The organism is Catalinimonas locisalis, from assembly GCF_038039535.1.
Taxonomy (GTDB): Bacteria; Bacteroidota; Bacteroidia; order Cytophagales; family Cyclobacteriaceae; genus Catalinimonas.
On the sequence record NZ_JBBPHP010000042.1, the window covers coordinates 1 to 57,671 of the forward strand.

Here is a 57,671-nt window from a genome sequence, read left to right on the forward strand (position 1 = left end):
ATCTGCATCCCCAGATACACAAAATAGTACATCAGGACCACACCTACGACAGAAGTGAGGGCGAATGCTCCTTTTTTGTTACTGGTCATTTTGTTGACTATTCCAAAAACAATAGCCAGTGCGATGAATAAAATAGATGCCGAAGCAACACCCGGACTATTCACAAAAGTTTTGGCAATGATATCTGCAAACACACCAATGATCAGGATCAAGGTAGCAAAGCTGAAGATCAGGAAAAGATGCTTTCCCTGCTGCCCAATATATTTCTGAATAATCACCCCAATGGATTTTCCATCATGACGCATAGAGGCTATCATGCTGGTGAGATCATGTACCGCTCCAAAAAATATTCCTCCCACCAATATCCAGATCACTGCAGGAACCCAGCCAAAGGTAATGGCGATGATAGGGCCTACGATAGGTCCAGCACCTGCAATAGAGGCAAAATGATGCCCCAATACTACTGGGGTCTTACTGGGTATATAATCCACCCCATCTTCCAGCCTATGAGCAGGTGTAGTATTTTTGTTGTTGATCATTATTTTACCTGATACATACCTGCCATAAGTAAAATAGGCTACCAAAAGAATAATTCCAGAAATAACAAATAAAATAATGAGGTTCATAGCGTTACTTTTAACACGAAAATAATGATTTCCTACCAATTGGAATAGAAATCTCCAGATTTGCTTGCATATAGGTTAACATGGTAGCAAAACATATTACTTACTTGCCAGCATAAAGGTCAACAGTTTTTTCAGCCACAGCCTGAGTTTTTAATGTCAGGCGTTGATGATAATCCAAACTCTTAACGTGAGAATACAACAGCTTTTACTGGCTTCTAATTTGTTTGTCTATCTCTGTTTATATGCCCAAGCAAATGGTTTTTTAAAGTGTTTTGTTTTTGTAAGTACGCTGACTTTCCGGCTATGTTGATCATTTCTCCGGGATCATTCGCAATGTCAATCAGCATTTCTTCTCCATTATCATAAAGTGCGTACTTAAATTGCTGATCTCTGGCCATATAACCCAGCTCGTTTTCCATAAATAGATATTCCCTGCCTTTGTAAGAAGAGGCATTTCCCTGCAAAAGTGCAGCAAAAGATATCCCCGGTAGCTCTGTGGGAACTTTGATTCCTGCCAACTCACAAAGGGTAGGATATAAATCCAGCCCATTGGAGATCAGATGCTCTTCATCTACTGCTCTTCCCTGCTTGATGCCTTCATACCATACTATCAGTGGAACATTGGAGGACTCTTCATAGAAAACTGTTTTGTGCTCCAGACGGTGTGCTCCATTCATTTCACCATGATCAGAAGTAAAAATGACAATGGTGTTTTCTTTTACATCAGACTTTTGCAATGCGTCCAGCACCTGCCCGATCTGCTGATCAACCCTTTCTGTCAGACGGTGATAGGCCCAGCGGTGCATTTGCCATTCTCTTTCATTCCAATGCTTACGCGCATCTATGGTAAAAGAATGTAGCTCTTTCAATTGCATGATAGCTTCCGGCTCATCATGGGTAGGCTCAAAATTAGCAGGCAAGGGAGTGCAGTAGCGAGAGAAGAAAACATCTTCTGATATTGAATCAGGTATTGTCATGGCTTCCAATAAGGGAGAAGGCACCTTAGCCGGGGGACGGTTCTGCGGAGGAAAATCCTGAATGGCGGCATAACAAATGTCGTGAGGATTGATAAAATTAACTGCCGCAAAAAAAGGAGTGGATGATTTCCTGTTTGATAAAAAGGCAGCAGTCTTTTCCGCCAGTTCATCACGCTCATCTAAGGAGATAAGATGTTCAAAGCCATAGCCGCTGGCATCTTTTCCTCCCGCAGGCAAATGGGATTTCCCTCCATAGTACGTATCATAGCCAGCTTCTTTAAAGGTAAATCCCATAGCTGTCGGAATAATTTCCTTCAACTTTTCCTGATCTAGCACACTGGCATTGTGCCGCATATCAATATCGCTTGGATACCTCCCGGTAAACATACTGAACCTTGAGGGTGAGCATACCGGATTGGTCACATAGGCTTTGGTAAATCTTATTCCCTTTTTAGCTAATTGGTCAATATGGGGTGTTTTTAGCCACCTATTACCCGCTGCGCTCATCATATTGGCATGCTGCTGATCGGTAATAATCAGCAAGATGTTGGGTTTTTCACCCTGTGCCAATAGCATAATAGGCAGACTTAAGATCATCCCAACCCATAAAGCTGTAATCAAAATTTTCTCCAAATATATTTTTCTCATATCACTATCGTACTAATTCTGAGAACTCAACGGCTTCTCCTTCCCAATACCAGGTTCCCTCCTTACTTTCCAGTATCCGATGCTTGCTTCCCGGAGCGTGAGGAGCGTCCTCCTCCGGCAGCCAATTAGCAAGTTCTGTTTTGATATCTGCATATTCAGGATTATCGGCCAGATTAGCCCACTCTTCTTTATCCTGCCTATGGTCATATAATTCCTCAGAGCCATCCGCATAGCGAATGTAACGCCATCGCTCAGTGCGCACTGTATGGTTGCCGGGGTTATGGGTAGTCATTGCCGGACGTTCTCGTACTGCATCGGCATCCTCAAGCTGAGGCTTCAAAGATAAGCCTTCAATCTCATCTTTTTCAGGTAGTCCAGCCAGTTCAACCAAGGTTGGATACATATCCAGCAATTCGGCTGGTTGTGACGACTTAGTACCGGCAGTAACGCCTGGTCCTGCAAAGATGAGAGGCACATGGGTAGAACGTTCCCACAAAGTATTCTTGCCGGTAATCCCTTTCTCACCTAAATGATAACCATGATCTGACCAAAACACAACAATAGTATTATCAGCCAGCCCCTGGGCTTCCAGAGCATCCAGTACTCTACCCACCTGGGCATCCATAAAACTTATAGTCGCTAAATAGGCTCGTACTTTGGCACGCCACTGATGGTTCTCTATCACCCAGGAGAGCCTGGGCTCGGGCAGGTACCAGTGCAGATACCAGGCAAAGTCTGGTACATCGTTACGATCACCTTCCGGAGCGTGAGGCAAGATCACCTCTTTTTCTGGATATAGGTCAAACCACTGCTGTGTAGCATACAGGGGGACATGAGGTTTGTTAAAACCTACGGCCATAAAGAAGGGCTTTTCACCCTCACTTTCCCCGAGCTCCCCGAGCTTTTCTACTGCCCAGCTAGCTACTTTATAATCGTCCATCAGTGAGTCTTCATGTTCAGGAAATACGCCCCAGTCAATTAAAGGGTGATCAACCATATCCAGAGGTGCTTTCACAATCTTTTCCTCGGGAAATGGTTTATGTCCACCATCCGGTCCCCATTCCTGGAATTCTACTTCACGCTCTTTCGGGGTAATCCCTCCATGAAAAACTTTACCTGCTGACATGGTATTGTATCCATGAGCTGCAAAATACTGAGGCAAAGTGACGACATCTTGCATACGCTCTACCTGACGATGCCTTGGGGCTAGCCCATAGATTCCAGTTGTAGAAGGCCGTAAGCCTGTCATGATGCTGACCCGGGAAGGGTTACAGAGCGGTGCCTGCGTATGCGCATTGGTAAAGAGTGTGCCCCTACTTGCGAGCCGATCAATATTTGGAGTAAGCGCCTGTGGATGACCATTGAGTACACCGACCCAGTCGTTAAGGTCATCACTGGCTATAAAGAGGACATTCGGCCTATTACTTCTCTCCTGAGCCCTCAAATTGAAAATGATAAGGCAAGTCAGTACGCACAGGCATAAAATATTCTTCAAATTTAGTTTATTTATCAAGTTCAATTCTACTGGTATTCAGGATTTTGTTGAAGACTTGGATCAGTCTGTATAGCACTGGCCGGAATTGGATACAAAACTTTGATATCTCTAAATGCAGCATCCCCAACATGCACTGCTGATCTGTTTTGTCTTTCATTTTCTCCGTGTGCTTCCATCACTTCAAAGACTTTATCAGTCCTTACCAGTACATCCCAACGGTCGGCTTCACCATAGAATTCTACCCTTCTCTCGTGTATGATATCCTCAAGCGTAACGTTAGAAGCTGCTGGCAAGCCCGCCCGGGCCCTTACCTGATTTACTAACATTAGGGGGTCTCCCCCTCCGGCTCTCAGATAACACTCGGCAAGCATCAAAAGTACGTGAGGATACCTAAAAAGAGGAAAATTAGCACCGGTCTGGAATTGAATCGTATGTTCCTGGTCCCAGAATTTTTTATTAATCGGAACAATATTCCCCTGGTAGAAACCATTTACATCATCGGTAAAGCTTAAGTCAATCATTGATTTTCTTTCGTCACCCTCCTCAAATGACTCCATCAGATCTGTGGTCGGTATATTCATCCCCGTTCGGGCAATCTGCTGGGCATGCCCCAAAAGGTCAGGCTCTGCATTCCATGGAGCAAACAAGTACATATACATACTACTTAGTCCGTAAGTGCCTTCAATAAATTGAACTGAAAAAATCAGTTCCTGATTGTTTTCATTCTCTGCATCAAATACAGCTGCATAATCCTCCAATAACATATACTGACTACTGTTGATGACCGCTTCAAGCTCAGATGCCGCTTCGCTGTATCTTTCCAGTTCCATCAGTTCTTTAGCTAAAAGTGTCCTTGCAGCCCCGGAAGTCGCTTTTCCCTGATTATCAGCAGAATAGCTCTCAGGTAATACAGTTTTGGCCTCATTCAAATCTGCAAGGATAAGATCATATACCTGTTGCTGATCAACCTGTTCATTATTAGCGAAAGCATCTTCATAGGAGGAAGTAGGCTCTGTTACTAAAGGAATATTGCCAAAATACCGTAACAGGTAAGAGTAGTACAATGCTCGTAAAAATTTGGCTTCACCCACTATCTGTTCCTTGTTATCATATTCCTTATCTTCACTTTGCTTGATGACAATATTGGCCTTACCTATACCTTCATAAGCAGTGTTCCAAAATACATCCACAACAGGATTGGTAGTTGCCATAATGAAATTATCAAGATACCAGGTAAAATGCCCTGAGAGGTCGACTGGGTTATACTGATAGGTAGAATTATCGGAACGCAACTCTGCCATTGCCCAGACTCCTCCGGTTCCTGTACCTACATTAATCCCTCCTGCCAGGTTTTGAAGGTTGGTATAGATAGCATTGGTAGCTTGCCTAAAATCCTGTTCACTTTCAAAAAAAGTTTGTGTACTAAGATTAGTTACCGGATCTTCTTGTAGAAAATCGTCTTCGTTGCAGCTTATTAATGTAAAGCTTAATAAGCCCATTAGTATATATGTGATATTGCTGTTTTTCATCGCTTAAAATGTTAGATCTAGACCGATAGAAAAGGTTCTGGAAATAGGATAATCGTACCCATGAAAATTCCGCTCCAGAGAGCTGGCACCCGGTCCTCCTGAAGACCGATTAACATCCGGGTTTCCATATTTATAATTTGTCAGCAGAAAAGCATTCTGAACAGAAGCAAAAACCCTGAAAGATTTTAAGAATTTTACTGCATCCAAAGTATAACCCAGCGTGATATTCTGCGCTTTCAAAAATGAAGCATTATTCACCATTTTTGTGTTGGGAATTCTGGAGTGAAAGGTTTGATGAATACTTGTTGGAATTTCTCCATTTCCCGGTTCCTCCGGTGAACGCCATCTTTCTTCTACTATCTTCAGTACATTGAACACGCCATCCAGGTTAAGTACATCACCCTCCAGCTGACTGTACACATCAAAGTCATGAGCAAAGCTCAAGGCAACACTCAAATCAAAATTCTGATAACTTAATGTATTGACTAATCCCCCTCTGAATGCCGGATAAGGATTTCCAATAAATGTTCTGTCATCGTTGGTAATGACGCCATCGCCATCCAGATCTCTATATTTCACAGTACCCGGTAGTTGCCCGGGAAAAGTAGCACTGTTAGCAACATCTTCAGCGTCCTGTAATATCCCAATCTGTTCCCAGCCGAAAAACATAGCCATAGGCTGACCTGGCACCGTTAATGAATAATCCTTCCAACCGGCAAAAATCCGGTCTACATCACCCAGGCTAAGGACTTCATTTCGGTTAAAAGAAATGTTGAAAAGGGTCTTCCAGCTAAAATCAGGCCTTGCGATATTGCTGGTATTTAAAGAAAATTCCAGTCCTTCATTTTCAATTTCTCCAATGTTATCCTGTATCTCGTTAAAGCCAGAAGAGATAGGAACGGTAACTTCCCATAACATATTTTCTGTCAAACGTCTGTAATAGTCAATATCCAGACTTACTCTGCCATCCCATAATAGGATATCCAGCCCGGCACTATATTCAGTAGCCAACTCCCAACCTAATTCTGTATTTTCAATGGCACTTACCTGCAACCCGTCTACTACGGTACCGCCAAATGTATAGTTAGACTGCGTGAGCGTAGGTATCCAGGTATAATTTCCAATGAGGTTGTTACCACTTGTACCATAACCACCACGTAGTTTAAGATTTGTCAACCAGTTTGTCTGAGGAAAGAATGCTTCTTTGGAAATATTCCACCCGGCAGCGATGGCTGGAAAAGTGGCCCATCGGTTATCTGAGCCAAAGCGTGAACTCCCATCTCTTCTTACCGAGGCCGTGAGCAGATATTTACCTTCATAGTCATAATTTGCCCTGAGAAAATACGACATCATAGACCAGTTACTCTCACCTGAAAGGCCCGTTTGCTCAATGGCTGCATTGATCGTCCTGATATCATCCCTGGGGTAATTTGATCCGTTCAATTCACTGAAAGATTGATTATACCGCTCCATACTTATACCAGCTAATGCGGAGACAGAATGACTCCCAAAAGTTTTCGCATAATTTGCGGTATTTTCCCACTGCCAGTTAAAGGCCTGATCAGTATTATAATAACCAGTAGCCTGAGCGGGTGGAGGATTGAATATATTAGTAATGGTAGAAGGACTAAAAAACTCCCTGTTATTCTGCTCTATGCGCGCATTGTAATGGGTACGAAGGGTTAAAGATTCAAAAGGCTTCACTTCCAAGGCCGGAGTGACCAGCAGGTTCAAATTTCTGGTCTTATCATACTGATGCTCCAGGGCATAGAGCGCATTGTTATTACTAAAGGTTCCGGGAGACCAGATATCCAGATCCCAATCACCATCATAGTACGCATCATTATCTCTTTCCCAAACGCCATCTTCTCTGTATGGCCCATCAATTGGTGTTGAGATTGCATTTTGGCCATAGAGGGTAGTCCGGTTACCTCCTATCTGATTGTTCCATGTTCTTATAGTCGGATTTATATTAAGTTCAATTTTGACAATGTCATTAGGTGAGTAACCCATATTGGCCCGGAATGACAAACGTTCAAAACTTGTGTTTTTTACCGTACCTGTTTGATCAAGATATCCTAAAGAAAAGAAGCCGGTAAAATCTTCAGCACCGTGGGAGACACTTAAATTATAGTCCTGTCTACGACCAATTTGGGTGATTACATCGTGCCAATCCGTTCCTTCACCTAATAGCTCAGGGTTTCGGTACACTTCCGGAATATCTTCATCGGTAATTTCTTCACCATAAAAAGCAGCGCTTTCGTAGGCATTTTCTTTCCTCCACCTGGCAAATTCTTCAGCATTCATCAGGTCAAGTTTTGCACTGGGAAGTACCTGATCCCAGCCTGTACTGGCAGAAAAAGTAAAGTCAGTTCTACCCTCTTTACCCCTTTTAGTGGTTACTAATATTACGCCATTGGACCCTCTTGATCCATAAATAGCTGTGGCAGCAGCTCCTTTTAGCACATCTATAGAGCTGATATCACTCTGATTCAAAAGTGAAAGAGGCGACCTTTCTTTGTTATATCCCATCTGCATGGGGACACCATCTATTACAATCAATGGCTGGCTATCTGCACCAATAGAACCTGCCCCACGTATACGTATTTCCGAACCTCCGCCAGGTGCTCCTGATCCTTGTTTTACAGACATGCCCGCTATTTTTCCTTCCAGAGCCCTGTCTAGAGAGTTGGTAACCTCTTTTTGCACCAACTCAGGATTAACTGAGCTTACGGGAGTAACCAGTTTTTCCTTTTCCATAGTCCCGTATCCTATTACTACTACTTCCTCCAGGCTCTGCACATCTTCTTCCAAAGCCACATCAATAGTAGACCTTCCGTTTACAGGTATTTCCTGTGTCAGAAAGCCTATAGAAGAAAATACAAGGATATCATCCTCATTGGGCACATTGATGCTGTATTTGCCTGCTACGTCTGTGATTGTACCCGTACTTGTCCCTTTGACCAATACATTCACACCGGGTATAGCCTCACCATCTGATGTTACAGTACCTGTAACGCTGATTAACTGAATTTCATCGGAAACTACTTTTGATTGCCTTACCGGCATCATATGTATAGTTCTACCTATTTTCTTGAACGCTAAGGGGTGTTGTTGCGCAATAATTTCCAGGACCTTATCCAGGCTGGCATTTTTAACTTTAATACTTAACAGCTTATTGATATCAATGAGTTGTTCGTCATAGGCAAAATGATAAGAAGTCTGTTCACTGATCTTATCCATGACGCTTTTAAGGCTAATGCCTTGTTCAATAAGCGTAATTTTTTCTTCGTTTTCATAGGCTTCCGGAAGAGCAGAAAAACCCAGGAAAGGCAAGGTCAGTAGCATCAGCAAAAGACACAGTGCCTTACTGACAAACTGATGATTTGATCTTTTAGGTATCATATTAGTAGTTGAGTAGTGAAAAAATGGTTGTTGTTGTTGTGATTAGGTTAAGGAAAGTGGGGCTATCCTGGCCGAAGAAGTTTGTAAATATTGGTTTTCATAGTATTAGGGTTTAATGAATACTGTATCTCCCTGCAGTGTATAGTGAAGATTCGCAGAATATGTGATCCCTTCCAGCACTGCATGTAAAGTGTTGTTATTATATATTCCACTAAAGCTTATCTTTCGTTTGAAGGGGCCTTGTAGCACCACTTCAATACCATACCATCGCTCCAGTTTGTGAGCAATCTCAAAAATGTCATCCTGTTCAAATATTAATTCCCAATTTCTCCAGCGCCCAATGGAGGATATAGGAACAATTTCTTTTTCCCATTCCTTAGCAGCAGGAGTGAAACTTAATTTTTCGCTTTGCCTCAGATAAAATTCAGTGCTTTCGGCTCCATTGTATTGCTCATCATCAGAGCAGACCCGGACCAACCCCTCCAGTACTGAGACATCCACCTTCCTGCTATCCGGGTAGGCCTGGATATTAAAAGAAGTACCCAGCACAGTGGTTTGTAAATATTGACTTCTGATCATAAAAGGTCGCAGTGAGTCTTTGGTTACTTCAAAAAATGCCTCTCCTTTCAACGCTACTTCTCTGGTGCTATCTCCAAAATTTTCAGCATAGCTTAAGTAAGTATCTCCGTTCAATTTCACTTTGGTACCATCTTTCAATACCACATTCATTTTTTTACCCGGAGGACAATACTTTTCAATATATCTGGTGCTGGTACTACTGACATTTTCACCAACTGATACCTCCTGTTTTCCAAGATAAAAAACCGCAGCAGCGACCATCATCATTATGGCAGCAGCTACTTTCCACGAATTATTCCAAAAGAATCCTTTATCACTTTTAGTTATTTTGGAATCACTTTCCTGTAATACACCTTGTAGTATTCTTTGGTATACCTCTTCCGAAGCGGTTTCACTCTGTCTGTATTCTATGGATTGAATGATTTCTCTCGCTTTTTGAAAAGCAGAAACTTTATCCGGATATCGCAAACACCAGGCTTGCCAATACTCAGTGAGTTCAGGAGAGCTATTGTAACACCATTGGATAAACAACTCGTCCTGAAAGAAATCCTCAACTGTGTAGTCCTCGTATTGATTCAATAGATAAATCCCTCTTTATTATTCTAATACAGGAAGTGTCAAAACAACCTCAAAAAAATCTGACTTTCTTGAAAAAAATTTGAAATAGAAATAGATGGAAGGTGTAACAAAGTGTTAATCAAGGGATAAAAACGCTTGATTATGACTCAGTTAAATTGGTTATCCTCTTAAAAATGTGCTTACACTTATCAAAACCGTAAATAGCTCTATATTACTGTTTTTCATTTCAACTTTGATTTTTGCTATGGCACGATAAAGCAGGTCGCGAGCAAATTTAGGCTTTGAAAGCTCCATAATGTCCGCAATTTCCGCATAAGATAACTTTTCATAAAAATAGTAGAGAATGCTCTCTCTCTGCCTGATGGATAAGCTATTGAGCGCAGCATTCAGAGCATCTTTTACCTCTTTATCCAATTGAGCATGGATCATTTTATATTCCTGAGAAAGGTTAATTTCAAAATTGTAGCCGTCCATCAGGCTTTCACTTAAGGGCAGCATTTTTTTCCTGCTCAGCTTGCGCAACAATCTATTACGTAGTGCTTTGTACAAATAAAACTTTATAGAATTAGTATGTTTAAGCCTCTCTCGCTTAACTCTCAGTTCTATAAATAGCTCCTGAATACAGTCTTCCACCATATTGGTATCCACAGTAAACTGATGACCATAGGCGTATAACTGCTGAAAATATTTACGGTAGATAAATACGAAAGCCTCTTCACTCCCTTGCTTAAATTGCTGCCAAAGATCAGTATCTTTACTATCTCTTTCGTGATGGGATTTTCCTAGAAATTCTTCAACGTCTTTCCCACTAATAGATACTTTCTGACTATCTTTTTTACCTGGATTCATATCCCAATCTTTTAGTACATTTCCCGAATATGGAACTCACTTTAGGGAATATATTGCCTTTGAATGAGAATAAAAACCCATAAAGGCTAAACTGAACACGCACTACTATTTCATCCCTACACCATTTATAAACCAGGGTAACAAAGTGTGCACAATAACCTCATGGCCTTTCTGGTTGGGATGGTTAACATGAGACATATAGGTTTCAAGTGATTCTCCATTTTCCAGTAACTTCTGAAACTGAGCGAAAGGATCAGCCAGCCCGATTTGATATTTCTCTGCCAACCCTCTGATCTGCTCCGCATGTTTTGCCAGCGGGTTCTCGGGTTCCAGTATATCCACCCTTTGGTCGGGTGAAGGAGTTAATAAAATGACTTTGATATCCTGTGCTAAAGCTGATTGTATCATCTTTTCCCAGGCTTCACGGGCTTTCTCCAGTCCTACACTACGATCGTTCAGGGCATAGTCTATCATCAACACATCCGGATTATGCCTGAGCACTTCCTCTTCAAAACGCTTTTCTCCCTGCACAGAATTCTCCCCTCCTATAGCGGTCACAATTACATTGATCACGGCGTAAGGATATTGCGCTTTGAGCTGATGCAATACCATATACGGATAAGATTCAAGAGTATGCACTTCATGATCATGCCAGTAGCCGGCGGGGACCGAATGTCCATGAAATACCAGGTTGATCGTACGATTATCCGGCCATGCTTTATTCAGTTCTTCCTGAACCTCTGTTAAATAAGTAGTTGTATCCGCTACCGACTGGGCATCTAGTTGCATTTGAAACATCAATAGCAGAGCAAAAGGAAGCATCATTTTTCCCATGTGTGAAAATCATCATCTGTTTGATCAATCCAGTTTTCTAATTCTTTTTTAAACTCAGCTTTCAGCTTCTGATAGTTGGGTTCATATGCCAGGTTTTGCGTTTCTCCCGGATCTTTCCACAGGTCAAACAACTGCTCGTTTCTCTCTCCCTGATTGTAAAAATTATACTTATACCTCCTGTTTCTGATCATCCTCCCGTGGCGGGTGGAATCTTCCTTGTCATCGGCAAGTTGTACGACCAGATAGTCACGGAGTCTTTCCTCAGGATTTTCCAATACCGGTCTGATGCTTTTGCCCGTAAAAGCTGGTGGATTTTCAATCGCTGCGTAATCGCATATCGTAGGTGCCAGGTCAACTCCCGAGACGAGTTGTTCTCGGTCTATCACAGCTTTCGGTATATGACCTTTCCAACTGATGAGAAAAGGTACAGTAGCCGCTTCTTCGTACAAGCTTAGCTTGGCCGCCCAGCGGTGTGCCGCCGCCCCATCTCCATGATCGCTGGTGAGCAAGATGATCGTATTTTCGTCAAATCCATTCGCTTCCAAAGCCTGTGTTACCTTGCCAATTTCTACATCTACCATTTCCATAAAGCGGTAATAGTGGTAGAGATAAGCCTGCCAGTCCTCTCTGCTGTAATTTTTGGTTAATAATAGCTCATCGCCATAATGATCTAGTAAGCGCTTCTCCTGTAGAAACTGTGGTTCATTGGCAGTAATTTCAAAATTGGGTGGCAAAGGAGGCAAGGTATCTATCTGATCTGCTTTGGCATAGTCATCCGGCCTTCGGGGGACATGACAGATGTCATGAGGATTATGAAACTGCACCGTAAGCAAAAAGGGATTCTCCTCCTCATAGGTGTTTAAATAATTTACCGCAGCATCGGCTATGGGCGCATCAGTATCTTCTCCCAACGCCCAGGATTCGTCCAATGAACGAAAGGGCAACACTTTAAAGCCGGGAACTGAGTCTGCATCATGCTGTTGGGGATAAGATTCCGGCAGATGCCATTTCCCTGCCCAGGCAGTATTATATCCGGCTTTTTGAAAAATCTGACCAATGGTAGGATATTCAGGATTGATATTCGTGGAATTCCAGACTACGCCCGTCTCATGCGGCATGCGACCCGTAATGATACTGCTTCGGGCTGGGCCACATACAGGTGAGGTACAGTAAGATTCCGTAAAATAAACACCACTAGCTGCCAAAGCATCCATTGCGGGTGTATTCAGGTTAGGGTTACCCAGATAGCTGATTCCATCGTTGATATGCTGATCTGTCAGGATGATCAGGATATTGGGTCGCTGCGCTTCCTCATCAGTTTCAGCCTTGGTCTGACAGCCTGCGATCAGCAGTATAATCAATGATACGAAAAGTAAATTTTGCAAAGCACTATTCTTCATCATAAACAATGGTTGTTGTAAAAATAAGATGTACCGGACCTAACAAACCGGATTCCAGTAATGGAGCATCCTCCCAGTTTGTCCCCCGGAATGCTGTGGAGATATTGGTTTTGGTAAAGTTCTCACCTGTCCTGGTATCGCCTACAATACGGTTAGACCAGGTATTGGCCACTTCTATTTTAAGCTGATTCTCACCTTCACGGAGCAGACCAGTGACCTCAAATCTATGAGGTTCAGACCAGCTAATACCTAAGAGTTGACCATTCAACCATAGCTCACCTACTTCAGAGATTTTGCCCAAATCAAGCGTAATGCTGTCAAAGCCTTCGGCATCTTCGGGATCAAACTGGAAGCTTTTTTGGTAAGTAGCAGTTCCTGAGAAATAGCGTATACCTTCCTCCTCAGCTTCCGTCCACGACATGAGGGATGGAAATTCTGCTGAAGCAGGAGCGCCCCAGTTTTGAGGAAAAGAAACTTGCCATGTACCTTCAATAGGTTGGGTTTTCAAGTGACTGTCTATGCTTAAAGAATTACCTCCTTGTTCTAAGGTAAACGCTCCTTCTTCTAGAAAGCTGACACCTTCTTCAAGGTAAATTAAACGAGGCGGATGTTCGCCATCGTCAGTAATCTGTTCGTAATGAAAAGATGAGCTTTGCGTTTTAAAAGCAACCAGATAAGCTCCGTAAGGCGGCAGAGAAAGTGGAATTTGTATGCCCTGCTCCTGCTGTTGATAAATACCTGCCGGGACTACTTCCCCGGTGACAGGATCCCATATCTCAGGTGTTTTATCCTGCTGGCGAAAAGTACATGTTCTTGATACCCACTGATCGGTCGTATTACTTACCAGATAAAAATCCATTTCCTGCTTCTGATAATGGGTATAGTCCAGTGCACCCATACTTTGATCAGAATAGCTGAAGTCGGCAGGAATATTAAGTTTTTCCAGCATTTGGCCGGGAGTGACTTCTGAAAAAAGGCCTCCACTTTGAAGCTGTTCTACCGAAAATTCTAAAGAATAGGACTGCCACAGGCTATTCGCCAATGAATCTACTTTTTGTGAAGCACGAGGCTGCTTGCTCAGACCAACAGAATTTTCAGGCTGAGGACCAACAATGATGGCTCCAGCTTCAGCCAGTTGGTTCAATTTTTCCATCACCTCCGGATTTACCCTGCTTTCCTCTCCTAAAGCCAAAATTTTGAACTTTGCCCCATTGGATAGAGTCAGCTCTCCGTTTTCTACAGATAGGTCGTTAAGCAAAATTTCGGTATTGACCACTTCATACTCATAACCTGCTCCTGCGGAAAATCGCTTGTTTTTAGGTGCGACAAAATTGGGCACCTGATCGCCATAATAATACAGCACATCCGCCACAAAATCTGTTTCCTGCAGGATATAGGAAATCCGTGCCAGGTAATCATTAAAGGGCTTGATTTTAGGCCACCACACCCGCCTGTCATTGTAGTGTGTACCCGCATGATAAACAATACCCGGATAACCCATGCCCTCTGGATTATGCGAAAAACCATGTACCACCACCCGGTTCATGCCTTCACTAAAAGCACGATTAGCGAGAGGCTTCAGATCAAAAGGTCCTTCCTGCCAGTGCTGAAAACTGGTAAAAGACTCTTCCTCTACAATACCTCTTTGATAAATATGAGAAGCAGCCGCTACTTCCTTCACCAACCAGAGTATATCCACACTGTCTTCAGTATAAAAGTGGTGATTTACCCAGAACTCTCCTCGCGGTACGTCCAGCGCACCCAGAGCTTTCAAAGCATCTACCGGAACATTGTGCAGAGGGGCACCCGGTCCTCCCGACTCGGAAGTAATCTGTAAACCGTACTGATTGCAAATCTCCCGGGCTTTGCCGTAGTGATTTTGCGTGATGAGGTGCGATAAGGTCTTATTAAAATCCTGCTGAAATTTTTGGGCAGTTTCCTTAGCTAAAAACTGCTCATCAAACAAGGCAGGAATAAACTTATCAATGGAGTAGCCGTGAATGGCTTCAAAAGCAGCTGGCAAAGAGGAGGTCCAGACAGAACCGGTCGCTTCGTAGCTGGCAAGGTAAAAATTCTTCAAAGCTGTATTTTTGAAATCTCCCAGTAGCGGCTGCAGCTTATTGATGAAGTGCATGAAATGCGCACGGGTCGCTGCCGAATCATAATGATCTATAATCGGTGCCATGGAATTAGGACTGGGCAGTTTGAGCTGTTCACCCGAGTTAGAACATACATAACGATAAATTTCCCACTCTCCTGCCGGAGCATCCCATGCCAGTTTTCCTGTCGCTGTATCTAAGTTCACACTAAGGCTGATGATTTCAGTAGTATCCGTAAAGCCGGTTTTATGGGCAGGAAAGGCCAGGACCGCAACTTCTTCATAATAGACCGGCTTGCCATCATCACCAAACTCAATCAGGCGCTGTTTACCGCTTTCATCCGTCTTTGGTATTTCCGGGAAGGGCAAAGTAATTTCCTGTGCTGAAGGTCCGGAGACAGTAGTTTTAGCATAATACAAGGACTTGGCAGCATGTTCAGGTTTGATCCAGGTCCCCCCGGCATTCCAGCTGCTGGCCAGGTTCAAGCCTACTGCTAAGTCTAGCTTAGTAGCTTCTTCAATGGCCAGGCGAATGGCGTTCAATGATTCCTCTCCCATAAAAGCAGGACCTGCCGGGATCATATTGTCCGGATTGCTGTAACGCGCAGTGCCGATCTCAAAAATATCTACCCCCCCAATGCCTGCTTCTTTAACTGCACGTAGCTCTTCTTTCAGGCGGGTAGTATCCACATAACCGTTGAGCCACCACCAGTACACTTTTGGTTTCGCCTTATTAGGAGGGTTCTGAAAACCTTCTTTGAGGCTATGATAATGGTCAATGTTTGTCTCTTCAGGCTGCTCCTGACAGGATATAAGCCATAAAATCAGGCAAAAGAGTAAGATGTATTGCGTAATTTTCATGTAAATGCCTTAGGTTAATCTTCAGTCCACAGGACAAGTTATTAAATGCACATCAGTGTATTACTCAATGATGACTGATTCTATATTCAGATAATCAGCAATTTTCTGTATGGTGCGGGCATGATGCCCTATGCCTAAGGCGAAGTGATGCGTAGGACCAGCTTTAATCCAGCGTTGCAAAAAGGTTCTTACATCTGGCTTAAAAAATCCCCGGGTGTTGGTATTGCCGGTAGGCGGAATAGGCCCTTTGACGGATTCTCCTTCTGCAATGACAAACTTGAATTTGCCCTCATAATCCGAGCTGATACTGAGCATGGTAATCGGCCCTTCTTTGATTTTAAATTCCACTCCTGCACCAAAGCCGGGTTTTCCGTGATACTTCTTCAGGCTACGCAATACCGGCCTGCCTTCAGCAATGGCGATATTATGCGGTCCGTCATGACCCACCAGCACAAAGCCTTCGTTGAAGTCTACCGGATGGAACTCCGCAAAACTTCCACCAATATCCAGACGATCCATGATCAGCATGGCAATGCAAGTCTTCATATCAGACTCTCCGCACATCGGGAAACCGGAGGCGGTAAGCAGTGAATTACCGACAATGAGGTTAGACATTACCAATTGGGTAAGGCTGTTTGCTTCTCCCTCATAGTAATAGGCCAGACCATCCAGTTTCTTTGTCTCCTTAAATTTTTCCAGCGCCACACTTACCCGGGCGGCTACTTCCAAATCTTCATCTTTTAGTTTTTCTGAAATAGGATCAGATACCGGGTCAGGCGTGTCAAAAAAATGTAGTATTCGCTTACTGGCGTTGCTGATCTCTTCTTCACTCACATTATTGTACTGGCTGACAATCTCGTTCTCCTCACACTGCACTATATGCAGGCCAAAATGAGCAGTAAACATGGTAGCGTCAAAGTGCATGTCCAGCATGGCTTCTATGGGGTGACCAATATGGCCGATGCGAGAGTTTTTGAGATCATGTAGTACAGTAGCAATTTTACAGTACTCCTCAATTTCTATTTCTACCTGTGGATCATCGTGTAGCGTTCCAATGATCATATCAGGTACTTTTTTACCCATCCTTACTGCCACACCAGCAAATTCCGGCAGGGAACAGATATCATCATTGTACAATTGCAGATAGGTAGAAGCTTTTTCATAATCAAGGGCTTTGTGGGGTTGCAGTGCTACCAGCACAATAGGCATATCCAGACTTTTGATGATCACGCCAAAGGTGCTGGAAGTAGCATAGGTAAGCATATCACAAAAAATCAGATCCAGATTAGCCGCCTTCAGCTTCTCTACCATCTCATAGGCATCAGCAGCTTTATCTACCATCCCAAAGTCAGTAACTTCTACCTCATATTTTGTAAGCATTTCAATAAAGACAGTCTGCTTCTTCAGCAGGTCTTCCAGCAATCCGTCAAACTGTTCCCAGTATTTATGATAACCTACGCCAAAGACACCGATTTTGGGGGCGGTGGATTTTCGTCTTACAATTCCGTACTGCTCCTGATTTTCAAATTCTTTTTTCATGAATATTAAAATTTGTACATGAATTTTATTGCTTTACGCACTAAGGTTTAGAAGCAAATTTTTATCTCTCTAAACCAATTATCTGTCTTTAACTTTTCGCTATTGTTCCTTCAAGATGAATGCACAATCAGGGGTGTATGTATCGGCCTGATCTGACGGACAAATAGAATAAAAATGATGAATGCCAGAGGATACATTAAGCCTGAGGCAATCCATAATGGCTGATATGAGTAATTTTGAATGATTAGTCCAATCAAAGGATTGAGCAGCAAGCCCGAAATTGCCCCGGCAGTACCTGACAGTCCTACCACAGTAGAAGTAGCCTGCTTACCGAAAATATCAGAGATTGCTGTAATGTAATTGGTGATCCAGAAGCCGTGGGCAAACATGATCAGTGCCATCAGGGCAATGGCTACTTCTACCGTGCTGACCCATTCTACGAAGGGAGCCACGATGGTCAGCAGGGCAGCAACGCCCATGACTACTTTTCTTGCCTTATTGACTGACATCTTTCTTTCTACCAATTTATCCGAAAACCAGCCACCTATCACATTGGAGATACCCAGTGCCAGAAAGGGAATCCAGAAAATATTACCTACACTATCAAAAGAAAGCCCTCTTTGTTCATTCAGATATTTAGGTATCCAGAACATAAAGAAGTAGAAGACCGGGTCCAGCATAAAGCGAATCAGAATAAATATCCAGGCTTCTTTGTTTTTAAGAATGGTTTTAAATGGAAGAACTTGCTCTTTTTGGGGTTCAATCGTCGGTTCAGGAACAGTCTTAGCAGCTATACGTTTCTTCCAGGGAACCATTAGCCATACTATTACCCATAATAAACCTACCAGTCCGGGAATGACAAAGCCGCCTCTCCAACCAAAATAATTAGCCACCCAGATGGTGAGCGGAGGGGCGATTACCGCACCTATGGCTGCTCCACCGATGGCAATCCCATTGGCTAGCGCTCTTTCCTTCTCACCAAACCATTCGTACACGGTACGGGCTGCTCCCGGGAAACAGCCTCCTTCTCCCATCCCCAGTAAAAAACGGAAAGCCACCAGTTGGTAAAAACCTGTCATGAAGCCATGCAAAGTATTGGCGACTGACCATAAAGCTACGGAGGCTCCCAGACCTATTCTTGCCCCAACCACATCAATCAGCCGTCCTCCCAGAGTAAACATGATGGCGTAGCTGATCAAAAAGCTGGTATTGACCACACCATACTGTACATCGGTGATATTGAACTCTTCCTGAATCTTGATGATAGCAATGGAGAGCACTTGTCGATCCAGGAAACTTAAACCTGTAGCTATAAACACCAGGCTTACTACCAGCCAACGTAAACGAGTTTTTTTCATATCATCTTAACGCACTAAGTTAGACTTTTCAATATATAATTAAAGCTATCAGGAAAGCAAGCAATATGATTCAAATATTGTTTTATTATTAATATTTAATGTGAATATCTGTTAATATTATTAATTTTTAATGAATTTATTTTTATTATTGCTTTTATTTAAATGAACTCTATGCGTACGATCTCCTTAACTTAGTGCGTTATAACTTATTTTGCTAGATATATTCTCATCTTTAAAAATTCTAGCTTATACTCGTGCCAATCAATTTTTAGGATGAAGCCAAAGTTTATTACCATCAGTGAAGAGATCATTGAAAGAATCAAGTCAGGTGAATTACAGCCAGGTGATAAAATTCCTTCTGAGAATGAACTGATCAAAACATATCAGGTCAGTAATACCACCGCAAGAAAAAGTCTGCTGGAAATTGAACTCAAAGGTTGGGGAAGAAGAATCAAAGGAAAAGGTACTTTTGTGTTGAACCGTACGCCTGACCATCATCTGTTACGTACGTTGGGTTCTATCACTGATACGCGCATTGGTTTTGATGAAAAGCTGAAAGCGGAAGGCTTCACTCCTAAACATATAATCCTGGAGAAAGTCATTTTACCTGATGGCATCTCCTCGGAAATCGGAGGAAAGCACTATATCATTGAAGGACCGGTGGTAAAAATTCACCAGCTCCGCTACGCTGATGAAACTATCATGAAGGATGAGGTCAAATACATTTCTTTGGAATTATGCCCTAAAATCAACCTCATGCCTACTGAGGTTTCCTACTTCAGCATTTATGAAAATAAGTATCAGCAAAAGATTACAGGTGTTAACCAGACATTGAGCGCAGATATCCTTAAGCCGAGCGATAAGGCAAATAACTTTGAGATTTCTGCGCCTATACCGGTATTCCTCCTTGACAGTGCTGTCCTCAATGAAGCAGGGCAAACTATTGAGATTGAACGCTCTTACTACCGGGGCGATAAATATAAATTTGCCATCCTGGCCCATCCTCAATTTAACGATATAAGTCACTAATTTTTGTGTTTAGCTATTGCTAATTCTTAATGAGTAGCACTAATAATCTTTTAGTCTCTGTCTTTAATCCATGCTATTCATTCATACACCAGCCAGACAGTAGTTGTCACATTTTTATTGGTTCTGAAACGTATCCAGTGGGATTGAAAAGTTGACAAATAATTTGTTAGTAGTATTCTGCCCGCTGAGTTTTAGGTTTTAGAAGGTTGAATGCCGGATTCTGTTGACCATGAATTAAGTTTTATGATTCGGTTTGAGGTAATACTTTGATGCAAATTTAATTTGTTGAAACAAATGGTAATTATTGACCTTGATAGTTCAAAATATGATAGCACTATCTAAAAAAGGAGACTTAGAAAAGTCATCACATGTATCACTAATTTTGAGATGACACTTTGCTTTATACTTTCACTATACTGCGGCGGCCAAGATTTATGGCCGTCGCAGATACCCTTTAGACGAACCGGCAAACGTTAAAACGAACGGTAATCTCCCTCCAAGTATTTGTTGGCCTTTTCTTCAGCGAACTTAGCTGACTTTGCATCCCAGTGCAATGTCTGATCGGGAAAACGACCGGCAATAACACCTAAAAGAATGGTTTCGGTTAATTTGGCGGCATAAGAAAACGGAGCACTCGTTTCTGCTTTGCCCAGACAGGCATCCACAAACTGATGGTAGTGCTTTTTACCTTCACTTTCATAATCACGTACCGGTTCTCCCATGTCATACTTGGATACATCCACTTCCTGATATTCTCCATCCACAATGAGCCGGGGAAGCATCTGAAAATGGGGCAGATACAATCTTCCTTTCTCTCCTATAAACATAGCTCCCTGGTTATGTAATGCCTCACCCCCGGGTAGCATAAGGTCTTCACGCTGCTGATCAGCACCGGCACCATCATACCAAACCCATTTTAGCGTATCGGCAGTATATGCTGTACCTGGAAACTCGTAGGTAACCATGTTTTTTTCGGGATAGCCAAAGCCATTTGGTTTCCTACAGTTAGTAGTGATCGTATTGGGCACATCAAGCGCCAATGCATTGTAAGGTGTATCAAAAATATGAACGCCCATATCTCCCAAAGTACCGCAACCATAATCTACCAGCTTGCGCCAGTTTCCGGGGTGATAAACGCCTTCTTTATAGGGTCTTTCTGCCGAGGTTCCCAACCATAAGTTCCAGTCTAAATGTTCAGGTACAGGGTCTTTCCCCTGAGGAAGTGGACCGTCATATCCCCAGTTTTTGGGGGACCAGGCGCGCACCGTATGCACCTTCCCTACAATGCCTGACTGTATCATCTTAGTGGCCAACTTATAATCGTAAAAGGAGTGTACCTGAATACCCATCTGGGTTACCAGCTTCTTATCTGCTGCTAGTTCCTTCATCGCTCTTGCTTCACTTACATGATGGGTCAGAGGCTTTTGACAGTATACTGGCTTATCCATTTGCATGGCCATCATAGAGGCGGGAGCATGCGTATGGTCAGGCGTTGATACAATCACTGCATCTATCTTTTTACCCATTTCTTCAAACAGGACTCGGTAGTCGGAGTAGGTCTTGGCCTGTGGGTGTTCTTGGTGAGCAGCTGTCAGATTGTTAACATCCACATCGCAGAGGGCCACCACATCTACCAGATCGTGGGAAGAAATAGCTTTCAGGTCGGCAGCACCCATATTGCCCACTCCGATATGGGCGGTACGTAGGCGTTTTTCCTTCACAAAAGCCCAGGCTCCTGAAGGTATAAAAGCAATGGAAGATAAGGTGGAAGCACTTTTTAGAAATTCTCTTTTATTCATCTTGAAAGCTAGCAGTTAAAGTTTTTTGATTTTAATATTTCTGAACCAGATGGGGCTGGAGTGGTCCTGCAGCCCGATATATCCGGTTTTAAATTTTCCATAATCGGGGCTGTTCTTCCATTTGTCTGAATTTTTTTTCTTCTCCCAGGCTTCGTCCCAGGGAACAAAAGACAGCAGTTTTTTGCCATTGAGCCAGTGTTCTACTTTCTCAGGGGTAAAAATAATCCTGGTAGTATTCCACTCGCCGGTGGGGTGTAATATCTTATTAACAGTATCGGCGGGATGCATGGCGTAATCTGAGCCAGTACGTTGCAGGGGTTTCAGTTCTTCAGGCTTTTCGGTATAGCCTAGACTCAAATTATAATCAGTCAGGTCGTGGAGTTTTGCATAATTTTCATCGTCAATAAGCTGGTATTCAGGGGCTACCTGGGGTGGACTGTCGTAGCCTTCTTTCAGGTGATAAAAAATACCGCTATTGCCTCCCGCAGGAATTTTCCACTCCAGATAAAGTTCAAAGTTTTCAAACTCCTCTGCACCATAGATGATATCTTTTCCTCCTTCATAGTCTTGCTCTAAGGCTAACTCAGGATCAAAAGTAAGCTCCTCATTTCTGATAATCCAGCCGGGGGGAAGTACATCAGCATTGTAACCACGCCAGCCTTCGGTAGTGCTGCCATCAAATAGGTAAATCCAGTCATCAGCTTCGGGGGTGGTATCAGCGGTGTTTTCCGATTGATCCACTTTTTTTTCTGTAGTACAGGCAAACATCATCAACAGTAACAATGGCAAGGTCAGAATTTTCTTTTTCATGTTTACAGAGTGGAGATAAATGGTTAGTGAAGTTGTGTTTTGTTCATCATGGTTGTATTTCAGCCTCTAAAGTAAACTTTTATTCGGCTCCGCCAAAAACATTGCTCCAGTATGAATAGCCATTTCTTTCCTTCTAAAAAAGGCTACTCCCATCTTTTCCTCCTACTGTTTTTTTAAATAATTCCTCTGCAATAATTAGCGACCTTAAGCCCAAATTACATACAGGATTCATAGTGCGTGAAGGCATCAATATAATTAGCTATTAAGAAAAGGAGTCTTTAATTTTTAAGTATTTATAAGGATTTGCCTAAAGATGTTAATATCTTTTGATAAAGGTCACTCCTACTAAACATAATTCAATAAGATGAATATGAGTATGCTACCACTCGCCCTGAATTTAACGGTATTCATATTAACTGCATTAGAAATGACTCACTCCGGATGGATTGAAAAGGAAGAAGAAAAATATCACTTGAATTTGCGTTCGCGAACCGAAGCTGAGGATGGTTCCTATAAGGTTGAGGAGAAAGAAGTCATTTGGGAGCCAAGCAAAACCGCCTTTATCATCTGTGATATGTGGGATGAGCATTGGTGTAAATCAGCCACTCAAAGAGTGGGAGAATTAGCGGGGCCAATGAATGAAATCATCAAGGAGGTACGTAACAAGGGATCTTTGATCATTCATGCTCCCAGCAGTGTAACGTCTTTTTATGAGGACACTCCGCAACGCAAAAAAGCAAAACAGGCGCCATTTGTAAGTACACCTAAGCCATTATCTACTTCTCAACGATGGGGTACTGCCTGGTGTTGGCCAGATGAATCCAGAGAGCAACCTTTGCCCATAGATGATACTGATATGGGGTGCGATTGTGCTGTAAAATGTGAAATTCGCGATGCCTGGACCCAACAAACACCCACCATTGAAATGGCTCCTGAGGATGCCATTACCGACAACGGTCAGGAAACGTTTAACCTTCTGGCACAGCATAAGATTGAAAATGTAGTACTGCTGGGAGTACATCTGAATATGTGTGTGCTAGGTCGTCCCTTCGGCATTCGTCAAATGGTGCAACAAGGGAAAAACGTGGTGCTGATGCGTGATATGACAGATACTATGTACAATCCTGAGATGGAGCCTCGGGTAAGTCATGTTAAAGGTACCGAATTGGTCATTGAGCATGTAGAAAAATACTGGTGTCCGAGTTTTACCAGTACAGACATAACTGGTAGACCAGCTTTTAGCTTTAGGTAAAGTATATTCTGTAACTAGATGCTTGTCTTCCATGTACTAAGGTTCTCTGAAAATTCCTTGTGTTTTATAGTGTCGCTATACAGAACCATACACAGAAAGTATAAACAACATTACCAGGGCAACCCAGGAGACGGTAGTCATAATTAAATTACTTATTATACAGCTCTATGTATCTTTCGTCCAGTTCTTCTGAATCCTTGTACTTGACTCTCAGCTCATTAAGCTCTTCATGCAGTCGGGCCAGTACTTCAGCGTATGCCGGGTTATTGTAGACATTTCTCATCTCCTGCGGATCATTTTTACGGTCGTAAAGCTCCCACTCATCAACATCGTGGTAAAAGTGCGCCAGCTTATAATCTTTGGTCACGATGCCGTAATGCCGTTTCACCATATGTGCCCCGGGATACTCATAGTAGTGATAGTAGACTGCATCTCGGTTCCAGCTTGCGGTATCACCTTTCAGCAAAGCCATCAGGCTTTCTCCCTGCATATCTTCTGGAGCAGCGATTTGAGCCGCTTCTAAAAATGTCTGTGCAAAATCCAGGTTCTGCACCATCTCATCGTTGGTAGTACCAGCGTCAATTTCGTTGGGCCAGCGTATTAAGAGAGGGGTTTTAAAAGATTCGTCGTAGATAAATCTTTTGTCAAACCAACCATGTTCGCCCAGGTAAAAGCCCTGATCGGAAGTATAAACGACGATGGTATTCTCAGCCAGCCCACTTTCATCCAGGTAATCCAGTACACGACCTACATTATCGTCTACCGAAGCAATACTGCCCAGGTAATCCTGCATGTAACGCTGGTACTTCCAGCTCGTTTTTTCTTTATCCGTCATATTAGGCCAGTTGGCTTCAAAATAATCAGCGATAGAATCCAGAATAGGCTGATACAAAAGGCTTTGCGCTTCGTTGATACGCGGATACTCATTGCCTTCAAAGTATTGTACATTGCGTGGATCATCGTTTTCCACCGCTGCTGATACAGCTCGGGGAAGCACCTTGTTATCGTAGCTCAGCAGCATTTCATCAGAAATGGTCATTTCAGCTTCTTTGGCCGCAGTCCCCCGGTTGCTGTAGTCGTCAAATAGGGTTTCAGGTTCAGGAAAAGTTTTGGCAGAAAACTCCTTAAATTTTTCGGGACTGGGCCACCAGGCGCGATGGGGCGCTTTATGCAGATACATCATCAGAAAAGGCTTTTCTTTATCCCTTTTGTTATCCAGCCAGTCAATGGTCAGGTCGGTGATGATGTCAGTGACGTATCCGGTGATGGTAGTATCGCCTTTGGGAGTGATAAATCTGGGATTGATATAATTGCCCTGCCCTGGCAAAATCATAAAATCATCTACACCTTTGGGGTTATTACCGAAGTGCAGCTTGCCATACATGGCGGTTTCGTAACCAGCCTGCTGAAACAGCTGAGGGAAGGTGGTTTGTGTGGTATCAAAGGGCATAACGTTATCAATTTTACCATTGATATGGGTATGCTTACCGGTCAGGATAGTAGCCCGGGAGGGAGCACAGATAGAGTTGGTTACCGAAGCATTGGTAAACAGCATACCCTCCTGAGCGATTCGGTCAATATTAGGTGTCTGTATCAGTTTATCAGAATAAGCACTGATCGCCTGGTAAGCATGATCGTCGGACATGATGAAGAGAATATTAGGCCGCTGAGGCTTGCCTTGTTCTTCCGTTTCTGAGCATGCGGCAAAGGCAAAAATTGAGAGCGTGATGTATAGTAGTTTTCTGATCATTGAGCTGCTGTTTTTTAGTTCAATTGGTTTGTCCACTCACTGGCAATATAGCAAAAGTATATTCACCTCACTCCCATCTGAAGCTAGGGGTTTCCAGCCCTTCAATCAAGTGTAAACTATTTTTGAGGATATGACCATACGTATTCTTCCAAGAGGCATCAGCAATAACCTCATCAGAAGAGCCATCGGCATAGTGGATGAAGAGTTTGGCTATAAAGGCAGGCTTACCTATTTCAACCATGTTTTTTCACAGTTTCCTTCAACTCCATTTCCTAAGGGGTAAGGAATTGTAAAAGCCGTTGCCCAGGGACACACCCAGGCAAGTTGGGCTATTCAGTAACATCGTATTCAGAGAAGTATGTCTTTTTGAAAAAATCCGTCCAGGCCGTATCCAGCACATTTTTCACGATGAGTTCGCCATTTATCTCAGTGGGATAATAACCAGTCTCATTAATGCACAGTCTTGCACTATCAACCTCGTTTTCTATACAGAATTCTTTACAAAAATGTGGAAAAGGATTGTCTAGATAAAATAAGGTATGTTAACTCGGCACTTTGTTCCATATCCGAGTCAGGCTAAGGAGGCTACTATAGCAAAGTTATCCTTTGGAAAATGAAGTACGGGGCAATTTATCATCACTATCGTAAATGGGCTAAAGATAGAAGCGGTTCGCCACAATTGGTAAAGAGCCTGGAAAGCCTTTTTAAAGCAATATAAACCTCTACCTGATCTGAGTATAGCAGCGTGCAACATACATGTTATTGAGGCAGAAAGAAGCCACATACTTCCAACACGTTCTGTATCACTGTTCGTCAGGGAAAAGTTTCAAGCACAGAATAAACGAAAATTTATATTATCTTTCCCCTAATTTGAACAATCCCCACGGACATTATGTAATAAAGGGGTATCATTATCGTTATACTATACAAAGCTACTCAGGATTTTTGCCCTGCCGGACGGCGTTTCCCCCCTCTTGTGCGGCCTATATTACTTGACCGCGCGTATAATTTTGTTTAACATTTATCTATGACTAATCAAACTCGTTTTGTTGATGCTAATCGCTCAGCATTTTTTCCTACTTTACGCAAGCGTGTAAATCATTATTTCAAAGAACAAGGCATATCGCCCTACGGCAATCGTAAAATGGCAGAAAAAACCATTGCCTTAACAATATTATATCTGGGTTCCTATGCTGCTATCCTTACTTTATCAGTGAATGCCTGGTGGCTGCTACCTTTTGCCATTCTGATGGGAGTAGGAAAAGCCGGAATTGGAATGTCAGTCATGCATGATGCATTGCATGGTTCATATTCTCGCAACGCGACTGTCAACCGTTGGGTAGGTTATCTTACATATTTTATTGGAGCGAATCCCGTGGTGTGGAAGATACAGCACAACGTTCTGCATCACACTTATACCAACATTCATGGTCTGGATGATGATATACGAAATAAGCTGATAATCCGCCTGAGCAAGCATGCTCCACTACAGTGGATTCATCGGTATCAGCATATTTATGTATTCTTTCTTTACGGTTTCAATACGCTGTTTTTCATCATCAGCGATTTTGTTAAACTGATTGGTTATCACCGTAGCGGGATGGTTAAACGTCAGAAAACCCGGATGAGCCTTGAGTTGACCAAACTGATTGCAACTAAAATTTTGTACGTATTTTTCACTGTGGCCCTTCCTATGCTGATCACCGCTTTAGCCTGGTGGCAAGTGCTGATTGGTGTGGTGGCTATGCACCTTACGGCGGGATACATTCTTACCATGATCTTTCAGATGGCCCACATAGTAGAAGAGGTTGAACAACCGTTGCCAAATGATGAAGGTAATATTGAGAATGCATGGGCTGTCCACCAACTGGAAACTACAGCCAACTTTGCCCGAAAAAACCGACTACTCAACTGGTATGTAGGTGGACTCAATTTTCAGATTGAGCATCATCTGTTCCCGAACATCTGTCATATTCATTACGAACAGATTTCACCCATTGTAGAGCAGACAGCAAAGGAGTTTGATTTACCTTACCATGAAAAACTTACTTTTGGGGAGGCGCTGGGCTCTCATATCAGAATGATGCGAAACCTGGGAGAATTAACTTCCCCCTTGCATGCTACAAAACCCAAACTAACATGAGGTAAACTACTGACCTGGATTTTAACTATACTATATCCTTTTAGTAAAAATTAGTACAAGTTCAATAGTCTATAGCTTTGCCTTTCAGCAAGCAAATTGGCAGTGCTTTTAAAGTAAAGACGGTATTCTTGCCAAAATATCAGGCTTATAGTTTACCAAAATTATTTTATTGAGCTTAATTGAAGTACTACAAAACAGCGGATAAAATATCATATTAATTTTGCTGGGGCGCTTAAATGGAAATGATCCAAGGCGTAATCATCGCTTATAGGTTAAGGAGTTTGGATCAGTCACAGTATTGTAGGGCGATGTGTATTGCATTCGCAATTGTTCAGTCATCTTTTATAAGTGCTGGTAATAATTTTTCAGGAATGCCAAAGGCCTCTACCAGTCCAGATGCTTCCTTTCTCAGCTCCCAACATAGCTGATTGACCTCTTTTCTGATGGCTTTCGTTTTGACACCCTCCATATAGCCATTTTCCAGATACCAGCCTTTGTGCTGCTCTATCTGAGTTAAAGCAAAAAGCTGACAGACCTTTGTTAATGTTTCTCTGCTATTTTTGTCTTCTACCTGCTGTATTCGTTCCACAAACTGCTCCAAAATCACCCGCTCAATATAAGCGAAGCCTACCTTGAGCATATGGTACTGGGTTTGATTAAAGGCGTCAAAGGAGTCCATTCCCTTATCAATATAATGTTTGAAGCGTGTGGCTGCGCTTTTCAGTATACGCATCTCGCGGTACCGAAAAGCCTTCAAATGAAAGTTATGGTCTAATAAATGCTCACTACTTGTTTCGCGAACGGCGAGCGGGTTTTTTTCTGCTATATTGATCCGTGCTTTATCAGCAATGTAGTTGACCATCCCAAAAAAATTAATGTCGGCAAATTCTTTTCTGAACTCTGCCAAGCGGCTTTTGGCTACCAACTGCATCAGCACTGTATTATCTCCCTCAAATGTGGTGTAGATATCCGTATCGTTTTTTAAGCGATCAATCCTGTTCTCTGAAAGATAACCTTTGCCTCCAAGCGCTTCCCGGCACTCCTGTAAGGTACGAGTTGTGTTCCAGGTAGACCAGGCTTTGAGCCCTGCAGCAAGTGCCTCTACTTCCTTTATGTCTTCTTTCGTCCGGGAAAGGAAACGCTGGGTCAGGTAGCGCAGGGCAAAGTGGCAGGCATAGGTGCTGGCAAGCAGGGGAAGGAGTCTGCGCTGATGGGTGCGGTAGTTAAGTATAGGCACTTCCTGTCCATTTTCAGGCCCAAATTGCTTCCTTTTTTCAGCATATCTGATAGCAATGGTCAGCCCCGTCTTAGCAGCACTCAAGGCAGAGCGGGCAATCCCAACCCTACCTCCTACCAGCGTGCTCAGCATGACAAAGAACCGGCGGTTGTCGCTACTGATCTGACTGTTAAATTTACCTTCATCATCTATGGATGCGTATCGGTCCAGCATGGCATCTCTATCTATTTTGACCTTGTCAAACCAGATACGACCGTTATCCACTCCATTTAGTCCCATTTTATGGCCATTGTCCTCAATCCGGATACCCGGTAGCAGTTCGCCCTGCTGATTTCGCAGAGGTACGATAAAAGCATTGACGCCATAATCTACCCCCTCAATCACCAACTTTGCAAATACAGTAGCCATCTGCCCATGGACGGCGGCATTGCCAATATACTCCTTACCGGCCTGTTCATTTGGGCTGTGGATGGTAATCATACCTTCCTGGTGATCGTAGGTGGCCGTAGTTTCCAGTCCTTTCACATTAGAACCATGTCCGGTTTCCGTCATGGCGAAGCAGCCAGGCAATTCCAACTTACCAATGGGCCGCAGGTATTGGTCATGGTGTTTCTTCGTACCCAGGTACAGCACACTCATACCCCATAAGCCAAACTGAACCCCAAATTTGATCACCATGCTCAGGTCGTGATAAGAAAGGGTTTCCATCACGGTAAAATACTTTTTAATATCATCCTCTCCACCGTACTCCGTAGGATAAGCCGTATTGCCCAGACCCTGATCCGCCAGAATTTTGCACCACTTCAACACTTGCTCGCGATACTGTTCAACGCTTATGTAGGGAGAAACAAAATCAAACTCTTCCTTAACCAATAGTGCTTTGACCTGCTCAATGGTGGCTTGCTCATCACCCTCTAAAGCATCCCTGATGATTTGAGGATCAAAGCTTTTGGTAGTGTTTAATTCATTGGTTTGGGTTGGATGCGCCTTGCGTTGTATGTGATAGGGCGACTCGCGGGACAGTACCCCCAGTTGAGATTCAACCCGTTCCAATGCATCTTTAATCGCTCCAGATGGTGAGACGTTCTGGGTATGTACATCGGCCAGCTTCAGGCCGGTCGTGGCCAGGGTACTCTTTAAATCATCCGACAGTTGGTCGGCATGTTGCCTGATGATCCGCTGCCATCCCTTTAAGGTATGTGGTGAAGGAGCTTGTTCCGGATTCAGGTGGGCATACAGGTATTCACGTTCGGAGTCGGTAAGCCAGCTAAATGCCATAATAGCTTCTCTGAGGTCATTGATTTCCTGCTCTGTCAGGTCGGCATCGGCCCAGGCAAGGTACAAAAAAGGAATAAAAGCGATGAGATTGGGATTTTCAAGGGCAGAATCAGTAGCAAGCATAATTATTTTTTTAAATCAACTGATGTGAACTCCGAAGGTTTTGTAAGAAAAGTAATTTAGAGTTTTTGAATCTATTTTACGAGACTTGCTTTGTTTTCAGCATCTTCAGGGACTTGGAGGGCTAATAGTTCACCGATAATACAGGGCAAACTTTCCATTCAATGCAATAAAATCACAATCATTAACTCAAGTATTACATCAGAATTAATGTGGTAACTTTGGATAATATCCTGGTTTTGAACCTAATAAAGGTCTTGGTAAACTTGTCGCATAAATGGGGAAACCAGCACCAAACTGCTTTACACACTTCAAAGTATTGGGCCGTTGTCAGTATTCTTTTTGGTGAGCTCTCATTGTTCTGCAACTTAAAATTGCAAATATTGAAAATATTGAGCTACCATTGCGCTGACTGATAGACCTAATCACCCAGGATGGTGCAATCATTCATATATCTTATTTCTATCCGGTGGCTGATACCATACACTAATGTAGGGATGATATCCAGGCTAAAAAAGATACCGATCTGCAAGCATACGGCATGTAGCTTATGACCAAATAGGCACTACCCTGCATGTTGAGCATTACTGATAAGGCCTGTCTTACACTTTCAATATGGAATAAGGGCCGCTTTCTGTATCTGTTGAAGTCTGTTCGCTCTATCTTTTTCTTATATCGCAGTAGTTCGTAAAAAAAGTAATGCTCGCTGTTAATTTCCAGATATTCTCCAGTAAGGGAGAGGTATACCCCCTCTAAATTGCACATTCTTGGTGTTCTTCGAGCGCACTTGAGAAATTCTCACGAGCTATGAGGTAAACAAAATCAAATTTTACTAAGCGCAGGCGCCCTTAAATCAAATGGAAAAAAGTTTCCAGGCAGCGCTCTGTTTTCTTCATATTTTCCAAAATATGAAAATAAAGAAGGAGCTTATTGTCCTTCTTTATTCTCTCTTTTCAGTTCCTGGTTAATAGGTTGTGACTGTAGGTCCATTGATGGGTTTTCAAGTATGCCTATAAATTCGTCCAGGTGCTTCTGATAGACTCCTCTGGGGTCGGTATTATGCTTTCTGGCTACATAAGCCGCATAGCCTACCGCTTCGCCCATCATGCCGCAGGTGCGCATGACCCTGGTACTGCCAAAAGCTACATGGGTAGTGCTGATGTCCCGACCGGCCATAAAAAGGTTCTCAATATTACGAGAGTACAGACAGCGGTAAGGAATGGTGTAGGGTTTAACTTTGATGTGTTTTGTAGCTGCGAAAAACTCCTCTCCGGGAAAGTACTGTGAGTTCTCCTGGTCAGGAAAATGCAGGTCAATGGTCCAGGTGGCGGTAACTGTGGCATCAGGATACATCTTGCCTTCCTGAATGTCCATCTGGGTGAGGATATGATCTCCCAGTAACCTTCTGGACTCTCTCTTTCCTCCGATATAGGCCACCCAGGCCAGTTCGTAGTTGGCATATTTTTCCTTCTTCTCATTTTTAAGATACGACCAGTTGCCATAAATCGCTCTCAGGTTATGATCTCTGATCTGTTCCGCCTCAGTAATGGTATTGAAGTTTCCGAAGCCGGTTTCCCACTGCCAGTCCGCTTTATGCTCATCAATGTGGTACTCGTCGGAGAACTGCATGGCCCAGGGAGTTTCCGGAAATGTGGTGACGGAATCCGTTTCTACCGATGCCCAGAGATTGGAAGTACCCAAAGTAAAGTCATCGGGATTTTCCGGAGCTAAAGATTCTCCGGTTTCTTCCTGGCTCTCACGCCCTACCCTGTAATCTGCACCTGCCAGAAAGCCTACTGTGCCATCGCCGGTACAGTCTGAAAACAGTGCTCCACTAAAACGGTACTCCTGATTGGTTTCAATGTTTCTACCAATTACTGCGATGATTTTGTTGTCTTTGGTTTCTACCTGATCAACATGCGTATTGAGAAAGAGTGATATTTTCTCTTCTGCATTTACGATGGATAACTTTCTGTCGTCCCCGTAGCGATCACCTTCGGGATGACCATTACCGGGATCACCATTATCCAGTTCCCGAACGATTCTACCCAGTTTTGAGTAATAGTTTTTATCTACATCTCCTCTGAGGTGTACCCTTATTTCTGAACTGTTGTTACCTCCCAGTACCGGACGATTCTGTATCAATGCCACTTTCAGACCCATTCTGGCACCGGAGATGGCCGCACAGGTGCCAGCCATACCGCCTCCTACTACAACGAGATCATAATGCCCTCCATCCAGAGGCTTGTCAGTAAGCCCTAACATTTGCTTCCTGAAAGCCAGCAATTCATCATTTCCCTGAGGTGGTGTGAAGTTTTTGTCTTTGGTAAAAAGCAGGGCGTCGCACCTGCCATCAAAGCCGGTCATGTCTTTTAGCGTAAGTTTTACCTCACTGTTCGGAATATCGGTAGTGCCGCCATAATACCACTGCCAGCCTTCCAGGCCAGTGGAACCAAATTCCTGTTCCAGAGGCTGCTCATTGATTAAAATTCTGAATTTACCAGGGCCTTTGGGATAGGGCGCCCAGTCTTTGGTCCTTACCCATATGTGGTAGGTGCCTTTTTCAGGAAAGCTGACTTCTGTTGAGGCATCCGGAACCGGCCTTCCCATGCCATGCGCGAGCAGGTAAGAAGATCCCATCACATCAAAAGCCTGCTGGTCAATTTTCCACCCTCCTTTCTCACTAAAAGATTCGGTTTCTATAAATACCGCAGATTTATCTACAGACTTCTGAGCACTGAGCTCCTGAACCCATATCAGGTTCGTGCATAAAATAATGAGCAATATCAATGGCAGTCTTTTCATAGGTTTGTTGTATTGTGTTCATCAATTCTTTTCATAATGCTGCATGGCCTGTCTGACCTCTTTGTCTTTCAGTTGCATGGCTTTGAGTGCCTGATATACTTTATCCGCATAGAGGTTATCCTGTTCCAGCAGGGCAGTCAGTTTGCGTATGGTTTTATCGGTCAGGGAGACTTTGTTCTTTTGAAAAATTCCTAATACAGTTTCCAGTTGGTTTCCGTTCATGCTGCTCATCGCATCTGCCAGTATTTCCATACTTTCACCCCTTAGTTCTACTTGAATTAACCTTTCCAGAAGCTTGTTCTGGATGCGGTAACTCAGATTCGGAAAACGTTTCGCCAGGGCCAGTTGCCATGGTTTGTTTTCCAGGAGTTGTTCCGGCAGATGATTTAAAACGTATAGGTTTACAAAAACCCTTTCACCGTCAATCATGCGCAAAATTTCAGGCATGTATTCTTCATACTGTTCGGCAGTAAGCTGGTCCAGCGCATAATACTGATAGGGATAATTATCTGAGTCCAGAAAATGCTTGAGCAAATCTTTGTTCCAGAGACTTTGGGTATGTTCGGGAATTTTTTCAGCGATTTCCCCATGGACAATATGCCAGAGCACATAAGTACTGTACACCGCTCCGCTTACCACTGCTTTTTCCACTGTTTTTTTGGTCGCGCCAGTCACCGCGTCCACTTCTTCCGACACTACCTTGGTATTCTCATCTATGAGATCTGATAACTCATTTTCACCCAGGAGCGAGCGGCTATCTGTTAAAATTTTCTGCAGCTTTTCATGATCTTCTTCGGAAAAAGGTTCATGGTCAAATTTGGTCAGTGGCCGGCCGCTGACCGTTTCGTATTTCTGAAAATTGCCTAATAGGTCCCAATACAGATCAATAACCAGCAGGTCACAAAGTCCATCTTCACAGACCGGTGTACGCACATGACTAAAATAATGATCAGGCAGATCACCCTCATTATACACCAGTTCTACCTCCATACGAATAGAATCCTGTGAATAAGCATCAAATGCCTTCTCTCGGCGTACTGGCTCCTTTCCTGCAAAGGATAAAATCAGAGTGAGCAAGGTGACAATGGGCAATATGTCTTTTACATTCATCATTTTCCAAACGTATCAGTATTCTGACCTGAAGCTTGCTGTTCAAACAGGGCTTCCAGTCTGAAATCGTATGCTTTGTTCTTCTTCAGATTATTGATAAGGATATGATGTATTTGAGAAGCATTCAAGGCTTTTGTTGACCAATCCTGCTTGTTTTTTTCCCGGTAGCTCAACTGATATCCAATGGCTCTTTCTTCTGGTTCAAATACAAGTATGGCCTGATCGGCTTCCCTGATTACACCTTTAAGCGCCACATTTTCTTTTTCTTTGCCCTCTTTTAGTTTTACCGCCACCTCATGGGTCCACTCACTGGCAAAGCCCCACTGCTTACGGCTGCCCATGCGGTAGTAATACGTCTCTCCCGGTGTCAGATCCGGAATCTTACATACGCCTACATTGCGTAAGCCGATGCGCTGGCTATATTTCCCCGGCTCAGTACCGTATTCAATTTCATACATATAGTCCAGCCGGTCAACCGAATAGCCAATAAAAAAGTGACCCTCAAAAGGGATAGTAGCCCGAATAATTGGCGGCAACTCATCTTCATCCAATTGGACTTCCACGCTGCCAGAAGGCTTACTTTCTCCTGCATTATTGACAGCCACTACGGCAAATTGATAGCGGGCCAGTTTATCCAGCTTATTGATATTTACATAATCATTGATGGTGAGCGGTGATTCCTGATTCAGTCCGTTTTTACCGTAAAGTACTTTGTACCCACTGGCTCCCTCTACGGTATGGAATACCACTCTTGCCTGATCGGCAGCGGTGTGCACGATACGAATTTCCGGTGCTTCAGGAGCTGAAAAGTAAATAGTAGTATCCAGTACGGAATAAGATTGAGGGTCCAACAGTGCTAGCTGTAATCCAAGGGCTTCCTGCTCATTTTCTTTCCACGATAAATCTTTATGCAAAACTGGATCGCCCGGCATGATCTCAGGTAAACTGATCATTCCTCCTTCCAATACATCACCCGACTTTTGCACCAGCTTCCACACTAGCGTGTAGTCTCTTAAAGTATAAGCAGGTATGTCCAATCTATTACGAGGTTCAATGGAAACAGAAGCCATCTTCCCATTTACTTTCACGCTCATGTCCCTTACCGGCGCGTACTCTCTTTTGAAAGTATAAAATGGTCGTTTTTTCTGGCGGAAAACATCTACCACACCCCAGGTTCGGTTTTGTGAAGGTGGCGTTGTCCAGCTTTCATTGGCTTTCCAGAAGCTGCGATAATCATTGAAGGTCCAAAGTGAAACACCCGCCATATATTCCTTGCCTCTGAACTCATTGAGCATTTTAGCAGCATTAACTCGGGCTTCGTTCAGGTCTTCATCATTCAGATTATGTCCATACTCCGCCATAAAAATGGGTTTTCCGGGATGCAGTTGATTGACTTGCTCTGCCCTTGCGCCCCAATCTCCATAACTATTGAACATGATCATGTCTGAATACTGAACCGGATCTATTTCCTGAACAGAAGCCGAATGAGAAACATAGATAGCTAAACGCGTTGAATCCAGTGCTTTGGCATGTTCAATGGCCCCTTTGACATAATCCATCACTTTGGGGTTTCGGTCAACAAAGCCAATTTCATTCCCTATACTCCATCCTATCACCGAAGGATGATTATATTTAACTTGCACCATCTTTTCCAGCCAGTATTTGGGCAAAGGGTGCTCAGGATCTACCATTTCATCTTTACCCCAGAGGGAGACTTCCTCAAAAGTCATGATACCCTTTTCGTCCAGATAGTCCAGAAAATCTTTGGGTAAAGGTAGATGACTCAGTCGTGCCATATTAGCCCCCAGGGATTTCATCATATCCACATCCTGCTTGATGCGCCAGAGGGGCAATGTATTGCCGGTGGTACGGTCTTCGGGAACAAGGTTAAAGCCAACGGTACGAATCACTTCTCCATTCAGGAGTAACTGCTCTCCTTTTACCTCTATTTTTCTTACCCCAAAACGATCAGCAAGTTGGTGAATACTTTGATTATCCTGTTGCAAAATGAGCTGGCAGTCGTACAGCTCAGGATGGTTGAAATGCCATAGCTGAAGTTGTTTTTCACTGATGTTAAAACTCAGGTTTACTTCTTCTTCACTATTTGCATCCAGGCTCACTGCTTTTGACTCTCCCTTCCAAATTTGCTGTCCATCTTTCAGCACACTTGCCATCAGGTTTACGGTTTGTGCTTCTTCACTCAGATTAGATATTTTTGCTTTGATGCTCACTTCAGCAGTGCCTTGCTCCAGATCAGGAATAGCGGTGATATGCTGATATTCCAGCCTTACCGGCTCGGTGACTTCCAGCCAGACTGGTCTTCTGATACCTCCCCAGTTCCAGATGGCTCCGCGTTTAAAGGTATTGTCCACCTGCAATGTGATTCGGTTTTCTTCACCGTACTTCAGGTACTCATTGATATCAAACCAGAAAGGTAAAAAGCCCACATGATGTTCCCCTACTTTTTCTCCATTGATCCAGACCTGTACGTCATTGTAGACCGACTCAAAGTAAATGCGTACATTCTTTTCACGCCAATGCTCCTGTACCTCAAAATCACGTGTATACCAGGCTTTGCCTACATAATCAGCATATTCGTTTTTCAAATCCCAGTTTCCCGGTACTTCCATCTCGTCCCAGCCTGCCAAATCAACATTACTTTGGAACCAGCCATCTTTGTCTCCCTGATTGTACAAATCGGTTTTAAACGACCATTCACCATCAAGCGCATATTGATACTCATCAACGGATTGCGCGACAGCGACCAGCACTCCACTACCGTTAATTAGCAGGAAGGTCAATGCAGTGGAAATTATTATTCTAAAGTATTTATTCATAAGTCAGCATAATTTTTATTCTACCCGATAAGATTCGCCCGGATTTAAGGCAAACTCCATAGCATGGTTCACTTCCTCAAAAGCCACTTCTTCCCCACTTGCGGTATTAATGATTTTTGCATTTTCCCAATCAGGATTGGCGATGCTGATCGTACTTTGGGTGTTTCCATCCTTATCGGTAAATGTCATCTCCGTTTCCTGAGCAATGGGATAGATTCTGGCTTTCAGCGCATCATCTTTCAATTCTATCACGATACCTTTGCCGCCAACGAACAAAGGTGTTTTACCAATGGGCAGAGGAAAATCATCCAGTGTAGTAGGACCTTCATAGGTTTCTCCACTGTCGTAATCCATCCATTTTCCTTCAGGCAAATACACATCTCTTCCTTTGGCAGTCGCATAATCATCCCCGAAGAGAGGCGTAGCCAGCAGTGATTCTCCTATCATCCACTGATAGCTCCGGCGGCTGGTATCTGCCAGATGGTACACCTGATCATCCTCGGGGAAAGCAATAGGCATGGGTGTCATGGGATAGGGATAGCCGGTTTCAAAAGCATCCAAAGCGGCATCATAGATATAAGGAAGCAGACGTTCATGCAACTGAGCTGCTTCCAGTGCTACCGTATTGGTTCTCTCATCAAACTGCCAGGGACCATAGCCATAGGACATGGAAGGATTTACGGCTGCATACTGGGCGTATCGCATCAGATAAACACGTAGCTTTTCCTGAGGTTCATCGCCAAATCTTCCGGTAGCCAGACCAGTTCCCCCGATAATATCAGGATACACATAAGGAAAACCGGCATAGGCATAAGCCAGACCATTCAGTGGACCGCGGTCCTGCGGCTGGTTATAATTAAAATCGTTGTAACGGTGAATATCGGCAGCAGAACCCAGGTAATTGTTTCTGCCCATAATGTACACGCCTTTATCCATCAAGGCCCGATTGATCGGATCAATCAGATCATCTGGCAGAGATTGTGGATAACCAAACAAATCTTCTTTGAAACCATCTACGCCATAATCCATCCACTTCTGGCAGAGCTCAACATACCAGTCTACCGCCTCGGGATTTTGTCCATCTATCAGGTAAATTTCCGGCTCAGGAAAACCGGCTTTGAATAATTCGGGATTGCCAGCATCATCTTGAATAAAATAATCATTTTCCAGACCTTGCTCGGTAAATGGACCTCCGGGAATAAAGCCTATCCTCAAACCAATGGTAAAGATCAGCCCCTGATCATGGAAGTAGTCAATCATTTCCTTGGGATTGGGATAAAGTTGCGGGTCCCACATGCCAAAGCTGGTGGTCGCCTGTAGTACTTTTGCCTCTTCCGACTCCGAGTCAGAACCGTAGGGCGTACCATGTTCGTCAAACTCTCCGCTGCTGCTGGGCCAGAAGCCGGAACCTACCACCATCCAGCGGAGGGGGTAACCTAACTCAAGATACTGGTTTACATTTTTGGTGACGGTTTCATGGTTGGTATTCCAGGCCAGAGCGCCAAAAGCCTCCCAGCCCACCCCAAACCATTCGTATTTGGGTTTGTAGACTGTGTATCCTTCGGCATTGCGGACTTGCAGAAAATCATGATAAATCTCTTTGGGCGAACCTATAAAGTAGTAAAAAGCAGGCATCTCGGCTACGCCGATAGAGCCCTGCGCATTTTCTTCTTTGGTAAATCTCACCAGCTTATCGCCTGGCTCTATGTTGACCTGCGCCAACTCGTGTTTGGGAAAAATAGCAAAATTGCTGACCATACGATGGCCGTGCAGCGGGTTCATCTCAAAGCCGGTAAGGTCGGTAGAGGCCCTTACATCCTTATCCCACTGACCATTACCATGAGCAGCATGATCAGCCAGGCCGTAGGCAGGTGTTATGCCTTGGGTACGCGCTACAATGGTATAAGTACCCTGCTGCTGGGGTGATACACCCAGCTTAAAATGATTGGGAGCCAAACTAAGATCTACATCGGCGGTCAGTCCGTTTTCTGTCTCAACGGTGAAAGTGAGTTGGTCTCCACTCTCTTGACTCAGTTGAGTACTTATTACATTTCCACTTTGCAGACTATCACTAGAAATTTGCAAACCAGAAACCGGATGGGCGGCAGCTAAAACCTCTCCTCTGGCATTTCTGATTTCATAGCGAAAGCCTTCCTTCTGAATAGCCAACTGATAGTTTTCAGTATTCACCAGTATACGATCTTCATTTTCTGAGATTCGCTCATTACCATTCTGCTCACAGGCAGTAAAAAAGACCAGGAGAAGTGAAATCCAAATCAGAAAATGTTGTTGTCTCATAGCTAGTTTTAGGTTGTGTATTCTCATATACTATTTTGATCTTTCCATTACACCTACGCTATCCGCCCAGCTTTGCCAGCGGATTTCTAAGTTGAAAGCCTTCTCAGGATAGGCCAGGCTCAGGTTATTCAATTCCGTGGGGTCCTGAGACAAATCATAGAGTTCCCAGTCCTGCTTTCCTCTTTTCACCAGTTTCCAGTCTTCTTCACGTATGGCCTGATTACCAATATGCTCCCAATACAGTACTTCTTCAGAGGATGTCTTACTTTTTTCACTATCGTTTTCCCAGGCGAATATTCCAGCAAAGCTACGACCATCATAGGCCAGGATTTCTCTTCCCTCATAAGTAGCTGGATATTCGGCTCCGGCCACTGCCAGACAGGTAGGCAAAATATCATTGATGTGCGCTAGCTGTCCGATGATTTGTCCAGAACTTTTGATTCCGTCAGGCCAATGAGCGATTAGAGGAGTCCTTATACCTCCTTCATGGGTCATGCTTTTATACAAGCGGTAAGGTGTATTACTCACATTGGCCCAGTTTTGTCCGTAGGCTACAAAGGAGTCAGCCCCTCCTACTTCCACCTTTGGTGAACGATTGACCTCCTCCGCACAGGCGCCATTGTCGGAGAGAAAGAGGATGAGGGTGTTATCCATTTTTCCTTCTTCTTTCAAAGCTTGTATCAGTTTGCCAATATTCTGATCCATCCTATCTACTTGAGCTGCATAAACCGCCATTTTTCTGGCTTCCTCACTTTTATTTTCCAAACTATCCCAGGACTGAAAATCCGAAGGAGACAACACCAGCTCAGCGGGTACTATACCCAGCTCCTTTTGTCTGGCAAATCTTTGCTGGCGAATAGTTTCATAACCTTTTTCATAAACCCCTTCATACTTAGCAATATCTTCCGGCCAGGCCTGTAAAGGAAAATGTGGAGCGATATAAGCCAGATAGAGAAAGAAGGGTTTGTCCTTTTCTTCTCCATTTTTGATAAACTGTATGGCCTCATCAGTAAAGTTGTCGGTAGTATAGAAACTTTCCGGATCAGGAAAAACCTGCTCATTATTTCTAAAAATTGGGCGGTCAATAAATTCGGAAGGATAAAAATATAAGCCTCCTCCTTTGGGTATCCCGTAAAAATCCTGAAAACCTCTTTTGTCAGGCCACTGCGACCGCTCATCTCCGACATGCCATTTGCCGGACATGATGGTATGATAGCCATTTTCTTTAAGTACTTCGGCAATGGTCACACATTTGTCATTCAGATAACCCTGGTAAGTGGGCGTGCCCAGATCATGGTTCATGGCTCCCACACCTGCTCTATGCTGATACAGTCCGGTAAGTAGACTGGCCCGGGATGGGCAGCAGCGGGAGGTATTATAGAAGTTGGAGAATAACAATCCCTCTTTGGCCAGCGCATCCAGATTGGGGGTGGCAATTTCACTGCCCATACAGCCCAGGTCAGAATAGCCCATATCATCGGCCAGAATCACGATAATATTGGGACGTTCCGCCACCTGCTCCTCTTCCTGACAGGATACGAAGAAGATTAGGGCAAGGATTGCCACACTCAACATTTGCCATAGACTACTCTCTGCTAACTTCATGAAGCACCTCCTGATGTAGTTGTTCAATTTTTTCTTTTCTGCTGCTGTGCGATTCATCGTGATATTGCTGAAAAGCTGATTTAATCGCCTCACTATCTTCTCCTAGCCCCTGATCGTTAGTCTCTTTGATCCAGATATCAAGTACTTTTCTTAATTGCGATAGCTCTTGAGCATACTCTTCCTGAGAAACCAAGTTTACGGTTTCATAAGGGTCATTTTTCAGATCATACAATTCTTCAAAGGGCATATCTTTTACCAAAGCCTCCTGCGCAGGTGTCAATGTACCTTGCTCATGCATGATGTTGAGCAGATGGTAAATGGGATGCATCTGCTTACGGTAAGCAGTAGCGGAGCTATTCACTGAAAAATCGTGATGGTAGTTGCGGACATAGCGAAAGTTTTCGCTTCGTACACTTCTGCTTCTGAAATCCGTACCGCCAATACGGTTGGTTGCACTAAAAATATATGCCCTTTCTTCCTCCTGACTTTCTCCCAGAAAAACCCTGCCCTGCATGTATTCAGGTTTATTAATTTGCATCAACTCCAGGCTAGTCGCAGTAACATCTATCAGGCTGAGCAGCTGATCAGAAGTTTGTCCTTCAGTGTAGCCTTTTGAGGTTTTGTCTGGAGGCAGTGAAATGATGAGTGGTACTTTAAGTCCTGAATCATAATGGTAGTTTTTGCCTCTGGTCATCGGACGGCCGTGATCGGAAAAGAAAATGATCGCTGTATTTTCTTCCAATCCGTATTTTCTCAAACTATCCAGTATCATCCCTACCTGTTCATCCAGCTTTTCAATGCTGGCATAGTATCCGGCAAAATCTTTCCTGCTTACTGCATGATCAGGGTAATAAGGAGGAATAGAAATCTGTTGGAGATCAAACTGCCCGGATTGTGGTTCTTCAAAAGGGCGATGGGTAAGACCCAATGAAATCTGTGCGAAAAAAGGTTGGTTTTTTTCAGTGATTTCCTGCCAATGTTCAGCATTAAAATGCTCTTCAGGATCATGCTGGAACATCCAGTCTATTTTACCTTTGCCCGGTGCATCTTTGATATTCGCACTGGTATAACCCTGTTCTTTTACCAACTGGGCGGCTGTTCTGATTCCCTCGGGAAGCTCTGGTAGCAGTTCATCAGGATAGCGCATATGATAGGCCCCGATGGAGGTCTGGTACATACCCGTGGCAAAAGCCGTGCGGCTGGGAGAACAAACCGGCGCTGCTGAAAAAGTCTCGGTAAATCGCATACCATACGCTGCCAGACTATCCAGATGCGGAGTATTGACCAGACTATTGCCATAGCAGTTCAGGTCGGGAGACAGGTCCTCGGCAATGATCCACAACACATTCATAGGCTGTGCCTGTGCTATCAACTGCCAAGGGGTAAATAAGCACAGCAAAAGAATCATTATGTTGCCAAAGTTCTTTCTCATCTTAGTCGGATGGTTTGCTGTTTTTCATGCCAGCCATATCCATAGCTAATCTTCAGTTCCTTTTGTTGCAGCCCTTCCTCCAGCAGATATTCAGTTCTAAATATCGTAGACTGATTTCCTGTTTCGGTAAGTGTGAGTGGTATAAGTTCATGATTGATATGCAGCAGCACTTCCGCTTTTTCAGGACAGCTATTGTCAAAGTTGAGGGGAGCGTTCAATTCAATCCCAATCGTCTCTCCTTTCTTTGCTTTGTTGATTTCTTCGCTAAAATCCTGATCATAGACTTTGACAGCTATGCTGTTGCTGCTCAGATAAGCCAATCCTGTATTCCAGGCGGTATTAAAGGTTACCCAACCTTCGGTGTGACCGGGGTCTCCTGCATAAGGATCGTAGGGGTAGGTGGTTTCTTTAGGATTACCATCCAGTACCCCTCGGGCTGTTTGCAAGATGCCTGCGCCTCCCTGCCATTCTTTGTACCAGCCCATTTCTACCCCATCAAAATCCGTAACTGCATCAAAACCAAAATGCCTTCCCGTAGGATTTCTGCCAAAAATATGGTCTACATAAGCTATCGCCATTTCTTCCAGACGTGCTTGCTTTTGAGCACTTTCCAGATGGGCTGCTACCGCCAGGGCCGGAGCAGGAAAGCCTGCGATATTTCCTACTTCGTTAAAACCCGTTTTGATATCAAACCTTGGATCAGGTTCAGGCGATATGCTGGGAATAATCCACTTATCATCTGAATAACGGCGGTAGTCCCACATATTATCGGAGCGGCGAATCATCTCATCCGCCCAGCTTTCCATTTTATCACTAATACCCTTAGGCGCTTGCTTAGGATAGTTTTCCAGAAAATATGCTAGCGCAGTGAGGGTAGCATGCTCTCCCTGTCTCTGCCCTTTGGTAGTTCGTGGGTCCTGCCAGTCCAGATTTTCCAACAGCCACTCGGTTTGGGCATAAGCCGCCTCAAAGTATTGATCCGCATCTTCTCTTCCTTCTCTTTTGGCCACTTCATACATCATGAGGTTGGGTACAATGCTATGTCCGGGAGGAAACTGTCCTTTTCCGGTGCCAATGAAATCATACACCTGAAACAGGTTACCATTGTGCTCAATGTCGTGCCACTGCCAGCGGTTGATGGCTTCATCGCCCCAGATGGGAAACAGATAGTCTCTGGCTTCCTCATAAACCGTCTGTGGAATATACTCATCCAGATAAGGATAAGCATAGAGGAAATAAGCCAGTTGCTCTTTGAGCAGGGTATGGTTGACTTCTCCCCTCAGGTAAATATCTACTGCCCAGTATATCAATCGGATAATTTCCGGAGTGTTTTCCGGCAGTTCTTCTCTCACCCCCAGATACATGCCCTGCACCGGCATACGCTCGGTAGAAAAGGCAGATGGGTTGGCAAAGTAGAGATTGAGCAAAGAGGGAATTTCAAAAGAAAACTGATGGCTATCCCTCCAGGCTACCCCTAAGTTGGGGCAATCCGCACTTTCATCGGTAGGCGTATAATTCTGGGAATCACCAAACCAGCAGCGCACATCTACCATAAAATTGATGGCCGGTTGATACGATACCTGTTCAATCAGCCCATCAGCGATCCAGAAAGGGACTGACCTGCCACTATGCGCTTCTCCCTGTACAATGACCTGGTAGCTTCCCCAAGCATCAGGTTTAAATTCTGAGAAGTCTCCGATATGAGATTGAATTGTACCTTCAAATGATGCCTGTTCCTCACCCTCTTTGACAATACTGAAACTTGTACCCTCTTTGGCCAGCGGAGCCGTAAATCGCTTTGTTTTTGCTTGGTCATAACCTACCTGGTTGACAAAAACAGGTTGGGGATCATAGGCAAAAACCTGAATTTCATAAATCTTAAGGAGCTGGCTATGCACACTTCTCAATCTGATTTTTTGAGTTTTTACCGGCTCAAAAGCAATCATAGGATTGTCTTTGGGAAGGCTACCTACCACTACCCATTTTTCATCCTCCCAGACTTCTGCCAGTAGACTGTCAGCTCCTTTTACCAAGGGCAGTACAATACGATCAATATCATATTCTCTGTCCAGTGATATCTCCAACCAGTGATTACCCACCATACCTGCTGACTGCCAGTAACTCTCAGGATTTCCATCCACGGCTGCTCTGGCAGGTTCTTCTTCGCTGGAAGCCATGGCCTGCTGACCTAAAGCCAGATTGGTCAGGCTGATCTCACTCGCGATGCTCAACTGGCTAAAACTCAATAACAGTGGTAAAAGAAGACAGGCAGCTAATTTATTCATGTAAAAGGGTATGTTATGTGTAAAGTACACCTTCTCCGATGAAGAAGAAGGTGTTTTGCTCAATATATTAGTATCCGGGATTTTGTTCCAACTGATTGTTGACGTCCATATCCTTCTGAGGAATAGGCCACAGATAATCTTTATCAGCATTAAAGGTTCTTTCGTCTACTGCTCTATACAAGTCAGCCATACCTCCGTAGTTGGGATGACCAAATTCATCAATTTCGGGAGCAGTATTCAAATCCACATAAGCACCTTTGGGGCGACCCACCAAAGTACCTGACATCACATGATCAGCAATACCCCAGCGATGAATATCCAGCATACGAAATCCCTCGTCAGCCAATTCTACTTTCCTCTCTCTCCTGACGATAGTTCTCAGCTCTTCTATACTGGTGGTAGTAATCGCAGGATACTCGCTGGTTTGGGAAGGATCTACCTGATAAGCTCTCGCTCTGATGGCATTGATAGCATCCAATACGCTATCATCTACCTGACCCAGTTCAATTTTAGCTTCAGCATAGGTGAGCAATACTTCCGCATAGCGCATCAGAATAAAGTTCAGTTGAGAATTCTGACGGTTGATGGGCAAGTCCTCTTCGCTGGTGTACTTTCTCCAAAGATAACCGGTAAAAGACGCAAATGGATTGGTCACATCCTGGTTGGCCACACGCTTCTGAACTCCATCTACAATCTGCCAAGTTTCTACGCTGTCAGGATGGGTTTCATATACATAAGTAGCAAACAGGCTTTGCGGTCTGATGATAGAAGCATCTAAGCGTGGGTCACGGTTTTCAAAAGGGTTTGCAGGGTCATAAAGGGGAGATTCGTCAATAGGCAAACCATCCACACATTCGTAAGAATCTATCATGAACTGAGAAGGCACAAAACGACTCCAGCAGCTGGTATTCCTTGGTCCCTGTTCTCTGGGGATAGGAGTATCCAGAAAGCCTACCAGAAAAGGCATATCTAAAATTACTTCTGCTGACCTTTCTCCAGCATAGGTAAAAAGTTCAGCATAACTGGGATGCAGGCTGTATACCTGAGCGTCTATTACTTCCCGGGCTGCCTGCGCTGCTACTTCATATTCTTCGTTCATCAAAGCAATGCGAGCCTTAAGGGCAAGCGCCGCTCCTTGTGTAGCCCTGCCTTCTTCTGAGCCTCCCCAACTTTCCGGTAAGTTCTGAGCAGCAAAATCCAGGTCATCTATGATATTGGCATATACTTCTGCCTTGGGCGCTCTTGCCACTTTTGCATCATCTATGTTAGAAGGTATCTCGGTCACATAGGGCACATCACCGTACAATTGTATCAGCCAGGAATAGAAATACGCTCTCAGGAACCTGGCTTCTGCCTGTATTCTGGTATAAAAATCCTCAGAAACAACCTCCTGAGCTCTTTCCATATTGATCAGCAAATTATTAGCCCGGTTGATACCACTGTACATTTTTTCCCAGGTTTCGGCAAATCCGGATGTCTCAGAAGTGTGTGCACCACGAGAGTAGGTTTGCATACCACTAAAATCAGAACGCAGGAAACCAAGATCGGTAGCATTATCCAGCGTTAGCGGATAAGGCATCCCTCCTGATCGCCAGTACAGATCGCGATATACGCCATTGATGGCTAAGGTCAACTCAGCCTGATTGGAAAAGAAGGTTTCATCAGAGGGCGCATCCAGGGGTTGCTGGTCTAATGCTTCCTCACAACTTGCTACCACAAAGAGCAGCAACATTATACTTATTGTTTTATAGATTATTTTCATGACTTAAGCATTTTTAGGTTAGAAGTTGACATTCACACCGAAGGTATATACTGAGGTAATTGGATAGGCCGCACCTGCTGTACCATTGGGTGCTTCAGGGTCAATTCCCTGAGGCATGTTGTCAATGGTGAAGAGATTTTGCCCGGAGAAGTAAACCCTCAGGTTGTCAAGAAAACTATTCTGTATCACCCCATCGGAGAAAGTGTAGCCGAAGGTTAAGTTTCTCAACCTCAGATAGGATGCGTTCCAAACCCAAAAATCTGAAGTCTCGTAATTGTTATGACTGGTGGTAGCCACCAAACGAGGATGTGCTGCATCAGGATTTTCAGGTGTCCAGTAATCCAGATGCCAGGCCTGTATTTTACCCGCGTTCTGGAAAGCCCATACTGCATCTCCACTCAGATAAAGATCTTTTTTACCTACGCCCTGAGCAAAAACTGAAAGGTCAAAGCCTTTGTAATCCAAAGATATATTTAATCCATATGTCAGTCTGGGAAAGGGATTTCCGATGATAACTCTATCTTCAGAATTGATTGCATCATCCACGCCATCAGGTATTCCATCACCGTTCGTATCTTCAGTCAGCATATTTGCATAACGAATATCACCGGGAGCCAGGGCACCGAATTGTTGCGGGGCATTGTCTATTTCTTCCTGGGTCTGGAAATAGCCGATGGATTGATAACCGTAAATGGAATTGATAGGATCACCTTCTCTGATGATACTGGAGCCGCTGATGTAAGGTCCGGTTCCTACAAGATCGGTCACTTCATTGATTACGTTTGACACATTGGCGTTGATGCTGTAGCTAAATTCACCTGCATTATTTCTCCATCCCAAGCCAAGATCCCAGCCAGTATTTTTCACCTCTCCGGCATTCTGGAAAGGGGCGTTCAGACCAATAGTAACAGGTATAGGCAGTTGAAGTAATATGTCTTTGGTATTGCGGATGTAATATTCAGCCGAAAGGGTAAACCTGTTGGCAAACATTCCCAGATCAAGACCGAAGTTAGTAGTTTCAGTAGTCTCCCAACTGATATCCTTATTGGCCAGATCGGTTTGGGCAGCTCCGCTCTGGGGGGCACCACCGAACAGAAAATCATTACCCAGTGCTATCACTGAAGCAAAGGGGTATGTACCTATATTCTGATTACCCAATTGTCCCCATGAGGCTCTAAATTTTAGATTGCTGATAAGCCCTACATTAGCCATAAAAGCCTCCTCTGAGACTCTCCATCCGGCAGAGAATGCAGGGAACACTCCATACTTATTGCCTTCAGCGAAGCGGGAAGAACCATCTCTTCTGACATTAGCTTCCAGTAAATACTTACCTTTGAAATCATAGTTAAACCGGGCAAAGTAGGATTGCAGCCCCCACTCTTCAGCAGTCCCCGAGTTCTGCATATTTTCCTGCGAACCTACATTGAGCTGTGGATAATCCTGCAAAGGAAAATTATCTCGATAGGCAGTAAAGCGATCCCAGCGATAGGTGATCAGTTCATAGCCTAACAAACCTTTGAAAAAGTGATCCCCCAACTGCTTTTCGTAGGTAGCCACTGCGTTCATGTTGTTCGTCAGCGCCCTTTCATTGTACTGTGAAAGAGAGTTTCTTCCCGGAAAGACATACTCCAGGTCACCCGTCTGAAAATTGTAGACTTCATAGTTACGGGTAAAATCTTTGCCTACATCATCCGTGTATTCAGGAGCGTACATGAAAGATACTTCCATTCCTTCCACGGGTTGGTACACTGCCCTTAATATTCCCCGGAAGTAGTTGTACTGATCTTCATCAAAACCTCCTTCATTGGCTATAGCTACAGGATTTTTTCCATTCCATCCCGGCCCCCAGCTACCGTCGGAGTAACGTGCCGCAGCAATAGGAGGAATTCTATAGGCCTGCCTGATTACGTCATCCAGACTACCGGAGGGTTGGTTACGGATAGACCTTCTGATGTTCAGGTCAAAATTAACCGATAGCTTTTCAGATACTGTCAGATCAGTATTCAGTCTGGCCTGATATCTCTTGAAATTATAATTCGGCACATTTCCGTTTTGGTCCATATAGGAAACTGATCCCAGTACTTTGGCAAACTCATTGCCACCTGACAAGCTCAGGTGATGATGCTGCTGAAAACCGTTTTCAGTAAACACCTCATCTATCCAGTCAGTATTGGGATACAGGTCGGGATTGCTTTGATAATTTTGCTGCCACTCATTGATAAATTCCTGGCTGTACAGCGGGTCCTGCCCCAGGTTTTCTCGAGCCAGGTTATGATAGGTCATGTACTCATAGCCCCCCAGATATTCAGGAAAATTGGTAGGCTGCTGCCATCCACCATAGCCACTATAGTTTACCTTAAACTCACCGCTTGCACCTCTTTTGGTGGTGATCAGAATGACACCATTGGCTGCACGGGAGCCGTAGATGGAAGCCGCTGCCGCATCTTTTAAGACGGACATGCTGGCTATATCACGAGGATCTACCCCGTTCATATCGCCGGGCACCCCATCAATCAAGACGAGTGGATTAGAATTGCCCAGTGTACCAATGCCACGGATTCTGATGGTAGCGCCATCGGCACCGGGCTGGCTGGAATTTGAAGTCACTGTAACGCCTGGCATTTTGCCCTGCAGGGCTTGGGAGGTCTGCATCACGGGTTGTTTAGAGATTTCCTGTCCCTCCAGGGTTTCTACCGAACCGGTAAGGTTTTCTCGCTGCTGCTCTCCATACCCTACTACCACAATCTCCTGCAGACTTTGCAGGTCGGGAGAAAGTTCAAGATCAATGGTAGAGCGATTCCCTACGTTTACTTCCTGTGTCTCATACCCTACCGAACTGAAAACCAGCACAGCATCTGATCCGGGTACAGTAATGGAATAATTTCCTTCTACATCGCTTACTGTTCCCTGGGTAGTGCCTTTCACCAGTATATTGACGCCTGGTAATGGACCAGAATCGTCTAAAGATGTCACAGTACCCGTGATATTTCGCTCCTGTGCCAGCAACTGCATGCTGACAAGAAGCAGTATTGCACATAGTTTAAAAGCTTTCATAAGCACTGATATTTAGGTTGTACATAGTATTAGATAGTTTTAGTATTAAGTGATGTATAGGTAGCATAAGGCAGCAGGCACATCCGCTGAGGGATGCACAAGTTCAATCCTTAAGCCCTTAGTCTGTATTGGCTTCTCCAGCCTGATTGCATTTATGGTTTGATGATTATCTTTTTCGTGGTGAATTATCTTTCCTGCCTCATCTCTGATCAAAAACTCTCTGACACAAAAGGGCATCACATGCTCAGGATGCCCCATAAGCGAGGATTCCAGCGGATGATCAAAGTCAGTATCAAAATGCAACTGAATATTTTGTATCTGCTGAGGCTCTGACCACTGCAGCTGTATTGTGGGATGGGTATCCAGCGGATTGGCTACCCATGCGTTGGTTCTGATATACGGACGCGTAAAGCCATTCTTCAACAAGTCTGTACTATAAGCTTCAAGTCCAGGGTTAATTTGCATGGCTAAATTGTGTCCTTCAGGTCGCCTAATGGGTGTCCAGAACTCAAAACTGTCTATGCCTAACGCTTCGGGAGGCTCCTGCTTTCCTGTGTTGGAAACTGCTTTGTTCCCGTGGTTAAATACTGAAAGGATACCACTAAGCCGCTGCCTACTTCCTTTCAACTGCACATGCTCATGATTGAGGAATGTCAGAAAAGCATATTGGTCTTCTTTAAGTGTTTTGTCAAAAGCAATGTCCAGGTACTGCTCACCTTTATGCAATGAGATTGTTTTGCTACTGAGTGTAATATCTGGAGTATAGTTTTTTAGCTTACTGCTCACCCTCAGTTCACAGCTTAGCTCGGTGGCTTCTTCGGCATTGACCAGCACCCTGAATTGGTATTTTTGTCCGGCCTGAAGAGGCAGCATTTGGGCAGCGCCGTGCTTCAGCGACATCCAGGGCCCATCAAAATGAATTTCATGGATGTTCAATGTGCTGGAAGCTTCTATTCTGGCCCTATGTAACAGGTTTTCTTCAGCCTCTAAAGGAATATCGGGTATGCTTTGCCCCTTTAGGTTAAGTTTATTTTGCAGCACTTTGATTCTACCCTGCTGATAGATTTGAGCAGGTTTAAGCTGGTAGATTGTACAAAGTGAAGCGGCCATACCTACTGCCTGAGCGCCATGAGCACAGGTGGCCATTACCCGGCTGGAACCAAAAGCTACATGGGAGGCGCTGATGATACGTCCGGCCAGAAAAAGGTTGGAGATGTCTTTGCTATAGTAGCAGCGATAGGGAATCTGATAAGCGCCCTTGCTATGCCATTGATTACAGCCCATCTTCTCACTATACACTCCATCAGCAGGATGCAAATCCAGCGACCAGCCTCCGATTGCCACCGCATCTTCATGTTCTTTCTGCTCTACCACATCTTTCTGGCTGAGGATATAATCTCCGATAAAACGGCGGCTTTCGCGCTTACCGGGAATGGTACCTACCCATTCCAGCGTAAGATTTTCTGCTTCAGGAAATTCACCGCTGTTTTTGATGTAGTCAAAAATGCCATAGACCACCTTCCACAATTCCCATTTGATTTCTTCTGCCTGATGTATGGTATCCATTCTACCACCGTACTCTACCCACCAGAGCCTACAGCCGTGGTCCTGTAATTGAAAGTTACGGATTCTGGGAAGTTCCCCTGCATCCTTGATGGCAAAAGACGGTGCCTGAAATTTGACTGGATGACCTACGTCCTTGGTATAGAAATAAATGGAATGGCCCAGCAATTCGCCATAATCTTCAAGATCAGGGGCAAAACCTTCGTCAAACTCTTCGGGAGACTCGGCTCCCATACGAAAAGCAGCGCCTGATAAAAAGGCCAGAATCCCATCCCCTGAGGCATCGCAGAAGAGAGGAGCTTCCAGCCGGTATTGCGTGGAGTTTTGGCTACAAAAAGCTTTGACTGCTTTAACCTCCCTGTCTGACTTTTTTTCAATTTCATACACAGCCGTATTCAGCAGCAGGGTGATATTTTCTTCCAGCCTGATTTTCTCCAGCAGAATGGTATCCAATATTAATGGATTGCCTTCTTTATTCCGGTAGACGTTTTCCAGAAGAATTTCGTCAATCACTCCCCCTTCTCTCGCCCAGCGGTTATTGTTGCCCATATGAGAAGTAGCGCCCAGTATCCAGAGACGAACTTCGCTGGAAGCATTACCTCCCAATACCGGACGATCCTGCACCAGCACCACTTTTAGCCCTTCTCTGGCGGCTGTAATAGCACAGCATACGCCTGACATCCCACCTCCGACGATAACTAAGTCTGCCGAGTAAGGCGTCTCCCTAAGCTGTCTATTACTTTTAAAATCTTCCCTGATCATGCGTTTTCTGATTTAAGACTTTTCACTTTTTTCTTTTGATTGAGCCATTGTCCTACCAGCACGATGAGTAACCCCATACCTGCTACCAGCCATTCGTTGGATTTGGCAATTACTCCCAGTATGCCGATCAGTATTCCAATAGCACTGAGTGTATATGACAGGACTTTGATCCCGTAGCGGTTTTCTTCAGATAATGAGGCTTCATGCTCCGATTCCTGCTCGCTCATGTTACTGCTCTCAGGGCTGTGTGCCTGATATCTTAGATATTCCTGGCTGATACTGCTTTTTACAGCTGCATAGACTTCGTAAGTAGCCAATAGCAAAAATGGCAGGGTAGCGCCCAACAGCATTTCAGCGGAGCGATCCAGGGTAATATCCAGTAATGTGGGACTCAGGAATTTAAAAAACAGATTGATGAGCAGGCTGATAATCGTACATGAAAGTATGGAAGCAGAGGTATGTCTTTTGGAAAAAAGTGCCCAAATGGGTGGGCCGTAAAGCGAGCAGCCTGTTACCGCGCCAATACTCAGTACCACTTCCACGATACCTCCGGCGGCTGGTACCATCAGCGCTACCAGAATGGTACCTATCCCAAAAATAATCGTAGCCCATCTGGCCACCTGCATCACCTTTTTTTCGGAGGCCGATGGGCGAAATACTTTAAATAAATCGTTGGTAAAGATAGCAGATGCCAGATTGAGGGTGGTATTTACTGAACTGGCGGTGGCAAACATCATCCCTCCCAGCATCAGGCCTATCATTCCGGCAGGCAAAACTTCCTGACACATCAACAGATAGGCTCCCTCATTTTCCAGTCCACTCAAATCCGCACTTACTCCCCTGTACAGCATGGGCGGAAGCATCCAGATCAGCGGGCTTACCAAATAAAGAAAACTAAATAAGTAGCCTACTTTTTTGGCTGACCTGGTGCTGGACACCGAGGTATAACGCTGTACATAGGCCCAGTTACCACCAATAAAAATGGCGTTGTATATGCTGAAGGCTATCAAAAAAGTCCAGCTGTATTCTCCCTGCGTAATAGAAAAAAAGTCAGCAGGCACACTTTCCTGAAAACTGGCTAAGCCTCCTACTTTATCAATTGCCAAAGGCACCACAATCAGAACCGCTGCGCTTAGTACTACGAATTGCAAAACATCAGTAATAATTACTGCCCAAAGACCTCCGCTGGCGGTATAGAGAATAATGAGTAGCCCCAGACCAATAATACAGGCGTTAATATCCAGGCCGGTAGAAACATTAATGATCTTGGCTACCGGATAAAGAAAAGCCCCTGTATAGCCTAATGAAATAAAAAGTACCAGATAGGTATAGAATTGCTGTGTCCTGGCATTCAGCCGATTTCTTAGAAATTCCGCTGCAGTGAGTGCTCCGGTCTTTCTCCAGGCAGGTGCAATGAACATACCTACTAGAAACCCTCCCACACACATGGTAAGCTGTATAGAAACCGCTACCAGACCATATTGGTAGGCAATAGAACCCCAGACTACAAATGTACCGGCTGAAAAGAAACTCATGAACAAAGACAGAGAGCTGATAGACCAGGGCACAGCCCCTCCTGCCGCGAAATATGATTTCAGATTCGCATTGCCTTTCCGGAAAGACATTCCTGCCCCAACGATGATCAGGGTAAAAACGACAATGACGATGTAGTCTAATATTTCCATGAATACGATTTAGGTTGTTCTGTTCTAATCTGGTTTGGTTTGGTCTGGTTTACAATTATATTAATAATATTTACTAATATGAAAAATTATTGTCTTATTTCTTTAAAATTTAATTATTATCAATTTTATTGGCTTATTATTAAAATAACAGCAGTAATTTTAATTGTATTTATATTGAAAGTAATTTCAAGCTTCACAATGATTAAATCTTAATAGCAAGTCTTTTAGCATGACACTACCCAATACAAGCCAGAACTCTGCTAAACCTAAATTTCTTCAACTGGCTGATGTGGTAATAGCGCAAATTGAAAATGGTACGCTCAAGCAGAACGACCGCCTTCCTTCGGTAAATGAAATCACCAAAAAGATGAAGATGAGTCGAGAAACAGCGCTTAAAGGTCTAAATTACCTTAGTGAGCAAGGTATCATCCGTTCTGTTTTTCGCAAGGGGTATTACGTACAACGAACCGATGTAAGATTAGGATTGCGGGTATTCTTCATGCTGGACAAGATGACCACTTTTAAAGATGAGCTTTACCATGCATTTTATGACACCCTGATAGAATACGGTGAGATAGATGTATACTTTCACCACCACAACTTCAAACTTTTCCAGCAACTGATAGAAAATAACCTGCAGAATTATACGCATTTTGTCATTGTCACTTATCTGGACGGTGATGTAGGTAGCGTACTGCACAAAATTCCTTCGGACAAACTCATTATCCTGGATGCTTTGGAAAAAAGCATGGGTGATGAGTATGCCAGTGTATATCAGGATTTTGAAAACGATATCTATCATTCCTTAAACCAAGCTTCTGATCTACTTCAAAAGTACGATTGCCTGACGTTGGTAGCGCCTTCAACACTTTTTCATCTTCCCCGTGCCAGGAAGGGTTTCCAGCGTTTTTGTAAGGAACGTAATTTCAAACATCAGGAAATGGATGGCATTGATATCACCAACTTTCATCAAAACACTGCCTATGTCACCCTCGCTGCTTATGACATTGATGAAGTCAAAATCATCAAACTCACGCATGAAAAAGGCTGGCAATTGGGAAAAGAAGTTGGCCTCATCTCTTATAACGATACCCCTGTAAAAGAAGTCTTGGAAGGTGGAATCACTGTAATCACTACCGACTTTGCCAGCATGGGTAAAAAAGCAGCAGAAATGATCATTAGCGGGCAGCATCAAAGAATTGCAAACGACACCAAACTGATTATTCGTAAGTCCCTCTAATGAGGGGAAAGCCTTGATATCATATCAATCTACCTGTTCAAATATAAACGTTTTTACGAATTACCATCCTTACCTTAAGCTTCGTAAGCTTGCTACTTGTAGCTTCTCAATGAAATTGCCAATAATTGTATCTGAAGTAAAGTAGAAAGATGAATGCCCAAAATTAATTAAATTATCAGGGGACTCTTTCTTCAGTATGTGGTCCGGGGCTACGTCAATGGATAGTCAAAGGCTTAGCCACAGTTTTAATTTTCTGAAGCTATGCCTAAGACTAATCCGAAAACAACCCCCATTACTGTCTCGAAAATATTGCTTATGATTTTTTGCATGATCTTGTTTTCAGGCAGTGATTACTTGGGCAGTCAAATTATTGGTTGCTATTTATTTATAGCTAATCTGGGCGCACTTATAGATAGTTTTTTCAACAAACTCTACTCCGAGCCAGTCCTATCTGAAAAGCCCAAATTTTAAACCTGCATATCCCGTTAATCCTGATATAGTGGACTGGTCAAAATTTCTATAATCCATTTCTCCGACGATACGATATCCTCCACCGATGTTAAAACGGACATATTGATGTAAATTGATTTCCAACAGGGCTGATGGCTCTAGCAGAAAGAAGTTTGATTCACCCAAACCGGCGTCTCCACTTTCATTGTCCATCTGAACCTCGCCTCCTCCTATATAAAGCGGAAAAGTGAGATGAAATAGTTTTTTAGATAAAAGGGTATACTCCAAAAAACCGCCGACAGACCGATAGTCCATATAGATATCAGGAAGGGTTTCACTCTGAGGATTGATGTCATTGATTGATGTGTTGAAAAAACCACCGACTGCGAGTTTTTCTCCCAGAGTAATTCCGCCTCTTAGATGAAACAAAGAAACTCCTGCTCCATCCATTTGAGTGAAGGCGTACGCCGGTGCTACAATAAAACCAATATTTTCAGTATTGATGTTTTTATTTCCACTGAATAAGGTTTCTGGTGCTGGATTTTCCTGGGCCGATACCTTCTCTTGCATCAAGACTACTGCAACTAAAACGAATGTGCTTATCATGATTTTCTTCATTGCTTATAAATTTTAATTGATATAAAAAAAGTGAAACCAAGTTGATTATCAGTCTACCTGAGGCTCTATCAGCATAGGAGTATTACCATTAGTAATGATCACCTTGGCATTGGGCGATTGAGCCAATTCTTTAAAAGCTTCCACCGTTTGCCATTGGATAATATCCTTGTTTAGTCCTTCCGAAATCACACGCTGGGCATCCCGTATGCCTTCGGCTTCTACCATTTTCCGTTGAGCTTCCAGCCGCTCACGTTGCAAAAGAAATTCCATGCGCTGTGCGTCCTGCTCTGCCTCAAGTTTATGCTCTACGGCCTGCGCCAGGCCAGAAGGGAGCTGGATATTTTTGAGTAAAACGGCTTCTACTTCAAATCCGCGGGGTTTGAGGAGAGACTCCATGCGACTGGCGATTGCCTGCTCAATATGCGCACGCTGTGATGAATGCATATCTTTGGCAAAGAATTGCGAACATACATCGGCCGATGCAGAACGGAATACACTGATGATGACAGCTTCTTCATATTCAGAACCAATATTGGCAATCACTTCGGGTGCTTTTTCGGGCATCACCCGGTAAAGGATGGAAATCACTGAAGCCACATTCAGCCCTTCTTTAGAAGGGAGGTTAGAGGTAATCTCCACATTGACTGTACGCACCGGCACTTTGATCACTCTGGTAGTGAATGGAAGGAATGCCACAGGTCCGGGTTCTACGGGATTGAAATTAATTTTGCCAAGGTTTCTTTTCACGCCTACTTCTCCCTGACGTACGACGGTACAACTGCTTAGCAGCAGTAGTAATGAGAGTCCATATATTATATGATTTGTTTTCATTTTATTTAACTTTTATTGTTTGAAAATGAAGGACATACCATTAGGATAAAAGATCCTGATCTTCTTGACAGCATATTTTTTCTTCAGCTCCGTAGCATTATGAAGTGCTTCTTTAGCATCATGGCATATTTTGTATGCTTTTTTGTTGGCTCTGTCCATAAATTCTCTTTCACATACCAGTATGGCGATATAAGGATCTGGTTTGGGATCTTCTTCGTCAATAAGCCATATTTTATCCTCAAGTATCATGGTTCATTAGATTTAAAAGGTTAATGTTATGTTTTCCTGTTTTCACTGATTTGGCGTAAGCAGGAAATACTTGTCTGCCCTGCTCAGCAAACCAAACCGTATGTCATCGTCTGAAGACAAGGTTTTTTACTGAAATCACTTTCATGGATTTTATGTATTTCTCCACCAGGCCTGCTTTACTGATAAAGCTTCAGCACCTAAGCAGCTACCGCTGCCACCGGCTTTTTGATCCTTTCAAAAGGTTTGATAATAAGGTGAAGGCTGTAGTCGTAGCTGATGTAGCTAAAAGCCCAGTTGAGAAAAACCACCAGCTTATTTCTGTAGCCTACCAAAGCCATCAGGTGTACCATCAACCATACCAGCCAGGCAGTGATCCCGCTGAAGCGGAAGAAAGGTAAGTCTACTACCGCGTGGTGGCGGCCCACTGTAGCCATAGCTCCACGGTCTTTATATAGGAAGGGTCGCAGAGGCTTTTGCTTTCTTAAGCATCTCAGGTTGTGCGCTAGTAGCTTTCCCTGTTGTAAGGCTACCGGGGCTATCATCGCATGCGGCTGATTTTGTTCTCCACTTACCACAGCTGCCACATCGCCTACGGCAAAAACATCAGTTGTATTGGACACCCGTAGGTATTCGTCCACTGTAAGACGATTTCCACGACAGATCAACCCCCCATCCAGACCTTGTGGTATGTTACCTTGTACACCTGCCGCCCATACCAGTGTGCCGGAAAGTATCTGCTGTCCGTTGCTAAGCCGTACCAGCCTCCCGTCGTAATCTGTCACTCCGGTATTTAGCAATACTTTAACATCCATGGTCTGCAAAGACTGACGGGCTTTTTCTGAAGCGTGCGCTGACATGCTTCCCAGGATACGTGAACCTGATTCAACCAG

At 43.9% G+C, this 57,671-nt stretch carries 38 protein-coding genes (1 of these 38 running past the window's edge); 4 read left to right on the top strand and 34 right to left on the bottom strand.

The features are described 5' to 3' along the window. The 12 genes from WJR50_RS28325 to WJR50_RS28380 all read right to left on the bottom strand — a co-directional run. The coding region (locus WJR50_RS28325; RefSeq protein WP_341296694.1) for a carbon starvation CstA family protein at positions 1–626 on the bottom strand (626 nt) is incomplete at its 3' end. Between the two features lie 215 nt (positions 627–841). Continuing rightward, positions 842–2,251, bottom strand: a complete 1,410-nt coding sequence (locus WJR50_RS28330) for a sulfatase family protein (protein WP_341296695.1) — start codon at positions 2,249–2,251, stop codon at positions 842–844. 4 nt (positions 2,252–2,255) lie between these two features. Further along, positions 2,256–3,746 (bottom strand): sulfatase, encoded by a 1,491-nt coding sequence (locus WJR50_RS28335; RefSeq protein WP_341296696.1) that lies wholly within the window; start codon positions 3,744–3,746, stop codon positions 2,256–2,258. Positions 3,747–3,772: 26 nt separating this feature from the next. Next, a complete protein-coding gene (locus tag WJR50_RS28340) occupies positions 3,773–5,275 on the bottom strand; it encodes a RagB/SusD family nutrient uptake outer membrane protein (protein WP_341296697.1) in 1,503 nt (500 codons plus the stop codon). A gap of 3 nt (positions 5,276–5,278) precedes the next feature. Beyond that, on the bottom strand, positions 5,279–8,680 hold the full coding sequence (locus WJR50_RS28345; RefSeq protein WP_341296698.1) for a TonB-dependent receptor: 3,402 nt from the start codon (positions 8,678–8,680) through the stop codon (positions 5,279–5,281). A 105-nt stretch (positions 8,681–8,785) separates the two neighbouring features. Further along, entirely contained in the window at positions 8,786–9,838 is a 1,053-nt protein-coding gene (locus WJR50_RS28350) for a FecR family protein (RefSeq protein WP_341296699.1), read from the bottom strand. Positions 9,839–9,997: 159 nt separating this feature from the next. Next, positions 9,998–10,687 (bottom strand): RNA polymerase sigma factor, encoded by a 690-nt coding sequence (locus tag WJR50_RS28355; RefSeq protein ID WP_341296700.1) that lies wholly within the window; start codon positions 10,685–10,687, stop codon positions 9,998–10,000. A gap of 105 nt (positions 10,688–10,792) precedes the next feature. Next, on the bottom strand, positions 10,793–11,521 hold the full coding sequence (locus tag WJR50_RS28360) for an SGNH/GDSL hydrolase family protein (protein WP_341296701.1): 729 nt from the start codon (positions 11,519–11,521) through the stop codon (positions 10,793–10,795). Further along, a complete protein-coding gene (locus tag WJR50_RS28365; protein ID WP_341296702.1) occupies positions 11,509–12,924 on the bottom strand; it encodes a sulfatase family protein in 1,416 nt (471 codons plus the stop codon). The genes WJR50_RS28360 and WJR50_RS28365 overlap by 13 nt, the downstream gene beginning before the upstream one ends. Beyond that, positions 12,911–15,880 (bottom strand): glycosyl hydrolase, encoded by a 2,970-nt coding sequence (locus WJR50_RS28370; RefSeq protein ID WP_341296703.1) that lies wholly within the window; start codon positions 15,878–15,880, stop codon positions 12,911–12,913. Before WJR50_RS28370 ends, WJR50_RS28365 begins: the two co-directional genes overlap by 14 nt. Positions 15,881–15,940: 60 nt before the next feature. Further along, positions 15,941–17,419 carry an L-arabinose isomerase family protein gene (locus WJR50_RS28375; RefSeq protein WP_341296704.1) on the bottom strand — a complete coding sequence of 493 codons (1,479 nt, stop codon included), beginning with the start codon at positions 17,417–17,419 and terminating at the stop codon, positions 15,941–15,943. Between the two features lie 110 nt (positions 17,420–17,529). Beyond that, positions 17,530–18,777 carry an MFS transporter gene (locus tag WJR50_RS28380; RefSeq protein ID WP_341296705.1) on the bottom strand — a complete coding sequence of 416 codons (1,248 nt, stop codon included), beginning with the start codon at positions 18,775–18,777 and terminating at the stop codon, positions 17,530–17,532. A 273-nt stretch (positions 18,778–19,050) separates the two neighbouring features. On the opposite strand from WJR50_RS28380, the gene WJR50_RS28385 reads away from it, so the two are divergent. Beyond that, positions 19,051–19,806: a GntR family transcriptional regulator gene (locus tag WJR50_RS28385; RefSeq protein WP_341296706.1), complete on the top strand. Its 756-nt coding sequence runs from the start codon at positions 19,051–19,053 to the stop codon at positions 19,804–19,806. 473 nt (positions 19,807–20,279) lie between these two features. On the opposite strand, the gene WJR50_RS28390 is transcribed toward WJR50_RS28385, so the two are convergent. After that, a complete protein-coding gene (locus WJR50_RS28390; protein WP_341296707.1) occupies positions 20,280–21,605 on the bottom strand; it encodes a Gfo/Idh/MocA family protein in 1,326 nt (441 codons plus the stop codon). Positions 21,606–21,620: 15 nt separating this feature from the next. Next, the gene (locus WJR50_RS28395; RefSeq protein WP_341296708.1) at positions 21,621–22,415 is read right to left on the bottom strand and encodes a 3-keto-disaccharide hydrolase; all 795 of its coding nucleotides are present in this window, start codon (positions 22,413–22,415) and stop codon (positions 21,621–21,623) included. Positions 22,416–22,779: 364 nt separating this feature from the next. On the opposite strand from WJR50_RS28395, the gene WJR50_RS28400 reads away from it, so the two are divergent. Further along, positions 22,780–23,667 carry a protein-signal peptide and transmembrane prediction gene (locus WJR50_RS28400; RefSeq protein ID WP_341296709.1) on the top strand — a complete coding sequence of 296 codons (888 nt, stop codon included), beginning with the start codon at positions 22,780–22,782 and terminating at the stop codon, positions 23,665–23,667. A gap of 148 nt (positions 23,668–23,815) precedes the next feature. Here WJR50_RS28400 and WJR50_RS28405 read toward each other — a convergent pair whose 3' ends face one another. The 3 genes from WJR50_RS28405 to WJR50_RS34290 all read right to left on the bottom strand — a co-directional run bounded on the left by WJR50_RS28405 (position 23,816) and on the right by WJR50_RS34290 (position 25,905). Further along, a complete protein-coding gene (locus WJR50_RS28405; RefSeq protein ID WP_341296710.1) occupies positions 23,816–25,417 on the bottom strand; it encodes a sulfatase family protein in 1,602 nt (533 codons plus the stop codon). Between the two features lie 67 nt (positions 25,418–25,484). Then, positions 25,485–25,616: a hypothetical protein gene (locus WJR50_RS34285; RefSeq protein WP_445223498.1), complete on the bottom strand. Its 132-nt coding sequence runs from the start codon at positions 25,614–25,616 to the stop codon at positions 25,485–25,487. A gap of 130 nt (positions 25,617–25,746) precedes the next feature. After that, the gene (locus tag WJR50_RS34290) at positions 25,747–25,905 is read right to left on the bottom strand and encodes an alpha-L-rhamnosidase N-terminal domain-containing protein (RefSeq protein WP_445223499.1); all 159 of its coding nucleotides are present in this window, start codon (positions 25,903–25,905) and stop codon (positions 25,747–25,749) included. Positions 25,906–26,444: 539 nt separating this feature from the next. Here WJR50_RS34290 and WJR50_RS28415 point away from each other — a divergent pair. Continuing rightward, a complete protein-coding gene (locus tag WJR50_RS28415) occupies positions 26,445–27,560 on the top strand; it encodes a fatty acid desaturase family protein (RefSeq protein ID WP_341296712.1) in 1,116 nt (371 codons plus the stop codon). Between the two features lie 331 nt (positions 27,561–27,891). Here the strand turns inward: WJR50_RS28415 and WJR50_RS28420 are convergent, their stop codons facing one another. The 13 genes from WJR50_RS28420 to WJR50_RS28480 form a co-directional block, all read right to left on the bottom strand. Further along, entirely contained in the window at positions 27,892–30,198 is a 2,307-nt protein-coding gene (locus tag WJR50_RS28420; RefSeq protein ID WP_341296713.1) for an acyl-CoA dehydrogenase family protein, read from the bottom strand. Between the two features lie 483 nt (positions 30,199–30,681). After that, entirely contained in the window at positions 30,682–30,960 is a 279-nt protein-coding gene (locus tag WJR50_RS28425) for a hypothetical protein (RefSeq protein WP_341296714.1), read from the bottom strand. 162 nt (positions 30,961–31,122) lie between these two features. Continuing rightward, positions 31,123–33,000 (bottom strand): FAD-dependent oxidoreductase, encoded by a 1,878-nt coding sequence (locus WJR50_RS28430; RefSeq protein ID WP_341296715.1) that lies wholly within the window; start codon positions 32,998–33,000, stop codon positions 31,123–31,125. Between the two features lie 21 nt (positions 33,001–33,021). Next, positions 33,022–34,113 carry a hypothetical protein gene (locus tag WJR50_RS28435; RefSeq protein ID WP_341296716.1) on the bottom strand — a complete coding sequence of 364 codons (1,092 nt, stop codon included), beginning with the start codon at positions 34,111–34,113 and terminating at the stop codon, positions 33,022–33,024. Continuing rightward, positions 34,110–36,947, bottom strand: coding sequence for a glycoside hydrolase family 2 TIM barrel-domain containing protein (locus WJR50_RS28440; RefSeq protein ID WP_341296717.1), 2,838 nt, complete (start codon positions 36,945–36,947; stop codon positions 34,110–34,112). Before WJR50_RS28440 ends, WJR50_RS28435 begins: the two co-directional genes overlap by 4 nt. Before the next feature lie 15 nt (positions 36,948–36,962). Further along, the gene (locus WJR50_RS28445) at positions 36,963–39,245 is read right to left on the bottom strand and encodes a TIM-barrel domain-containing protein (protein ID WP_341296718.1); all 2,283 of its coding nucleotides are present in this window, start codon (positions 39,243–39,245) and stop codon (positions 36,963–36,965) included. A gap of 30 nt (positions 39,246–39,275) precedes the next feature. Beyond that, positions 39,276–40,907: an arylsulfatase gene (locus tag WJR50_RS28450; RefSeq protein ID WP_341296719.1), complete on the bottom strand. Its 1,632-nt coding sequence runs from the start codon at positions 40,905–40,907 to the stop codon at positions 39,276–39,278. Continuing rightward, positions 40,831–42,282 carry a sulfatase family protein gene (locus WJR50_RS28455; protein ID WP_341296720.1) on the bottom strand — a complete coding sequence of 484 codons (1,452 nt, stop codon included), beginning with the start codon at positions 42,280–42,282 and terminating at the stop codon, positions 40,831–40,833. Before WJR50_RS28455 ends, WJR50_RS28450 begins: the two co-directional genes overlap by 77 nt. Next, positions 42,279–44,567: a discoidin domain-containing protein gene (locus WJR50_RS28460; RefSeq protein WP_341296721.1), complete on the bottom strand. Its 2,289-nt coding sequence runs from the start codon at positions 44,565–44,567 to the stop codon at positions 42,279–42,281. Before WJR50_RS28460 ends, WJR50_RS28455 begins: the two co-directional genes overlap by 4 nt. Positions 44,568–44,634: 67 nt before the next feature. Beyond that, positions 44,635–46,329, bottom strand: a complete 1,695-nt coding sequence (locus WJR50_RS28465; RefSeq protein ID WP_341296722.1) for a RagB/SusD family nutrient uptake outer membrane protein — start codon at positions 46,327–46,329, stop codon at positions 44,635–44,637. A gap of 18 nt (positions 46,330–46,347) precedes the next feature. After that, positions 46,348–49,383, bottom strand: a complete 3,036-nt coding sequence (locus WJR50_RS28470; RefSeq protein WP_341296723.1) for a SusC/RagA family TonB-linked outer membrane protein — start codon at positions 49,381–49,383, stop codon at positions 46,348–46,350. A gap of 45 nt (positions 49,384–49,428) precedes the next feature. After that, positions 49,429–51,708, bottom strand: coding sequence for an FAD-dependent oxidoreductase (locus WJR50_RS28475; protein WP_341296724.1), 2,280 nt, complete (start codon positions 51,706–51,708; stop codon positions 49,429–49,431). Further along, a complete protein-coding gene (locus WJR50_RS28480) occupies positions 51,705–53,393 on the bottom strand; it encodes a sodium:solute symporter family protein (RefSeq protein ID WP_341296725.1) in 1,689 nt (562 codons plus the stop codon). The genes WJR50_RS28475 and WJR50_RS28480 overlap by 4 nt, the downstream gene beginning before the upstream one ends. 229 nt (positions 53,394–53,622) lie before the next feature. Between WJR50_RS28480 and WJR50_RS28485 the strand changes: the two genes are divergently transcribed. Then, on the top strand, positions 53,623–54,633 hold the full coding sequence (locus WJR50_RS28485; protein WP_341296726.1) for a substrate-binding domain-containing protein: 1,011 nt from the start codon (positions 53,623–53,625) through the stop codon (positions 54,631–54,633). Between the two features lie 447 nt (positions 54,634–55,080). Here WJR50_RS28485 and WJR50_RS28490 read toward each other — a convergent pair whose 3' ends face one another. The 4 genes from WJR50_RS28490 to WJR50_RS28505 form a co-directional block, all read right to left on the bottom strand. Next, positions 55,081–55,701: a hypothetical protein gene (locus tag WJR50_RS28490; RefSeq protein ID WP_341296727.1), complete on the bottom strand. Its 621-nt coding sequence runs from the start codon at positions 55,699–55,701 to the stop codon at positions 55,081–55,083. 48 nt (positions 55,702–55,749) lie between these two features. Beyond that, entirely contained in the window at positions 55,750–56,532 is a 783-nt protein-coding gene (locus WJR50_RS28495; protein WP_341296728.1) for a prohibitin family protein, read from the bottom strand. Positions 56,533–56,544: 12 nt separating this feature from the next. Further along, on the bottom strand, positions 56,545–56,781 hold the full coding sequence (locus WJR50_RS28500; protein WP_341296729.1) for a hypothetical protein: 237 nt from the start codon (positions 56,779–56,781) through the stop codon (positions 56,545–56,547). 197 nt (positions 56,782–56,978) lie between these two features. Next, positions 56,979–57,671, bottom strand: partial view of an NAD(P)/FAD-dependent oxidoreductase gene (locus WJR50_RS28505; RefSeq protein WP_341296730.1) — the 3' portion only. The gene runs 612 nt beyond the window's last position; only the last 693 of its 1,305 coding nucleotides appear in the window; its start codon lies off the right edge, out of view; it ends in the stop codon at positions 56,979–56,981.

Excerpts from the sequence above, each read along its gene's own strand:
- WJR50_RS28330 (WP_341296695.1), bottom strand. The coding sequence starts at position 2,251 with ATGAGAAAAATATATTTGGAGAAAATTTTGATTACAGCTTTATGGGTT.
- WJR50_RS28340 (WP_341296697.1), bottom strand. The coding sequence starts at position 5,275 with ATGAAAAACAGCAATATCACATATATACTAATGGGCTTATTAAGCTTT.
- WJR50_RS28345 (WP_341296698.1), bottom strand. The coding sequence starts at position 8,680 with ATGATACCTAAAAGATCAAATCATCAGTTTGTCAGTAAGGCACTGTGT.
- WJR50_RS28355 (WP_341296700.1), bottom strand. The coding sequence starts at position 10,687 with ATGAATCCAGGTAAAAAAGATAGTCAGAAAGTATCTATTAGTGGGAAA.
- WJR50_RS28360 (WP_341296701.1), bottom strand. The coding sequence starts at position 11,521 with ATGGGAAAAATGATGCTTCCTTTTGCTCTGCTATTGATGTTTCAAATG.
- WJR50_RS28365 (WP_341296702.1), bottom strand. The coding sequence starts at position 12,924 with ATGATGAAGAATAGTGCTTTGCAAAATTTACTTTTCGTATCATTGATT.
- WJR50_RS28370 (WP_341296703.1), bottom strand. The coding sequence starts at position 15,880 with ATGAAAATTACGCAATACATCTTACTCTTTTGCCTGATTTTATGGCTT.
- WJR50_RS28375 (WP_341296704.1), bottom strand. The coding sequence starts at position 17,419 with ATGAAAAAAGAATTTGAAAATCAGGAGCAGTACGGAATTGTAAGACGA.
- WJR50_RS28380 (WP_341296705.1), bottom strand. The coding sequence starts at position 18,777 with ATGAAAAAAACTCGTTTACGTTGGCTGGTAGTAAGCCTGGTGTTTATA.
- WJR50_RS28385 (WP_341296706.1), top strand. The coding sequence starts at position 19,051 with ATGAAGCCAAAGTTTATTACCATCAGTGAAGAGATCATTGAAAGAATC.
- WJR50_RS28390 (WP_341296707.1), bottom strand. The coding sequence starts at position 21,605 with ATGAATAAAAGAGAATTTCTAAAAAGTGCTTCCACCTTATCTTCCATT.
- WJR50_RS28395 (WP_341296708.1), bottom strand. The coding sequence starts at position 22,415 with ATGAAAAAGAAAATTCTGACCTTGCCATTGTTACTGTTGATGATGTTT.
- WJR50_RS28400 (WP_341296709.1), top strand. The coding sequence starts at position 22,780 with ATGAATATGAGTATGCTACCACTCGCCCTGAATTTAACGGTATTCATA.
- WJR50_RS28405 (WP_341296710.1), bottom strand. The coding sequence starts at position 25,417 with ATGATCAGAAAACTACTATACATCACGCTCTCAATTTTTGCCTTTGCC.
- WJR50_RS28415 (WP_341296712.1), top strand. The coding sequence starts at position 26,445 with ATGACTAATCAAACTCGTTTTGTTGATGCTAATCGCTCAGCATTTTTT.
- WJR50_RS28420 (WP_341296713.1), bottom strand. The coding sequence starts at position 30,198 with ATGCTTGCTACTGATTCTGCCCTTGAAAATCCCAATCTCATCGCTTTT.
- WJR50_RS28425 (WP_341296714.1), bottom strand. The coding sequence starts at position 30,960 with ATGTGCAATTTAGAGGGGGTATACCTCTCCCTTACTGGAGAATATCTG.
- WJR50_RS28430 (WP_341296715.1), bottom strand. The coding sequence starts at position 33,000 with ATGAAAAGACTGCCATTGATATTGCTCATTATTTTATGCACGAACCTG.
- WJR50_RS28435 (WP_341296716.1), bottom strand. The coding sequence starts at position 34,113 with ATGATGAATGTAAAAGACATATTGCCCATTGTCACCTTGCTCACTCTG.
- WJR50_RS28440 (WP_341296717.1), bottom strand. The coding sequence starts at position 36,947 with ATGAATAAATACTTTAGAATAATAATTTCCACTGCATTGACCTTCCTG.
- WJR50_RS28445 (WP_341296718.1), bottom strand. The coding sequence starts at position 39,245 with ATGAGACAACAACATTTTCTGATTTGGATTTCACTTCTCCTGGTCTTT.
- WJR50_RS28450 (WP_341296719.1), bottom strand. The coding sequence starts at position 40,907 with ATGAATCGCACAGCAGCAGAAAAGAAAAAATTGAACAACTACATCAGG.
- WJR50_RS28455 (WP_341296720.1), bottom strand. The coding sequence starts at position 42,282 with ATGAGAAAGAACTTTGGCAACATAATGATTCTTTTGCTGTGCTTATTT.
- WJR50_RS28460 (WP_341296721.1), bottom strand. The coding sequence starts at position 44,567 with ATGAATAAATTAGCTGCCTGTCTTCTTTTACCACTGTTATTGAGTTTT.
- WJR50_RS28465 (WP_341296722.1), bottom strand. The coding sequence starts at position 46,329 with ATGAAAATAATCTATAAAACAATAAGTATAATGTTGCTGCTCTTTGTG.
- WJR50_RS28470 (WP_341296723.1), bottom strand. The coding sequence starts at position 49,383 with ATGAAAGCTTTTAAACTATGTGCAATACTGCTTCTTGTCAGCATGCAG.
- WJR50_RS28475 (WP_341296724.1), bottom strand. The coding sequence starts at position 51,708 with ATGATCAGGGAAGATTTTAAAAGTAATAGACAGCTTAGGGAGACGCCT.
- WJR50_RS28480 (WP_341296725.1), bottom strand. The coding sequence starts at position 53,393 with ATGGAAATATTAGACTACATCGTCATTGTCGTTTTTACCCTGATCATC.
- WJR50_RS28485 (WP_341296726.1), top strand. The coding sequence starts at position 53,623 with ATGACACTACCCAATACAAGCCAGAACTCTGCTAAACCTAAATTTCTT.
- WJR50_RS28490 (WP_341296727.1), bottom strand. The coding sequence starts at position 55,701 with ATGAAGAAAATCATGATAAGCACATTCGTTTTAGTTGCAGTAGTCTTG.
- WJR50_RS28495 (WP_341296728.1), bottom strand. The coding sequence starts at position 56,532 with ATGAAAACAAATCATATAATATATGGACTCTCATTACTACTGCTGCTA.
- WJR50_RS28500 (WP_341296729.1), bottom strand. The coding sequence starts at position 56,781 with ATGATACTTGAGGATAAAATATGGCTTATTGACGAAGAAGATCCCAAA.